Origin of the sequence: Micromonospora sp. B11E3, from assembly GCF_039871625.1 — a bacterium.
Taxonomy (GTDB): domain Bacteria; phylum Actinomycetota; class Actinomycetes; order Mycobacteriales; family Micromonosporaceae; genus Micromonospora.
Genome location: NZ_JBDPMC010000028.1, coordinates 1 through 57,313 on the forward strand (window position 1 = coordinate 1; position 57,313 = coordinate 57,313).

Annotated in this window: 53 protein-coding genes; 32 read left to right on the plus strand and 21 right to left on the minus strand. The window is 70.6% G+C overall.

Translation table 11 applies throughout. The annotated features are described in order from the left end of the window. Together ABGB16_RS16110 and ABGB16_RS16115 are read right to left on the minus strand one after the other, a co-directional pair. Positions 1-149, minus strand: a 149-nt coding sequence (locus ABGB16_RS16110) for a transposase (protein ID WP_347668921.1), incomplete at its 3' end; no start/stop codon positions are given. A 97-nt stretch (positions 150-246) separates the two neighbouring features. Beyond that, on the minus strand, positions 247-687 hold the full coding sequence (locus tag ABGB16_RS16115) for a hypothetical protein (RefSeq protein WP_347668865.1): 441 nt from the start codon (positions 685-687) through the stop codon (positions 247-249). Positions 688-912: 225 nt separating this feature from the next. On the opposite strand from ABGB16_RS16115, the gene msrB reads away from it, so the two are divergent. Next, positions 913-1,356, plus strand: coding sequence for a peptide-methionine (R)-S-oxide reductase MsrB (gene msrB, locus ABGB16_RS16120; protein WP_347668922.1), 444 nt, complete (start codon positions 913-915; stop codon positions 1,354-1,356). Between the two features lie 83 nt (positions 1,357-1,439). Here the strand turns inward: msrB and ABGB16_RS16125 are convergent, their stop codons facing one another. Beyond that, the gene (locus ABGB16_RS16125; protein WP_347668866.1) at positions 1,440-3,623 is read right to left on the minus strand and encodes an MMPL family transporter; all 2,184 of its coding nucleotides are present in this window, start codon (positions 3,621-3,623) and stop codon (positions 1,440-1,442) included. Between the two features lie 540 nt (positions 3,624-4,163). Between ABGB16_RS16125 and ABGB16_RS16130 the strand changes: the two genes are divergently transcribed. The 4 genes from ABGB16_RS16130 to ABGB16_RS16145 all read left to right on the plus strand — a co-directional run bounded on the left by ABGB16_RS16130 (position 4,164) and on the right by ABGB16_RS16145 (position 8,130). Continuing rightward, on the plus strand, positions 4,164-4,370 hold the full coding sequence (locus ABGB16_RS16130; RefSeq protein ID WP_347668867.1) for a hypothetical protein: 207 nt from the start codon (positions 4,164-4,166) through the stop codon (positions 4,368-4,370). Next, complete coding sequence (locus ABGB16_RS16135) at positions 4,367-5,998, plus strand: serine/threonine-protein kinase (protein WP_347668868.1); 1,632 nt, start codon at positions 4,367-4,369, stop codon at positions 5,996-5,998. Before ABGB16_RS16130 ends, ABGB16_RS16135 begins: the two co-directional genes overlap by 4 nt. A gap of 54 nt (positions 5,999-6,052) precedes the next feature. Further along, a complete protein-coding gene (locus ABGB16_RS16140) occupies positions 6,053-7,051 on the plus strand; it encodes a hypothetical protein (protein ID WP_347668869.1) in 999 nt (332 codons plus the stop codon). A gap of 188 nt (positions 7,052-7,239) precedes the next feature. Then, positions 7,240-8,130, plus strand: a complete 891-nt coding sequence (locus ABGB16_RS16145; RefSeq protein WP_347668870.1) for an SGNH/GDSL hydrolase family protein — start codon at positions 7,240-7,242, stop codon at positions 8,128-8,130. Between the two features lie 96 nt (positions 8,131-8,226). On the opposite strand, the gene ABGB16_RS16150 is transcribed toward ABGB16_RS16145, so the two are convergent. Together ABGB16_RS16150 and ABGB16_RS16155 are read right to left on the minus strand one after the other, a co-directional pair. Further along, positions 8,227-8,592, minus strand: coding sequence for an alkaline phosphatase PhoX (locus ABGB16_RS16150; RefSeq protein ID WP_347668871.1), 366 nt, complete (start codon positions 8,590-8,592; stop codon positions 8,227-8,229). A gap of 143 nt (positions 8,593-8,735) precedes the next feature. Beyond that, positions 8,736-8,945: a hypothetical protein gene (locus ABGB16_RS16155; RefSeq protein ID WP_347668872.1), complete on the minus strand. Its 210-nt coding sequence runs from the start codon at positions 8,943-8,945 to the stop codon at positions 8,736-8,738. Positions 8,946-8,966: 21 nt separating this feature from the next. On the opposite strand from ABGB16_RS16155, the gene ABGB16_RS16160 reads away from it, so the two are divergent. Genes ABGB16_RS16160 through ABGB16_RS16170 form a run of 3 tightly spaced genes read left to right on the plus strand, consistent with a single transcriptional unit; the run spans position 8,967 to position 11,280 of the window. Next, on the plus strand, positions 8,967-9,533 hold the full coding sequence (locus ABGB16_RS16160; RefSeq protein WP_347668923.1) for a C-terminal helicase domain-containing protein: 567 nt from the start codon (positions 8,967-8,969) through the stop codon (positions 9,531-9,533). After that, on the plus strand, positions 9,530-10,708 hold the full coding sequence (locus tag ABGB16_RS16165; RefSeq protein ID WP_347668873.1) for a hypothetical protein: 1,179 nt from the start codon (positions 9,530-9,532) through the stop codon (positions 10,706-10,708). The genes ABGB16_RS16160 and ABGB16_RS16165 overlap by 4 nt, the downstream gene beginning before the upstream one ends. After that, complete coding sequence (locus tag ABGB16_RS16170; RefSeq protein WP_347668874.1) at positions 10,705-11,280, plus strand: hypothetical protein; 576 nt, start codon at positions 10,705-10,707, stop codon at positions 11,278-11,280. Before ABGB16_RS16165 ends, ABGB16_RS16170 begins: the two co-directional genes overlap by 4 nt. Before the next feature lie 354 nt (positions 11,281-11,634). Here the strand turns inward: ABGB16_RS16170 and ABGB16_RS16175 are convergent, their stop codons facing one another. Together ABGB16_RS16175 and ABGB16_RS16180 are read right to left on the minus strand one after the other, a co-directional pair. Then, positions 11,635-12,528 (minus strand): T6SS immunity protein Tdi1 domain-containing protein, encoded by an 894-nt coding sequence (locus tag ABGB16_RS16175; RefSeq protein WP_347668875.1) that lies wholly within the window; start codon positions 12,526-12,528, stop codon positions 11,635-11,637. Then, positions 12,458-13,255 (minus strand): transposase family protein, encoded by a 798-nt coding sequence (locus ABGB16_RS16180; RefSeq protein ID WP_347668876.1) that lies wholly within the window; start codon positions 13,253-13,255, stop codon positions 12,458-12,460. The genes ABGB16_RS16175 and ABGB16_RS16180 overlap by 71 nt, the downstream gene beginning before the upstream one ends. Before the next feature lie 765 nt (positions 13,256-14,020). On the opposite strand from ABGB16_RS16180, the gene ABGB16_RS16185 reads away from it, so the two are divergent. Both ABGB16_RS16185 and ABGB16_RS16190 read left to right on the plus strand, forming a co-directional pair. Further along, positions 14,021-14,689, plus strand: coding sequence for a hypothetical protein (locus tag ABGB16_RS16185; RefSeq protein WP_347668877.1), 669 nt, complete (start codon positions 14,021-14,023; stop codon positions 14,687-14,689). Between the two features lie 51 nt (positions 14,690-14,740). Then, positions 14,741-16,027 (plus strand): M14 family metallopeptidase, encoded by a 1,287-nt coding sequence (locus ABGB16_RS16190; RefSeq protein WP_347668878.1) that lies wholly within the window; start codon positions 14,741-14,743, stop codon positions 16,025-16,027. Between the two features lie 100 nt (positions 16,028-16,127). Here ABGB16_RS16190 and ABGB16_RS16195 read toward each other — a convergent pair whose 3' ends face one another. From ABGB16_RS16195 to ABGB16_RS16210, 4 genes are read right to left on the minus strand one after another with little or no spacing between them, the layout of a single operon-like run. Then, a complete protein-coding gene (locus tag ABGB16_RS16195) occupies positions 16,128-16,952 on the minus strand; it encodes an SDR family oxidoreductase (protein WP_347668879.1) in 825 nt (274 codons plus the stop codon). Continuing rightward, positions 16,949-17,791: an amidohydrolase family protein gene (locus tag ABGB16_RS16200; protein ID WP_347668880.1), complete on the minus strand. Its 843-nt coding sequence runs from the start codon at positions 17,789-17,791 to the stop codon at positions 16,949-16,951. Before ABGB16_RS16200 ends, ABGB16_RS16195 begins: the two co-directional genes overlap by 4 nt. Beyond that, positions 17,788-18,975, minus strand: coding sequence for a mandelate racemase/muconate lactonizing enzyme family protein (locus ABGB16_RS16205; RefSeq protein ID WP_347668881.1), 1,188 nt, complete (start codon positions 18,973-18,975; stop codon positions 17,788-17,790). The genes ABGB16_RS16200 and ABGB16_RS16205 overlap by 4 nt, the downstream gene beginning before the upstream one ends. After that, complete coding sequence (locus tag ABGB16_RS16210; protein WP_347668882.1) at positions 18,975-20,351, minus strand: aspartate aminotransferase family protein; 1,377 nt, start codon at positions 20,349-20,351, stop codon at positions 18,975-18,977. The genes ABGB16_RS16205 and ABGB16_RS16210 overlap by 1 nt, the downstream gene beginning before the upstream one ends. A 238-nt stretch (positions 20,352-20,589) precedes the next feature. Here ABGB16_RS16210 and ABGB16_RS16215 point away from each other — a divergent pair, with 238 nt between their 5' ends. The 13 genes from ABGB16_RS16215 (at position 20,590) to ABGB16_RS16275 (ending at position 36,249) form a co-directional block, all read left to right on the plus strand. Beyond that, complete coding sequence (locus ABGB16_RS16215; RefSeq protein ID WP_347668883.1) at positions 20,590-21,405, plus strand: IclR family transcriptional regulator; 816 nt, start codon at positions 20,590-20,592, stop codon at positions 21,403-21,405. Between the two features lie 278 nt (positions 21,406-21,683). Continuing rightward, entirely contained in the window at positions 21,684-23,774 is a 2,091-nt protein-coding gene (locus ABGB16_RS16220; RefSeq protein WP_347668884.1) for a hypothetical protein, read from the plus strand. 32 nt (positions 23,775-23,806) lie between these two features. Further along, positions 23,807-25,984 (plus strand): hypothetical protein, encoded by a 2,178-nt coding sequence (locus tag ABGB16_RS16225; RefSeq protein WP_347668885.1) that lies wholly within the window; start codon positions 23,807-23,809, stop codon positions 25,982-25,984. A gap of 34 nt (positions 25,985-26,018) precedes the next feature. Beyond that, positions 26,019-27,281 (plus strand): Gfo/Idh/MocA family oxidoreductase, encoded by a 1,263-nt coding sequence (locus ABGB16_RS16230; RefSeq protein WP_347668886.1) that lies wholly within the window; start codon positions 26,019-26,021, stop codon positions 27,279-27,281. A gap of 23 nt (positions 27,282-27,304) precedes the next feature. After that, positions 27,305-28,543, plus strand: a complete 1,239-nt coding sequence (locus ABGB16_RS16235; RefSeq protein ID WP_347668887.1) for a sugar ABC transporter substrate-binding protein — start codon at positions 27,305-27,307, stop codon at positions 28,541-28,543. Positions 28,544-28,635: 92 nt separating this feature from the next. Then, the gene (locus ABGB16_RS16240; RefSeq protein ID WP_347668888.1) at positions 28,636-29,538 is read left to right on the plus strand and encodes a sugar ABC transporter permease; all 903 of its coding nucleotides are present in this window, start codon (positions 28,636-28,638) and stop codon (positions 29,536-29,538) included. After that, on the plus strand, positions 29,535-30,431 hold the full coding sequence (locus ABGB16_RS16245; protein WP_347668889.1) for a carbohydrate ABC transporter permease: 897 nt from the start codon (positions 29,535-29,537) through the stop codon (positions 30,429-30,431). Before ABGB16_RS16240 ends, ABGB16_RS16245 begins: the two co-directional genes overlap by 4 nt. A gap of 7 nt (positions 30,432-30,438) precedes the next feature. After that, the gene (locus tag ABGB16_RS16250; protein WP_347668890.1) at positions 30,439-31,461 is read left to right on the plus strand and encodes an NAD-dependent epimerase/dehydratase family protein; all 1,023 of its coding nucleotides are present in this window, start codon (positions 30,439-30,441) and stop codon (positions 31,459-31,461) included. Position 31,462: 1 nt separating this feature from the next. Next, on the plus strand, positions 31,463-32,470 hold the full coding sequence (locus ABGB16_RS16255) for a dihydrodipicolinate synthase family protein (protein ID WP_347668891.1): 1,008 nt from the start codon (positions 31,463-31,465) through the stop codon (positions 32,468-32,470). Between the two features lie 73 nt (positions 32,471-32,543). Next, on the plus strand, positions 32,544-33,530 hold the full coding sequence (locus tag ABGB16_RS16260; RefSeq protein ID WP_347668892.1) for a hydroxyacid dehydrogenase: 987 nt from the start codon (positions 32,544-32,546) through the stop codon (positions 33,528-33,530). A 67-nt stretch (positions 33,531-33,597) separates the two neighbouring features. Then, positions 33,598-34,437, plus strand: a complete 840-nt coding sequence (locus ABGB16_RS16265) for a fumarylacetoacetate hydrolase family protein (protein ID WP_347668893.1) — start codon at positions 33,598-33,600, stop codon at positions 34,435-34,437. Continuing rightward, complete coding sequence (locus tag ABGB16_RS16270; RefSeq protein ID WP_347668895.1) at positions 34,434-35,372, plus strand: GNAT family N-acetyltransferase; 939 nt, start codon at positions 34,434-34,436, stop codon at positions 35,370-35,372. Before ABGB16_RS16265 ends, ABGB16_RS16270 begins: the two co-directional genes overlap by 4 nt. Before the next feature lie 22 nt (positions 35,373-35,394). Continuing rightward, positions 35,395-36,249, plus strand: a complete 855-nt coding sequence (locus ABGB16_RS16275) for an SMP-30/gluconolactonase/LRE family protein (protein ID WP_347668896.1) — start codon at positions 35,395-35,397, stop codon at positions 36,247-36,249. A gap of 63 nt (positions 36,250-36,312) precedes the next feature. Here ABGB16_RS16275 and ABGB16_RS16280 read toward each other — a convergent pair whose 3' ends face one another. The 5 genes from ABGB16_RS16280 to ABGB16_RS16300 form a co-directional block, all read right to left on the minus strand. Then, the gene (locus ABGB16_RS16280) at positions 36,313-37,935 is read right to left on the minus strand and encodes an amidohydrolase (RefSeq protein ID WP_347668897.1); all 1,623 of its coding nucleotides are present in this window, start codon (positions 37,933-37,935) and stop codon (positions 36,313-36,315) included. A gap of 79 nt (positions 37,936-38,014) precedes the next feature. Further along, a complete protein-coding gene (locus tag ABGB16_RS16285) occupies positions 38,015-39,493 on the minus strand; it encodes an aldehyde dehydrogenase family protein (RefSeq protein ID WP_347668898.1) in 1,479 nt (492 codons plus the stop codon). Further along, complete coding sequence (locus ABGB16_RS16290) at positions 39,490-39,888, minus strand: cupin domain-containing protein (RefSeq protein WP_347668899.1); 399 nt, start codon at positions 39,886-39,888, stop codon at positions 39,490-39,492. Before ABGB16_RS16290 ends, ABGB16_RS16285 begins: the two co-directional genes overlap by 4 nt. A 27-nt stretch (positions 39,889-39,915) precedes the next feature. Beyond that, a complete protein-coding gene (locus ABGB16_RS16295; RefSeq protein WP_347668900.1) occupies positions 39,916-41,517 on the minus strand; it encodes an NAD(P)/FAD-dependent oxidoreductase in 1,602 nt (533 codons plus the stop codon). Positions 41,518-41,549: 32 nt separating this feature from the next. Further along, entirely contained in the window at positions 41,550-41,936 is a 387-nt protein-coding gene (locus ABGB16_RS16300) for a nuclear transport factor 2 family protein (RefSeq protein ID WP_347668902.1), read from the minus strand. A gap of 134 nt (positions 41,937-42,070) precedes the next feature. Here ABGB16_RS16300 and ABGB16_RS16305 point away from each other — a divergent pair, with 134 nt between their 5' ends. The 6 genes from ABGB16_RS16305 (at position 42,071) to ABGB16_RS16330 (ending at position 49,562) form a co-directional block, all read left to right on the plus strand. Continuing rightward, a complete protein-coding gene (locus ABGB16_RS16305) occupies positions 42,071-43,189 on the plus strand; it encodes a PLP-dependent cysteine synthase family protein (protein ID WP_347668903.1) in 1,119 nt (372 codons plus the stop codon). A gap of 116 nt (positions 43,190-43,305) precedes the next feature. Further along, positions 43,306-44,373, plus strand: a complete 1,068-nt coding sequence (locus ABGB16_RS16310) for an ABC transporter substrate-binding protein (RefSeq protein WP_347668904.1) — start codon at positions 43,306-43,308, stop codon at positions 44,371-44,373. Between the two features lie 116 nt (positions 44,374-44,489). Beyond that, positions 44,490-46,154 carry an ABC transporter permease subunit gene (locus tag ABGB16_RS16315; RefSeq protein ID WP_347668905.1) on the plus strand — a complete coding sequence of 555 codons (1,665 nt, stop codon included), beginning with the start codon at positions 44,490-44,492 and terminating at the stop codon, positions 46,152-46,154. Beyond that, positions 46,154-47,245 (plus strand): ABC transporter ATP-binding protein, encoded by a 1,092-nt coding sequence (locus ABGB16_RS16320; protein WP_347668906.1) that lies wholly within the window; start codon positions 46,154-46,156, stop codon positions 47,243-47,245. The genes ABGB16_RS16315 and ABGB16_RS16320 overlap by 1 nt, the downstream gene beginning before the upstream one ends. A gap of 11 nt (positions 47,246-47,256) precedes the next feature. Beyond that, positions 47,257-48,018 carry an IclR family transcriptional regulator C-terminal domain-containing protein gene (locus ABGB16_RS16325; RefSeq protein WP_347668907.1) on the plus strand — a complete coding sequence of 254 codons (762 nt, stop codon included), beginning with the start codon at positions 47,257-47,259 and terminating at the stop codon, positions 48,016-48,018. 71 nt (positions 48,019-48,089) lie between these two features. Then, the gene (locus tag ABGB16_RS16330; RefSeq protein WP_347668908.1) at positions 48,090-49,562 is read left to right on the plus strand and encodes an NAD-dependent succinate-semialdehyde dehydrogenase; all 1,473 of its coding nucleotides are present in this window, start codon (positions 48,090-48,092) and stop codon (positions 49,560-49,562) included. Positions 49,563-49,816: 254 nt separating this feature from the next. Here ABGB16_RS16330 and ABGB16_RS16335 read toward each other — a convergent pair whose 3' ends face one another. Further along, a complete protein-coding gene (locus ABGB16_RS16335; RefSeq protein ID WP_347668909.1) occupies positions 49,817-50,113 on the minus strand; it encodes a GYD domain-containing protein in 297 nt (98 codons plus the stop codon). A 175-nt stretch (positions 50,114-50,288) separates the two neighbouring features. Beyond that, positions 50,289-50,864, minus strand: a complete 576-nt coding sequence (locus tag ABGB16_RS16340; protein WP_347668910.1) for a hypothetical protein — start codon at positions 50,862-50,864, stop codon at positions 50,289-50,291. A gap of 65 nt (positions 50,865-50,929) precedes the next feature. On the opposite strand from ABGB16_RS16340, the gene ABGB16_RS16345 reads away from it, so the two are divergent. Further along, a complete protein-coding gene (locus ABGB16_RS16345; protein WP_347668911.1) occupies positions 50,930-51,370 on the plus strand; it encodes a hypothetical protein in 441 nt (146 codons plus the stop codon). 280 nt (positions 51,371-51,650) lie between these two features. On the opposite strand, the gene ABGB16_RS16350 is transcribed toward ABGB16_RS16345, so the two are convergent. Genes ABGB16_RS16350 through ABGB16_RS16360 form a run of 3 tightly spaced genes read right to left on the minus strand, consistent with a single transcriptional unit; the run spans position 51,651 to position 55,557 of the window. Then, complete coding sequence (locus ABGB16_RS16350) at positions 51,651-52,778, minus strand: ABC transporter ATP-binding protein (RefSeq protein WP_347668912.1); 1,128 nt, start codon at positions 52,776-52,778, stop codon at positions 51,651-51,653. Beyond that, a complete protein-coding gene (locus ABGB16_RS16355) occupies positions 52,775-54,526 on the minus strand; it encodes an iron ABC transporter permease (RefSeq protein WP_347668913.1) in 1,752 nt (583 codons plus the stop codon). The genes ABGB16_RS16350 and ABGB16_RS16355 overlap by 4 nt, the downstream gene beginning before the upstream one ends. Beyond that, on the minus strand, positions 54,523-55,557 hold the full coding sequence (locus tag ABGB16_RS16360; protein WP_347668914.1) for an ABC transporter substrate-binding protein: 1,035 nt from the start codon (positions 55,555-55,557) through the stop codon (positions 54,523-54,525). The genes ABGB16_RS16355 and ABGB16_RS16360 overlap by 4 nt, the downstream gene beginning before the upstream one ends. A gap of 207 nt (positions 55,558-55,764) precedes the next feature. Between ABGB16_RS16360 and ABGB16_RS16365 the strand changes: the two genes are divergently transcribed. Together ABGB16_RS16365 and ABGB16_RS16370 are read left to right on the plus strand one after the other, a co-directional pair. Further along, positions 55,765-56,571 (plus strand): HAMP domain-containing sensor histidine kinase, encoded by an 807-nt coding sequence (locus tag ABGB16_RS16365; RefSeq protein ID WP_347668915.1) that lies wholly within the window; start codon positions 55,765-55,767, stop codon positions 56,569-56,571. Continuing rightward, entirely contained in the window at positions 56,568-57,272 is a 705-nt protein-coding gene (locus ABGB16_RS16370) for a response regulator transcription factor (RefSeq protein WP_347668916.1), read from the plus strand. The genes ABGB16_RS16365 and ABGB16_RS16370 overlap by 4 nt, the downstream gene beginning before the upstream one ends. Positions 57,273-57,313 lie beyond the last annotated feature (41 nt).

Sequence of the window (57,313 nt, forward strand, 5' to 3'; positions counted from 1 at the left end):
CCGATCAGGTCCCGCAGACGTTCGGCGACTGGGCCGACGAGCACGGGGCGGCGGTACTTCGGGCACCACACCACGTGGTATCCGAGGCTGTACGCCGCCCCACGGTTCGTCTGATATTCGGCCACGAGTTTAGTATACGCACGGCACATAACTAACAGAGCAGCATCAGGGCAGCGATTCACCTGCCGCCTGAAGACGGCAGCCCTCTCGCCTCAAATCGGTAGGCACCACCTCGACCGGGTCGATTCAGGCGCGCTCGTGGGTGAGGTCGAAGTCCTTCCGCCAGGACCTGCCCCCGTCCTCGGACGCCTCCCAGCGGCCGAGGATCCGGTCCTCCTCGACGTCGGCGATGAACCGCTGGTGGAGGTCCGGGTCCGCACGGGCCAGCGTCCACCGCCCGCCGTCGAAGGTCATCGCGAACTCGCGGCAGACGCCCCGGTCGTCCTGGTAGAGCGCGACGAACCGATCGTTCGCATCACTGCGACCGAGGACGAGACTCATCTCGGAACGCGCGCGCCCGCCTCCGCCGAACTCAGACCGTACGACCAGTAGCGACTCCCCGAGCCACTCGACCGTGGTGGTGCCCGGCACCTCCGTGCCCGGCGGTTCGAGGAACCAGGCGTCCGAGATCGTCGTCGTCCATTCGCCGACGAGCCCGCCGAGCCTCGCCATCTCGCTGTTACGCATCGCTTCCTCCGACCGGTCCGACGCCACCGGAAGCGCCGGCGACCAGGGCCAGCGTATGGCCAGTGCGGTGCACGACGCGTCATCGTCACCGTCGTGGTCACGAAGACGCGAGGTTCGGGCGTAGGGCGGCCGGATTCGTGGTTATTCCGGCGCGGGCGGGGTACGCGTTCGCGACCGCGGGTTGCAGGGGCTTTCTTGCCGACGGCCTATTCGGGAGGAAAAACCGTGTCACGCGAGTACCGGAGAAACCCAGAGGCGATTTCTCGGCTGTCGCCGGAGCAGTACCGGGTCACGCAGGAGGCGGGGACGGAACCGGCCTTCGACAACGCCTACTGGGACAACGAGGAGCCCGGCATCTACGTCGACATCGTGTCCGGTGAACCCCTCTTCGCTTCCGTCAACAAGTACGACAGCGGCACCGGATGGCCGACGTTCACCATGCCGCTCGAACAGGGGAACGTGGTCGAGATCCGAGACGCGAGCCTCGGCACCGTCCGCACCGAGGTCCGGTCGGCGCGGGGGGACAGCCACCTCGGCCATGTGTTCGACGACGGCCCTCCGGAGACTGGCGGGTTGCGTTACTGCATGAACTCGGCCGCGCTTCGCTTCATCCGCCGCGACGACCTTGAACGTGAGGGCTACGGCGAGTACCGCCCGATCTTCGGGTAGCCAGCAGGGCAGGAGTCCCCGCAGCGGGTGCTCGCCCCGGCGGCCACCGGACGGAGTATCCGGTGACCGCCAGGGTCCGAGGTTCAGCCGGCCGGCGTGGTCACCGGCTCCACCTGGCTGGCCGAGGACGGCTCGGTCGAGACCGAATCCGGCCGGCCGCGGTCACCGTGGCCAGGCCACCAGGCCGTGTGTCCGAGCAGCGCCGTGACCGCGGGGACGAGGAACAGGGACATGATGAATGCCGAGAGCACGATTCCTGCCGAGACGGCGAAGCCCATCTCGGTCAGGAACGACACCTGCGCGAACAGCATCGAGGCGAACGTGCCGGCGAGGATCAGACCGGCCGCGGCGACGGACGGCCCGCCGTGCAGGATTCCGAGAGCTGCGGCGGTGCGGGGGTCGTTGCCTGCCCGTGCCTCCTCGCGTAGTCGGGCGATCATGAGAATGTTGTAGTCGGTGCCGATCGCGACCACGAACAGGTAGAGGATGATCGGCAGGTTGAAGGACAGTCCTTGCTTGTCGCCGACGCCCTGGAAGGCGAGGACCGTCGCGCCGAGGGTCGCCACGAAGCCGAGACCGACGGCGAGCATCAGGTACACCGGTGCGACGAGGCTGCGCAGGAGCAGGCCCAGGATCACGGCGATGAGCGCGCCGGCGACGGGGAAGATGACCCACAGGTCGCGGTTGTTGGCGTGCCGAATGTCGGCGAAGAGGGAGCTGACTCCGCCGACCAGCGCGGTCGTTCCGGGCGGGGTTTCCGCGTGGGCGACTCGCCGCAGGTCGTCGCCGGCGACGTCGAGCGCCGCATTGGAGTACGAGCTGGTGGTCAGCAGCAGGTTGATTCGGGCGGTCGTACCGTCCGGGCTGATGGTGGCGGGGGCGCCGGTGGGGCCAGGCATCAGACTCCCGACCCCGGACACCTGAGTCAAGGACTGCGCGAACCTGTCGAGGGCCGCCGGGTCCAGGGGTTGGCCGGCGTCGGAACGTACGTAGACGGTGGTGGGGTTGAGCGCACCGGCGGGGAACCCGAGCTTTATGTCCTCCAAGCCACGTGCCGATTCCGTGCCCTTGGGCAGTTGCCCGATCTGGTCGTAATCGATCTTCAGACCGAACACTCCCAGGGCGAGCACGGCCAAGACTCCGCCCGAGGCGACGGCGACCAGGGCGGGTCGGCGCCCGGTGAAGGTGCCGAGCCGTTGGAAAATGCTTCCCCGCGGAGCGCGCTGCCAGGACTTCGACGGCCAGAAGACCTTGGGACCGATGAGCGAGACGATCGCCGGCACCAGCGTGACCGCGGCGATCGCCATCACGATCACCCCGATGGCGAGGCCGGGGCCGAGGCTCCGGAAGCCGCCGAAGAGCGCGAGCAGGAGGGCGCCGAACGCGATCACGATCGCCGCGGCGGCCGAGGCGATGACCTCGCCCACCCGGCTGACCGCTGCCGTGAGCGCTTCCTTCGGGGAGTCACCGGCGCGCAGCCGCTCACGGTAGCGGAACAGCAGGAACACGATGTAGTCGGTGCCGACGCCGTAGAGCACCACCGTGAGGATCGTCGCCAGTGATGGGTCCACCTGCATGCCGAACGCTCTGACGACCAGCGCTACCGCCGCGCCCGACACCGCCGACACCACGCCGACGACCACGACCGGCAGGAGGGCCGCGACCGGACTGCGGTAGATGACGAGCAGCAGACCGACGACCAGGACCAGCGTCACAATGCTGACAACCAGCAGCGCGTTGTCGAACGCCTCCTGATTGTCCAGAAGGAACGCGCCGTCCCCCGTTACCGCGTAGGACAGCTCCGAGCCCTTCAGCATGGACGACGTCTTGTCGCGAATCGACACGATGGTGTCGTTGAGCTTCGGGTCGGCCGGCGAGCCGCTGAGCACGATACTGACCAGCTGCACCTGCTTGTTCGGGGAAACGGCCTGCGGCCCGGTCGCCGCGGAGGTCACCCGTTCGATGCCGGCGGTGTTGAGTGCCTGCGCGAGTTCACCGACCCGCGCGGCGTCGCCCTCGGTGAGGGGTTGGGTGTCGACCCGCTTGATCACGATGGTGGCGCTGGCCCCGTTGCCCTGGCTGAACGCGCGCTCCGCCAACTCCTGCGCCTGCACCGACTCGTAGCTGGAGGGCAGGAAGCTCGCCTGGTCGTTGCTGACCTGATCGGCCAGGCGAGGCGCGAGGAACGAGCCGACGAGCAGCACGAGCCATACGGCGATGACTTTCCACGGATTCAGGACGATTAATCGTCCGAATCTTGAGAACATACGGAAACCTCCTGGCAGCGTTCGTTCGACCTGTTGCGGCATCTGGTTGTCGTGATGCTCATGGCAAGCCGAGCCAGATTACCGCTTCGCGATCACATCCGGTGGTATCACGGCATCGAGGCAACGCGTGCCATTGCGGAGACTTCCTCAGCTCCGGCCGATGTCGCCGGCCGATGGCTGAACCGCAATCACATTCCGTGTGGCGGGCGGCCGAACGGGGGCCCGCCCGCGGGTACTCGCCACCGGGTTGACCAGCACGAACGGCTTGCCGGCGCCATTGCTCGCCCCGTACCGGAAAGCGGACTCCTCCGTCGACTCACCGCGCCCTGTCCTCGTCGCCGATGACGACCTCGCCGGGGTGGGCGGGGCGGCGGAAGAGCAGCTCCGCAGCCTGGTAGTCCTGAGTGGTACCCATTCGACGTGTCCTTTCTCGGTGTCGGTATGGGCACGGTGGCCGATCGAGGTACGCGCACGCCAGGGGCGGCGTCGGCACGTCACCGAGCGCTCGGCGGCTTGCCGGGGTCTGCTACCTGTGGCTGCGTGTCCGTCATCGACCACTCGCCGATCGCGCTGCCGGGTGCGCACAAGACCGACCCCGAACCCGGCCAGCACCCCCTACCCCGGGTCGCCGACCGGACGGCGGAAGTACCCGTTGCGCCGATGGACGGCAGCTCCGACGCGACCAGAATGATCAGAGAGACGGGGACCGACACCCGTTCCTGGATCGCCGTGGAGTACCTCGCATGAGCGGCTGGCAGCTGTCCGGCTACACGCCCGTCCGTCAGCTCGGTGCCGGGGCTTCGGGCAGCGTCATGCTCGCCACCCACGACGCCACCGGCACTCCGGTCGCCATCAAGTACCTGGTGCGTGACATCGGCGACGACCCGTCCTTCCGGACCGCCTTCCGCCAGGAGGCTCGGTTGCTCGGGGAGATCGACGATCCGCACGTCTCCCGGCTGTACGAGTACGTCGAGTGCGCCGAGGGCGCGGCGATCGTCATGGAGCTGGTCAACGGGGTGTCGCTGCGGCAGATGCTGCGCGAGCACGGCCCCACCACCCCCGAGTCGGCGCTCTGCGTCCTCAAGGGCTCCCTCGCGGGGCTCGCCGCCGCGCACGCCCACGGCGTCGTGCACCGCGACTACAAGCCGGAGAACGTGCTGGTCACCGGCGAAGGGCTGAGCAAGCTCGGCGATTTCGGCATCGCCATGCCGATCGGCCAGGGCTCCGGCACCATCGTCTCCGGAACGCCCCGCTACATGGCCCCCGAGCAGTGGACCGGCGCCCCGTCCAGCCCCGCCTGCGACATCTACGCGGCCACCGCCACCTTCTTTGAGTGCCTGACCGGCCGGCCGCCCTACGACGGGCGGAACATCTTCGCCCTGCGCGAGCAGCACGCCAGCGCGCCGATCCCGACCGACCCGGCCCCGGTGCCCGTGCACGACCTGCTCCGGCACGGCATGGCGAAGCAGCCCGCCGACCGGCCACAACCCGCCCAGGTCTTCCTCGATGTCCTCGACCGGGTGGCTGGCGAGGCGTACGGCCCGGAGTGGGAGGAGCGCGGGCTGCGCGAACTGGCCCGACGGGCGGCGTTGCTCGCCGCGCTGTGGCCGTTCCCGGACGGCGCGGGCGGCGCCACCAGCGTCGCCAGCACCGCGCTCGGGGCGGGCGCCACACGTGCCCGGCGGGGCCTGTCGCAGCGGGGTCGGAAGCGGACCGCGCTGGTCGGCGGTGCCCTCGTCGCGGCCCTGCTGGCCGGTGGCGCCGGCTACAGCTACGCCGCCTACGACGACCCGACGGTCGCCGGCGGTCCGGCCGGCGCCGACCCGGCCGCGCCCGGCACTCCGGCCGCCACCCCCACACCCACCGTGGACCCCACCGCGACGGCGTCGGCCACGCCCACGCCCACGCCGCCGGCGACCCCGACCGCCACGCCCAGCCGGTCCCGCCCGCCCACCCCGACCCGCTCACCGGTACGCACCAGCGCGCCGCCGACCCCGACTCCGACCACCAGCACCGCCCCGCCCGACGTCACCGCCCCCACCGTCGGCGGCGTCAGCGCCAACCCCGGTCAACTGGAGCCGAACGGCTGCCCGTACGGCTACCGGACGAGCACCGTCGCGGCCACCGTCACCGACGACCGCAGCGGCCCGGCCGCGCTCAAGGTCACCTTCCGGTACACCCTGGGGGACGACACCGCCACCGTCCCGATGAGCGCGACCCGGCGGGGCCGCTTTCAGGGAACCCTCGGGCCGCTACCGATGCCGAAGCTGACCACCCGCATCCCCGTCCAGGTCACCGCCGTCGACGCCGCCGGCAACACCGCCACCTCCTCGACGGTGTACGTGACCCTCCAGAACTACTGCACCCCCGGCTGAGGAGTACGACGTGCCCGCTGCCCACACCGTCGCCACGACCTGGGGAGGGCTCAGGTGACCCGGCCGGAGGAGCCCACCGAGGCGCTGCCCACCCGGGCGATGTCGCCGGTCGCCGACCCGGGGGCGAGCCTCGACCCGGACCGCACCGTGGCGCTCGGCGACGCCGGACCCGCCGCGACCGCCCACCACGGCGTGCCCGACGTGACCGTTCACCTCGGCACGTCGGACGCGACCATGCGGCTCGGCGGGCCGGGCCAGACCGTGCACCTGGGCGCGTCGGACGCGACGACGCACCTCGCCAGGACCGACCGGCCCGTGGACCTCGACGCGACCGGCCGGACCGCGTACCCAGGGGTGGCCGAGCCGACCACGCGCTCCGGCGCGACCGATCGGACCGTCAGCTTCGGCGCGCCGGACGCCGCCACGACGCACTTCGGCGCGCCCGGCACCGTCACCGGGCCGGCCACCTCCGGGTACGGCGGGACGACCGGCGCGTACCTCCAGGGGTCGGCGCAGGCGCGGGCCGCGGGCGGCCCGGCCCAGCCGGCGCCCGGCGGCGAGGTGCGTTTCGGGCCCGGCGTGCCGGCCACCCCACCGGGCGCCCCTGCCTGGCCTGTCACAGCCCCGGCGAGCCGCCCGCGCCCGCTGTGGCGCCGGGTGGTCTCGGTGCTCTCCACGCTGCTGACCCTCGCGCTGGTCGCCGTGGTCGGGCTCTACCTGTGGGAGCGGCTCAGCCCGCTCGAGGTGGAGGGCGTCACGGTAGCTGTGCCGCAGCCGGCCGGTAACCGCTGCGACGTCACCGTCGACGTGGTCGCGACCGTGCGGACCAACGGCAGGGGCGGGGTCATCCGCTACCAGTGGTTCCGCTCGGACGCGTCGCCGGGCGCCCTGCTCACCGAGCGGGTCGGTCGGGGGCAGCGGACCGTCACCCTCACCCTGAAGTGGACGTTCAGCGGGGTCGGCACCACCACCGAGACCGCCACCGTCAACATCGTCGAACCGTCGCCCGTGCAGGCCGGTGCTCGGCTCGCCTACCGCTGCCGGCGGGGCTGACCGGGTTCTCCCGCCGGGTGCTCGGGGCTGGCCCGGAGCGGGCCGGACTGGACCGCGGTCCGCCCCGGGCAACGGGCTTCTCGCCCGACGGTTGTCGCGACCAGCATTGAAAAGCGCTCATAAATATTGACCATCGCCACTTACGCGGACAGAATCACGGCACCCATGATCCCCCCTTGGGAGGCGCCATGACCCGTCCCCGCCTGCCGTTCCTCCGAGCGGCCACCCGGGTGGCCGCGATCGCCGCCACCACCGGCGTGCTGCTCGCCTTCACCCCGCCCGCCAGCGCCGCCGTGCCGGCCGGACGCTACGTCGCGCTGGGCGACTCGTACACCGCCGGTCCACTCGTCCCCACGCAGGTCGACCTGAACTGCCTGCGCTCCAACCGCAACTACCCGTCCCTCGTCGCCGCGTCCGCCGGCTCCTCGTCGTTCGCCGACGTGAGCTGCTCCGGGGCGACCACCAACGACATCCTCAACAGCGGCAGCGGTTACCTGGGCATCTCCGTACCGCCGCAGCTCGCCGCGGTGACCTCCAGCACGGCACTGGTCACCGTGCAGATCGGTGGCAACGACATCGGCTTCTCCGGCATCATCAGCGACTGCGCGGAGGCCAGCCTGAGCAGCCCGTTCGGCTCGCCGTGCAAGGACAGGTACACCGCCGGGGGCACCGACCAACTGCAGGCCAGGATCAACGCCGCCGCCCCGAAGGTGACCACCGTGCTGCAGGCGGTCCATGCGGCCGCCCCGGCCGCGAGGGTCGTGGTGATCGGGTACCCGGCGATCCTGCCGGACAGCGGCTACGGCTGCTGGCCCGTGGTCCCCATCGCCTATCAGGACGTGCCGTACCTGCGCACCGTCGAGAAGTCGCTGAACTCGATGCTCGCCAGTGCCGCGGCCGCCAACAACGCCACCTACGTCGACGTGTACACCCCGTCGATCGGCCACGACGCGTGCAAGAGCAGTGGCACCCGGTGGGTCGAGGGGCTGATCCCGGAGAACTCGGCCGCCCCGTTCCACCCGAACGCCGCCGGTGAGCAGGGCATGGCCAACGCCCTGCTGACCAAGCTGAACAGCTGACCGACCGGGACGGCGTCCACCCGTCCCGCGGCCTCAGACGTGCCGGTGCTCCCCGATCACATGCGGACCGGGGAGCACCGGAGGGCGGCTGCGGGGTCAGCCCTGGCGGCGGTTCCAGGGGCCGGTGACGGCGTACGTGATGCCCGGGTTGTAGACGTTGAAGAACATGGTCCGGCCGTCGGCGGAGAACGTCCCGCCGGCCAGCTCGCCGCACTCCGGATCCCCGGCGGTGCCGACGTTGACCCGGTTACCGGCGAAGACGAACACCTCGCCGGCGGCGGTCGTACCGAGGATGTGCTGCTCCCCGATCCCGTCCTCGCACATCATCAGCCCGCCGTACGGGGACATGCAGATGTTGTCCGGGGCGTCGAACTCCGGGTTCTCCGGCGCCGGCGTGGGACGGGTGAAGATGGTCTCCAGGCGCAACGTGTTGGCCCGGGGGTCATCCGTCCCACCCGTCAAGATGCCGATCGATCTGATCCCGCCAACCATGACAGCCGGCGCGGCTCAACCCGGTCGAAACCTCGTAATCCAGCTGCTCAGGGGCCGGCGCCGGTACAGGAAGACGGCATCGCCCCTTCAGGTGGAACCACCGGCCTGAGCGATCACGGGAGGAAGGGCGCGAGCCAGGGGACCGCCACGACGAGGGTGACGACCACCGGGACCAGGACCGCGCCGAACGCCATACCGATCGCGGCATAGGTGCCGGCCTCGTCGGGGCGCAGACCCACCCGGGACGTGGTGATGACCAGCTTGTCGCCGCGTGGCCCGCCGAGGGCGCTCACCCCGGACCGGCGGCGGGGAGGACCGAGCACCCGGGAGGTTCCCGGAATGGCCTGTTCGCCTCTCCGTTCGCGATGGTCGACACTTCGGATCATCCAACGGAAAGGCGCGCGGAAACCGCTATGCGGGGACTCGGCGAGGCAATCCGGCACGGCTACCGGAACGAACTCGAGGCGGAGATCATCGTAAGCCTCGTGAAAGGACTCGAACGACAGTACCGGGATTGGGCGGTCATCGTCCCCTTCAACGCACAGAAGGAACTCGTGATCGAGCGCCTCACGGCCAGCATGGGTGCCTCGTCGCGGATCGCCGACAACGTCGGAAGCGTCGACTCCTTTCAAGGCGGGGAACGAGATCTCATCATCTTCGGTTTCACCCGCAGCAACACCCAGGGCGAAATCGGTTTCCTCAAGGAACTACGCCGCTTCAATGTTGCAATCACGCGGGCCAAACAACAGTTGGTGCTCGTGGGTGACCTCAGCACACTCCACCGCGCGAAGAACAAGGCGTTCCGCGACGTCATGCACGCGCTGAGCGACCACCTCGCCCGCGCTGGGGATCGGCGCCCCTCCCAGCAGGTGACCGCCGCCCTCGACTCGATGACCGGAGAGCTGTCATGAAGCGTGTCATCTACCCCGCGACACGAGCAGTGGAAAACGCTGTCTCGCTGCCGGGGATCAGACCGATCCGGCTCTTTCCCGTGCTCTGGCCACTCTGGCAGGTGGAGACCACCGCGGAGGTCTACGACAAGCAGGACTTCGAACTCATCGACCACTTCATCGTGCGCGCTATTCACGAAGGCGACATTCATCACCGATCCGAGCTCATCCACTTCCTCGGTCTTCCCGCCGGGCTCGTCGAGCGTTGCCTGGCATTCCTCCAACGCATCGGCCATCTCACCATGACCGAATCCGCGCTACACCTGACCGATCTCGGTCAAAGGTCGGTCAACGAAGGAGTTCGGTATGTCGCCACGATGAGCCGACTGACGATCCTAGTCGAGCGACAGACGGGGGCCCCGTTCCCGCGCCCGTACTACGACGGCAACGTCCCCGTGCTGGACACCCCGGAGATCGAGGAAGGGCAGGTCGCCGACCGTACCAGGTTTCGGCCGGTCGTCACCACCGCCCAATTCAACCCGCAGGTTGTCCAATGGCTGGCGAACCGCCCCGACCGGGCCCAGTACAACCTCCCCAGCCAGTTTCGAAACCTTCAACAAAGCGCCGTCCGTGAGGGGTTCCTGCCCAGCTATCTGATCGAGACGGCCGACCACAGGATCCTGGCCTACACCAACGTTTCCGAGAAGCGAGACGAATTCCTGGAGGGGCTTTGCACCAAGACATCGGTTGAACACCTGATCGAGGCCCAGGGATCCAGCGACCCGGCGGACGTATGGCGGAAATGGCTCGCCCAGTCGACGACGTTCGCTGCCGGCAGACTGCAGAAGACTCGTGCCGGCATCTGGCAGGTCGTCCTCCCCGGCACCGCCTTCGGAGACCCGCCGAGGATTTCCCTGTCACGCATCGGGTCGTACCAGTTCCGGGACAACCATTTCATCCAGATATGGTGCGCCGATGTCGAGATACGCCAGAGAGCGCTCAAGGAACGCTCACTCGGCATCGCCACCCTGCCCGAAGTCACCTGCCAGGCAGACCTCGAAACCCGTATCCGCGACCTCGCCGGCAACATTGAGGTTGCCGCGGTGTCCATCGCCGAACTTCGCGAGTACGCAGAGTCCAAGGGTGACGAGAGGCGTCTGAGCCGCCTGCTCAGCCTGGCACAGGAGCGAGCATGACCAACCAGCTCGACGGACCGGAGCACGGACGCCCACAAGAACAGCACGACAAAGGCAGCCGCCGAAAGGAAGAGGAGGAGGACGACGCCTGGCGGACGCGGCGCCGTCAGCTCGAAGAAGACACCTGCTGGGACGAACAACGCGAGGAAGACGACTACTGGGAGGAGCAGTACCGACGGCAGCAGGCGGAGGACGAAGAGGAATACTGGGAGGAACAGCGCCGACGGCAGCAGGAGGAAGAGGACGAAGAACTCCGCCGACAGGAAGAGGAAGACGCGTACTGGGAGCAGCAGCGCCAATGGGAGGAGGAAGAAGAACGCCGCCGCCTGGAAGAGGAGGAAGACGCGTACTGGGAGGAACAGCGCCGCCAAGAGGAGGAAGACGACGATTACCTGTACGGCTACGGTTCCACCTCCCCGTATCCATATCCGGTTTCCGCCCCGCACCCGTATCGCCCGAGGCGCCCGCCATCTTCGGGGATTCGGGTTGGCATCGTCACGCTGATCGCCATGTTGATTCTTTGCGGGTGGTGCGTCCTAGCTTTCTCCGGTATAGCAGCTTTGACGGTATGAACGGTATTTGCCGAGCACCGCCCGCCGTACCCGGGCTTCCTGCTTCGGGTCCAGGGCCTTCCGCTCACCCGGACGTCGGCCCCGCTTACCGGCCTTGAGCGCCCTGTTCCCTCACGGTCGAAGGCGTTGACCCAACGCGAGACCGCCTGCGGTGACACACCGAGCACTGTGGCCACCGCCGCCTGGGTATGCCCCGCCTTGACCGCCGCGACAGCCCGACGGCGCAGATCCTCTTGTGCCTGAGGAGAAAGCCGCCGCGCATCCCGCACCGTAACGCCCATACACTGACAAAGATAACAAACTATTTGCGTTACGCCTCAAATGACCGTCGAGTCTGGTGGACGCCGGCTACCGCTATTGGCGGCGTTGTGCCGCCGCCGCGGTCAGGTCCGCAGCCGGGGTGCGTTTGCCGGTGCGCCATGCTGCGATCATCTGGTCTCGCTCCAACGCCGACGTACCGAACAGCAACGCCCCGTCGTGACTGATGATCAGCTGAGCACCGCCGAAGCCCATCTGCCAGACGTACACCGCCTGCTCACCAGGCAGGCGTTCGATGCCAAACTCCAGGCCCGGCTGTAGTGCGTCGAGCTGCTGCTCGCCGAGCACCGCCCACTCCTTCTCCCCATCGGTCAGCGCTCCGGTGCCCGCGGCCACCCGGCCCCTCGGTAGCGGCTCGTCCTGAGGCGGGTCGACCTCGTCGAGGTCCAACGGCGCGCCGCCGGTCTGTACCAGGAACAACAGATGCTCCTTCAATCTGCGCCGCACCACATTGTCCGCAACCTCCGACCCGCCCATCGCCAGCGGCAGCTTGAACCCGAAGCACTCGTCGATCGCCGGTTCACCCAACGTCGCTACCGCGTCGTCATAGCACTGACGTTGGAGCCTCGTCTGCTGCGCGTGGCGATCCTCCAGGTGATCGAAGATCAAGTCTGACACGAAGCCGGAGTGTTCGACGTAGAAGCCGTACCGGTACAGCACGAGCACGTAGGTGTCGTCGTACTGCACCACGAGGTCGCCCCAGGCGGTCGTGAAGAGCGGGATCGCACCGGGATGCGACGGGAGGATCATCTCCATCACCGGCAGCAGCAGCGCCGGATCGATGAGGCGCACGAAACCGTCCTGAGTGACCAGGGCGCCCTCATTCTTCCAGGCCTCCTCGATGCCGGGGGAAACGATCTCACCAAAACGCTCGACGACCTCGGCCGAGATGCTCCCCACCACCCGGTGGCCGTGCTGAAAGTGGCTCATAGCGCCTCTCTGACCGTGACGTTCGGTTGATCACCCCACACGATAATGACGCACGAGGCGGCGCCGCGAACACCCACTCGGTGTCACGACCTAACTTGATCTTTAACCCCTGTGGGTCTTGTGGGGACCCTGACCGATCATGGAAACAGCCCTTGGTCGATACCTGGGCGAGCAGGCCTTGTCCGCCGGACAGATCCACGAAACCAACGTGCCACCGGTCCGCGGTCGTGGTCCACGAGCCGGCCTGGGCGTCCCAGCTCCAGCGTGGCTTGCCGCGTCGGACCTCGTCGATGCCGAGCACCGTGACCGGCTGCGGCTCGTCCGGCAGCACCGCGGTTGCGTGGGCGGTGAACGCCCGCGCGACGACCGGCCATGAGACGCCGTGGTCCCGGGCGGCCTGCACGATCGTGCGGCCGCCGTCGGCGACTGCGGCACCGGCCGCCTGCCGTAGCCGTGTGGTGAGCCGGGATCGGGCCGGGACCTGGGCGACCTGCTCGGTGAAGGACTTGCGTGGACAGGCCGGGGTCGGGCAGTACCAGCGCCGTTTGCGCCAGCGCAGCCGCACCGGCCGGCCGCCGACCGGCAGATCCCGCGGCCGGGTCGTGGCCCACTGCTTCACCCGTGCCGCCCGCTGCCCACACTGCGGACAGCATCGCGCCTGCTCACAACCGGTGGACAGGTCCACCACCGGGACGCCCGCGTCGTCCACCTCGACTCGGTCGGCCACCAGGCCGTCCAGCCCCAGCAGCCGGGTCGTATCGTTGACCATGCTCGCAGCTCTTCACTTGTGACCATCCGAATTCGACACTCAGATGATCGCCGATGAGCTGCGAGCCCTTCACGCTCGGGTCAACTCCAGCCACGAACCCCGCTCAACTTCGAAGAGCCGGTATGAAGGGCTCGGGATCCGGTCGTGCGGCCGGCTTCGAAGGAGTCGAGGAGCACCGCGAGACCGCCCACCTGGCGCTGCCAGCCACGTCGCGACACGCTGCTTGACTGTCGCCCGGCTCGCGCTCGGCGCGCCTGGTCTCCGTCATGGGCGCTCGCCCGTACATCCGGTGGCCTCGGCCGCTCCGCCCAGACGAGCTGACCTGCGCTGCGACGCGGTTCCCCGCGCCCGCCGACCCGGCAGGGCAACGGCGTGCCTGAGGTCGACCCGCAAGCTCAAGGAGTGCTCAAGACCCTGTTCACGGCGCCCGTCGATGCGAGAAATGCACATACGCTCACCGCACCCACCCCGCCCACAGCCCACGCCATCCGGCCACGGCGGCGATCGCCGCCGCGCCAGGACTCGCCGTGGGCGGACCCAACCCTACCGTCCTGAACAGATCGGCCCGGCCCGCATGTGCGCCGGCCACGGCATCAGCCACGAACAGAAGGAGGGGAGCATGCGACGCAGGCGACTGCGCATCGCGCTTCTCGCGCTGCCCGGCCTGGTGGGGAGCGTCCTCATGGCGACCGCGCCCGCGGGCGCGAATCCCGCGGAGTCGACGTGGAGGCACGGACCACCCAAGGGCAGCAGACGACCCCGGTCATCACGATGCAGCTCGAGAACGACTCGGGCCCCGGTACGTCGTTCGGCTTCGCCCGGACGATGAGCCGGTTCGTCGACTCCGGGCAGTACATGTTCCACCGGAACCTGTTCAAGCTCGACGCGCGCCCGAGCCAGGTCCGGGTCACGAGCGCGACCGGCGGCGTCGCCACCGGCTACGTCTCCAACTGGCTCGAGGACGCTCCGCTGCCCCTGACGGCGGATCCGGCCTACAAGTGGAACTTCGTCGACGGCTACAAGCACCCGCAGCAGCTCTACCGCCGCGCCGAGGAGATCGCCCGCCAGTACCCGGACGTCGCCGAGATCGTCTACCTGCCGTACAAGACGAACGGCTACCAGCGCAAGGCGCAGGCGACGATCGGCGGTACCGGGCAGGCCGCGGTCGTCGTCAGCTCGGCGGCCTGGGGCCACGAGGGCGGCAACGACATCACCGTCGAATTCGCGGACCGGCCGGGGGCGAACCTCCCGCTCACCGTCGAGGTGGCGGGCAGGGCGGTCCGTGTCCTGCTCGCGAAGGACGCCTCCGGTGGGCTCGCGAGTACGGCCGCCGAGGTGGCGGCGGCGCTGCGGCCCCGGTCACAGGGCCTCATCGACCGGGCACACCCATAGCGCACCAACGCGGGCACCGGCATCGTCGCGCCGACCTCCGGCCCGGTCGCGTTGACCGACTTCCTCGACCAGAAGCGTGCCGGCGCACCGGAGGGCGAGGTGCCGCGCGGTCCGGCCACGATTCCTGTCCTCCGCATCGGCAAGCACCGCGACGGCAGGAACCCGGGTGTCCTGATCCAGGCGCAGGACCACGCCCGCGAGTGGATGCCCGCGACGACCACGCTGGAGACGGCCGAGCGCCTGGTGCACAACTACAGGTCCGACTGGGAGACGAAGAAGATCGTCGACAACACCGACATCTTCCTCATCCTGTCCAACAACCCCGATGGGGCGAACTACAGCTTCTACAACTTCGCCTCGCAGCGCCGGAACATGACGAACCACTGCGCGGACGACAACGCCGACCCCGCCCGGCGCAACTCCTGGGGCGTCGACCTGAACCGGAACTACCGGGTCGGGTCGGGCCACGACGGCTACTCGGGCGCGTCGACCAGCTGCGTCAGCGACACGTACCAGGGACCGGAGAAGCTGTCCGAGCCCGAGTCGAAGAACATCATCTGGCTGGTCGAGAAGTACACGAACATCAAGTTCATGATGTCGGTGCACTCCAACGGCGGTCAGTTGTTCTGGCAGCCCGGCGCCTACATCGCGGACGGACGGATCACCACGCCGCGCCCGCCGCTGGGTGACGAGGCGTTCTACTGGCAGTCGGCCGCCAGGATCCTGTCGCAGGTCAAGGCCCACCGGCAGACCGTCGTCACGCCGGAGAACGTCGGCGGCTCGTCGGACGTCCTCTACTCCTCCGCCGGCAACGTGCGCGAGGACCTGTACCACACGTACGGGATCTACGCCTTCGGCTGGGAGGTAGGCGGCTCGATCTACAACCCGGCCACCGGCAACTGGCAGGGCGGCTCGTTCCAGCCGGCGTGGGTGGGAAATCCGGACCTCGTCAGCGGCCACGCCGAGACGATGGAGTACGCCAACGGGATCATGGAGATGTTCCGGATCGCGGCCAAGTGGGGCAAGGACAAGACGAAGCCGACGTCCCGCCTCGTTCCCGGCGGCGGGGCATACCCCGGGTCCGTCGACGTGCGCTTCGAGACGAGCGAGCCAGCCACCATCTACTACACGACGGACGGCACCCGGCCCACGCTCGAGTCGCCGCGCTACGAGGCGACCGAGTTCCGTGAGCCGGGGCAGGTGTTCCACGTGACCGAGACGACGACGTTCCGCTGGTTCTCGGTCGACACCGTCGGCAACATCGAGAAGAACTACGACCCGACGAAGAACGACACGCGCAACAACTACCGCACGGCGACGATCACGATCGAGAAGTGACGTCCATCCGGTGACCATTGCCTCGTCAGCGCGGTCCCACCCACGCTGGCGAGGCAATGTCGCGCGTCGAAGTGGCCACGCCGGCCACGCGGCTCGGCGGTCAGAGGGTGCTGCGGTACGGGGGCATGAACCGGAGCCGGGGCATCTGGTCGGCGAGCACTCCCCCGTCGACAACCAGGTGGGTGCCGTTGATGTAGCGGCCGGCGTCAGAGGCCAGGAGCAGGAGCGCGCCGACGCAGTCGTCCGGCGTGCCGTAGCCACCGCGCAACGGGATCCGCTCCTCCCAGGCGGCCTCGAACGCCTGCCGGTCCAGGGGGAACTCGCCGTCGATCGGGGTGGCGATCATGCCGGGGGCGATCGTGTTCGCGGTGATCCCGTGCGGTCCCAGCTCGGCGGCGAGCGAGCGGGTGAGCAGCTCGACAGCCCCCTTCGAGGCGTTGTAGTGGGCGAGCCCCGCTTCGGCCGTCAGCCCGTTCTTCGAGGAGATGTTGACGATCCGGCCGGGCACCCCGTCGGCGATCATGTGCTCGGCGACGCGTTGCGCGAGGAAGAAGACCGCGTCCACGTTCACCCGCATCACCTCCCGCCAGGCGGCAACCGTGATCTCGTTGAAGTGCTCCAGCCGGGCCACGCCGGCGTTGTTCACCAGGATGTGCACCGGGCCGCGGTCACGGCGTACCTCGTCGGCCCACGGGCCGATCCCGGTCGTGTCGGACAGGTCGAACTCGTACGGGTGGCAGGTCCGGCCGTGCCGCGTCACCGCGGCCACGACCGGGTCGAGGTCGGCACCGGGCCGGTCCACCAGCACCAGGTCGGCGCCGGCCGAGGCGAGGCCGACCGCGAACGCGGCGCCGAGCCCCCGCGCGGCACCGGTCACCACGGCCAGCCGGCCGGACAGGTCGAAGGAGGGCGGGACGACGGTCATGCCAACCCCAGCAGGTCGAGCGACGGACGGTGGATCAACTGCTCGATCTGCTCGGTGTCGAGCGGGTCGAGGCCGGGGATGCCAGGCACCCGGCCCACCGCCCGCAGGCCCTCGATCGAGGCGTCGACGGTGGTGAACGGGTAGTCGCTGCCGAACAGCAACTTGCCCCACACCCCGTAGTCCTGCACCAGCCGCAGGCTGTGCCAGAGCTGGAAGGGGCGGTAGTGCAGCGCGGAGACGTCGGCGTAGACGTGCTGGTGCTTACGGATGACCGCGATGCACTCCCCCTCGTACGGGTGGCCGAGGTGGGCCAGCACCATGCGCAGCTCGGGATGGCGGATGGCCACCTCGTCGAGATGCACCGGAAGGGCGTAGCGCAGCGGCGCGGCGGAGACGAAGGTGGTGCCCGTGTGCACCAGCAGCGGCAGGCCGTGCCGCTCGGCGTAGGCGTAGAGGTCGTCGTAGGCGGGGTCGGCGGGGTCGAACCCGGCGTACATCGGCATCAGCTTGATGCCGCGCAGGCCGAGATCGCGGTGCCCGTGCTCCAGCTCGTCGCGCCAGCCGGGCTGGGTGGGATCCAGGGCGAGGTAGCCGACCAGCCGGTCGGGGTGGGCCGCGACGTACGCGGCCACGGCGGCGTCGTCGACCCAGAGGCCGGAGCGGCGGGCCTTGCCGCCGACGACGACGGTGCGGGTGTCCGGCGGTGCGGTGGCCGCGTACTGCGACCACCGCACCGTCAGGTCGACCTCGCCGCCGTGCGCCCGGGACGCCTCGGCGGCGAACGGGTCGCCGACGTGCTCCGGGCAGTCGAACAGGTGCGAGTGCACGTCGACGATCATCGCCGGTCCCGTTTCTCCCACCCCTCGGCGAACATGTTCCAGAAGCCGTGGCTCGGCGGATGTTCGGCGAACACCTCGTCGACCAGTTCGACGCCGAGGCCGGGGGCGGTGGGCAGGTCGATGTGCCCGTCGACCACCGGCAAGGCGCCGCGTACGGCGGCGAAGACGTAGTCCTCCAGCAGGCCGTCGAACGTCTCCAGGATCTTGAAGTTGGGCATCCCGAGGACGGCGTGCACGGAGGCGGTGGTGCACAGCGGCGAGTTGGAGTTGTGCGGGGCGACGACCATGGCGTGCTGGTCGGCGACGGCGGCGAGCTTGCGCACCTCGGTGAACCCGCCGGCCATGGACAGGTCGGGCTGGATGATGTCGACGGCGTCGGTGGCGAACAGCCGGGCGTACTCGTAGCGGTTGTGGAAGTGCTCGCCACCGGAGATCGGCATGGTGGCGCGGGCGCGCAGCTCGGCGTACCGCTCGATGTGCGTCCACGGCAGCGGCTCCTCGAACCAGCCGAGGTCGAACGGCTCCAGCTCGCGTACCAGCCGGGCGGCGGTGTGCATGGCGAAGCGGGCGTGCCCCTCGACGAACAGCTCGATCTCGGGCCCGACGGCGTCGCGGACGGCGGCGACGATGTCGATCGAGCGGCGCAGCTCGGTGCGGGACAGCTCGCCGAGGCCCGCGCCGAACGGGTCGAACTTCAGTGCCGTGTACCCGGTGGCGACGGTGGCGACAGCCCGCTCGGCGAACGCGGCGGGCTCGCGGTCGCCGGTGTACCAGCCGTTGGCGTACACCCGGACGCGGTCGCGGCACGCCCCGCCGGTGAGGCGGTACACGGGCACGCCGAGGGCCTTGCCCATGAGGTCGTAGAGGGCCTGGTCGACGCCGGAGACGACGATCCCGCCGATGTCGCCGCCGCGCAGGAAGTCGCCCTGGTACATGCGCAGCCAGATCTCCTCGACGTCGAACGGGTCGGCGCCGATCAGGTGCCGCCCGGCCATCGCCTCGGCGAGCTGGCAGGTTTCCCGCGCCCGGTACGGGTGGGTGATCTCGCCGACGCCGGTCAGCCCGGCGTCGGTGTGCACCCGGACGTAGGAGAAGTCGCGCCAGGCGGTACCGAGGGTGAGGGTCTCCACCCGGCTGATCCGCCCGGCGGGGCCGACGGGACGCGTCCTGTCGACGGTCAGCATCAGGACCGCCCTTCCCCGCCGGCGGTCGCGCCGCCCATGGTGGCGGTGCCGGCCAGCTCGGTGACGCCGCCGCTGGCGAGGGTGTCGCGGACGGCTGTCCGGGTGGCCTCGACGAGGTGGTCGATGTCGGCGTCGGTATGGGCGTACGAGATGTGGTTGCGCTTGAGGTTCAGCGGCAGCTCGAAGATGCCGTGCTCGGGCATCCGCCGACGGTAGCCGATGAACATGGCGGCATCGTTGCGCAGCAGGTCGTCGTAGCTGCGCGGCGCCGGTCCGGGCATGAAGTAGGTCACGAAGACGGAGCCGTGGCCGGTGACCACGGCGGGGACGCCGAGGTCGGCGAGGACCTCGGTGATGCCGGCGCGGGCCCGCTCGCCGAGCCGGTAGACGTGCTCGTGCACCGGCTCGGTGCGCAGCTTGCCGAGGGTGGCGAGGGCGGCGGCGACCACGGCGGGGTGCCCGTTGTAGGTGCCGGCGAAGAAGGCGGGGGCGCCGGGGCGGGTGCTGAACAGGTCCATCAGGTCGGCCCGGCCGCCGAGGGCGCCGATCGGGTAGCCGTTGGCGATGGCCTTGCCGAGGGTGGTCAGGTCGGGGGTGATCCCGCTGATCTTCTGCCAGCCGCCGAGGTCGTGCCGGAAGCCGGTGATCACCTCGTCGAAGACCAGGACGCTGCCGGCGCGGGTGCACTCGTCGCGCAGGGCCTGGAGGAACTCCTGGTCGGGCAGGAGACAGCCGACGTTGTGCGGTACCGGCTCGACGATGACGGCGGCGATGTCGTCGCCGTGGGCGGCGAAGGCGGCCCGGACGGCGGCCACGTCGTTGAAGCGCAGCACGAGGGTGGCGTCGAGGACCTCGGGCAGGATGCCGGTGGAGATCGGGTCGGGCACGCCCACCCGGTCGGGGGCGGAGATGACATTGAGGCTGACCGAGTCGTGCCAGCCGTGGTAGCAGCCCTGGAACTTGACCACCAGGCGCCGGCCGGTGGCGGCGCGGGCGACCCGCAGGGCGTGGAAGGTGGCCTCGCTGCCGGTGCTGGTCAGCAGCGCCTTCTCGATGCTCGGGACCAGTTCGGCCAGGGTTTCGGCGAGTTGTATCTCGCCGTCGGTGACGGCCACACCGCACAGGTCCAGCCGCTTGCCGGCATCGGTGACGGCGGCGTTGACGTCGGCGTCGTTGTGGCCGAGCAGGGGCGGCCCGAAGGCCGCGTGGTAGTCGGTGTACCGGCGTCCGTCGGCGTCCCAGAAGCTCGCGCCGGAGGCGCGGGCGATCACCAGGTCGGTGAGGCCCGGAATGCTGCGCTGCCCGCTGTTGACGCCGCCGGGGATGACCCGGCGCGCCCGCTCGGCGAGGGTGGCGCCGGCCGATCGTGAAATCACACCTTCTCCTCATCGGTGCGGCGCGGCGACCCAGCCCGGTCGCGACGCCGCGGTTTGTCCGCCGCAGGAGGAACCAATCGAGTTTCGAAACACCGTTCGGCATCACCAAACGATGTTCGGCATACTAGGCACGCTTGTTCGCGGAGGTCAACACGATGCCGCACCACTTTCCGAACGGGTTTGTTACGCTGTTCGGCCTTGGCGAACACACTTGGCTTTCCTGACCGAAAGAAGGACCATGACCACCACCGAAGACGGGGACGGCTCCCGCTACCTGGTGCGCAGCGTCAGCCGCGCGGCCGAGGTGCTGGAGGCACTGTCCACCGCCACCCCGGGCGAGGGACTGAGCGTCACCGACATCGCCCGCGCCTGCGGGCTGTCCAAGAGCGCCGCGTTCGCCACCCTGCACACCCTGTGTCACCACGGCCTGGCCGCCGACGACGGCGAGGGGATGAACCGCCGCTACCGCCTCGGGATGGCCCTGGCCCGCCTCGGCGTCCGCGCCCAGGAGCAGCTGTCGCTGCGTGACATCGCCCGCCCGGTGCTGGCCGGGCTGACCCGCGGGACCGGGCTCAGCTCCCGGCTGGCCGTTCCCGAGGGTGCCCACGCGGTCGTCATCGACCAGGTCAGCAACGGCGAGCGCATCCAGATCGAGCTGCGGATGGGCACCCGTGAGCTGCCGCACTGCACCGGGCTGGGCAAGGCCCTGCTGGCCGAGATGACCCCGCCGCAGGTCGCCGAGCTGATCGGCCGTGTCGGGCTGCCCCGGCGCACCGACCACACCATCACCGACCTGGACTCGCTCCTGGCCCACCTCGACGACGTCCGCAAGGCCGGGTACGCCCTCGACGACGAGGAGGACGCCGACGGGGTGTTCTGCATCGGCAGCGCCCTGCGCGACCACACCGGGGGGTGCTGCGGCGCGATCAGCGTGACCGGGCTGAAGCTGGGTCTGCCCAGCTGGCGGTACCAGGAGCTGGGGCGTCAGGTGCGGCAGGCCGCGGAGGCCATCTCCGTCCGGCTCGGTCACGTCCCGGCGGAGGCGACCTCTTGACAGCCGGTTCACCTGCTGTTTAACGTTCCCGCCAACGCTGCGGCCCAGGTCGCGGCGGGTCGCGGCCCCTGCCGCGGCCACCTCGGGCGAACAGCTGACTCCCGACGCGCCGCAGCCCCGGCGCCGGGTGTTCCGGTCAGCAGCTCCGCCGCCTGCGCGCCTCGCGCGTTTGCCCGACCTTCCCCCGTCCTGCGAGCGTCTCCCGTGGCGCCCGCAGACCCCCAGCCCGCCGTCCGGCATGGCGCCGGCCGGCTGGACCGCGAAGGTTGAGGCTCGCCATGGGTCTACTCGGCACGTCCACACTCACTCCCCAGGACCAGGTCCTGCGCGTCGACACCGTCGCCGACCTGGCCGCCCTCGCCCCCGCCGTGCTGACGGTCCGCACCCTGGTGCGGGTCGCCGGTTACCGCACCGCCGGCGACGGCGGCGGCAGCCTGCTGCGCTGGGACCCCACCAGCACCGCCGCCGCCAACGGCGGCACCGTGCACGACCCGTACCGGACCGGCCGCGGCCGATGGCTGGCCGTGCACGACGGGGTCGGCGACTTCCGGCGGTTCGGGATCTTCGGCAGGGACACCCCCGCCGACGCCGCGCTGGACGCGATGGTCGCCGACCCGGCGATCCGTCGGATCGAGGCCCACACCGACCTGCGCTTCGTCAAGCGGCACACGTTCGGTCGCAGCGACATCGAGCTGGACTTCGGCGGGCACACCGTGCACACCGACGGCATCGAGCGCAACGCCCACGACAATCCGTTCGGCGCCGTGCTCTACTTCCGCGGCGCGGTGACCGACACGGTGATCACCCACACCCTCACCGAGACCGTCCCCGAACTGACCGACGTGTTCCAGGTGCCCGACTCCGGGCGCTTCGCCGTCGGGCAGTGGTGGACAGCCACCAGCAACTCGCTCACCGGTGCCGACGAGCGCGAGCTGCAGAAGATGGTCCAGGTCACCCAGATCGTCGACGGCACCCACGTCCGGGTGGGCTACCTCAACGGCTGGACCCTGGAGCCCGGCCGCACGATCACCTGGCGGCGGGTCGAGCCGGTCCAGCGCGCCCACGTGCGCAACATGGTCTTCCTGGGCCACGTCGCCTTCACCGGCGAGTACCCCGGCTCCGGCCCGGACGACCGCGAGTACAGCGGCTCCCACCCGGTCGCCTACGAGTACGCGGTGCGCTGCGACGTCTCCGGCATCGACGCCACCGGCACCTGGTGGCCGGTGATCATGCGCCGCTGGTGCACCCACTTCACCACCGCCAACTGCACCCTGAAGAATCCGCCCACCGTCATGTACGGCGGCGCCGGCTACCTCACCCAGCAGATCTACTGCCTGTACGGGCACGTCGTGGACTGCCGCAGTTCCAACGCCCGGCACCTCAACGACCTGACCGCCTCGGCGTACTGCACGGTGGAGAACTGCCACGGCGACGGCGACGACGCCGGGGGCAACCCGTTCACCACCCACGGCCAGTACGAACACGACCTCGTCTTCACCGGCAACTCCGGCCTGATGGACATCGCCAACAGCGGTGGCCAGTGGGGCATCAGCGCCAAGCGGATCACCGTCCGCCGGCACGTCTGCTCCTGGTTCGTCGCCGGCACCAAGATCACGGATCTGACGCTGGAGGACGTCCGGGTCATCGCCCGCTCGACGTTCGACCCGGCCGGCACGCTCCAGATCAACGCCGACGGCGCGCAGCTGCGCGGCTGCTCGGCGAGGACGCTGAGCATCGCCCAGCGCTCGGCGCGCTCCCGCCGGCCCACCGTCGTCGCCGACTGCGAGTTCGACCAGCCCGCCGGCACCGTCGTCGTGCAGACCCCGGTCAGCAACCCGGTGCACTTCGTGCGCACCACCTTCCGGGGTCTGGACGGGGCGATCCTGCGCGGCTCCGGTCCGGTGCACCTCACCGACTGCACCCTCACCGGGTCGCCGGGGGCCGCCCCGCTGCTGGTCGGCGCGGCGGAGGTGGTGATCGACGGGGGCACCCTCACCGACACCGGCATCGAGCTGTCGGCCGTCCGCGACCAGCGCCTCGTCGTCGACGGCGGCGCGGTGCTGGCCGGCACCAACGCCCGCCGGGCGCTGCTGACCCGGGCCGCCGGCTCCGGGGCGGTCCGCGTCGAGCTGGGCGACTGCACCAGCGCCGCCGCCGACGCGGAAACCGCCCACGTACGCCTGGACACCGGCGTCAACCGGTACCGGGCCGTCGGCGCGCGGTTCACCGGCGGCCGGCTGGTGCTCGCCGACGCCGCCTTCGGCGCCGCCTCCACGCTGCTGCACACCCGCTGCGTCGAGGAAGGGGTCGCCCGCGAGCTGCCCGCCGAGTCCGCCCGCGTCACCACCGGCGACAACCTCACTCTCTGATCGCCCCGGCCCCTGAAAGAGGAGACACCCCCATGGACCGCTCCGAACCGACCTCCCGCCGCACGCTGCTGCGCGCCTCCGGGCTCGGCGGGCTCGCCCTCGCCGGGACCGCCCTCGCCCTCTCCCCCGCCACCGCCGCGGCCGCCGCCCCCGAGCCGGACAGCGCGGCGGCCCCGCTGGCCCCCGGCCACGACGCGGTCCTGCACGTCGGCACCGTCGCCGCCCTGCTCGATCTGATGCCCGACACCCTGCGCGACGGGCAGGTCGTGCACGTCGACGGACACTTCGCCGCCGGCGACGGCGGCGCCCGGCTGGTCCGCTGGGACGCGGCCAGCACGGCCGCCGGCAACGGCGGCACCGTCCTCGCGCCGAACGGCGACCGGCCGGGCCGCTGGCACCAGCTGCACGACGGCGTCGTCGAGTTCCGGCACTTCGGCATCTTCGACGCGAAGACCCCCGCCGACGCCGCCCTCGACGCCATGGTCGGCGACCCCACCGTGCACCGCATCGAGGCCCACTCCGACCTGCACTTCGTCAAGCGGCACCGGTTCACCCGCAGCGACCTGGTGCTCGACTTCGGCGGGCACACCATGTCCACCACCGGCATCGAGGACGCCGGCCGCGACGACCCGTTCGCCGCCGTGCTGTTCTTCCGCGGGAAGGTCACCGACGAGGTACGCACCCACACCCTGACCGAGGCCGTCCGGGAGGGCTGGGACTCCTTCCAGGTCGCCGACTCCTCCGCCTTCGCCGTCGGCCAGTGGTACGCCGTCGAGGTCAACCGGCTCGCCGGCACCTGGGAGCGGGAGCTGCAGAAGCTCGTCCAGGTCACCCAGATCGTCGACGGCACCCACATCCGGGTCAACTACAAGAACGGCTGGGAGCTGGCCCCCGGTCGCACCCTCACCTGGACCCGGGTCGAGCCGGTCAGCCGGGTGCACGTGCGCAACCTCGTCTTCACCGGCAACGGCGCCGACCAGTACACCGGCTCCCACCCGATCGCCTACGAGTACGCGGTGCACTGCGACGTCGCCGACGTCGACGCCACCGGCACCTTCTGGCCGGTGATCATGCGGCGCTGGTGCACGTACTTCCACACCGCCCGGTGCACCCTGAAGAACCCGACCTCGGTCACCTGGGGCGGCGCGGGCTACCTCACCCAGCAGATCTACTGCCTGTACGGGCACGTCGAGGACTGCCGCACCTCCAACGCCCGGCACCTCAACGACTGGACCGCCTCGGCGTACGGGTACGTCACCAACTGCCACGGCGACGGCGACGACCAGGGCCCGTTCGTCACCCACGGCCAGTACGAGCACGACCTGGTCTACACCGGCAACTCCGGGCTGATGACGTTCGCCAACTCGGGCGCGGCGTGGGGCTCGGCGGCGAAGCGGATCACCGTCCGCAAGCACGTCTGCTCCTGGTTCGTGGCCCGGGTGAAGGTGACCGACCTGACCCTGGAGGACGTCCAGGTCATCCGCAAGGCCGGGCTGGCCGGCTCCGGGATGATGTGGGTCAACGCCGACGGCGTGCAGCTACGCGGCTGCTCCGCCGACGACACGCTGATCATCTCCCAGCAGTCCACCCGGTCGCAGCGGCCCAACGTCATCGAGGACTGCGCGTTCACCCTGGCCACCGCCGGCACCGACGTGGTGCAGGCCAGCGTCACGACCCCGGTGCACCTGGTCCGCACCACGCTCCGCGGGATCAACGGGCACACCTTCAGCGGCCCCGGGCGGCTGCACCTGACCGACGTGACGTTCGTCGGCGCCCCGGACGCCGCGCCGGCCACCGTGCGCTCCGCCGACCTGCGCGTGTCCGGCGGGACCTTCACCGACACCGGCATCCGCCTCGCCGGCGCCAGCGACCAGCGGATCAGCGTCGGCGGCGGTGCGGTGGTCAGCGGAACGAACGCGGCGAGGGCGCTGCTGTCCCGCGCCGCGGCCACCGGCGTCGTGCGGTGGGAGCTGGGCGGCTATCTCAGCACCACCGGCGACGCGGGCACCGCGCACGTCGCCGTCGACGCCGGCACCAACCGGTACTCGGCCGTGGGGGCGCAGTTCACCGGCGGGCGGCTGCGGCTGGCCGACGCCGGCTTCGGCGAGGGTTCCCACCTGCACCACACCGGGTGCGTCGAGGAGGGCGTGGCCCGGGAACTGCCGGCCGCCTCGCCCCGCGTCCGCGACGCCGGGAACCTGACGGTCTGACCGCCCGAGGCCAGTGAGAGAAAGCGAGGAGCAGGTGGAACAGCAGGACCGGCCGGTGCGGCTCGCGCTGGTGGGCGCGGGCAACCGGGGCCAGACGTACGCCCGGTGGGTGGCCGCCGCCTCGGGACGGGCGCGGCTGGTCGCGGTCGCCGACCCGCGACCCCACCAACGAGGGTTGATCACCGCCGCCCACCCCGGCGCGGCGGAGTTCGCCGACTGGCGGGATCTGCTCGCGGCGGACCCGCCGGCGGACGCGGTCGTCGTGGCCACCCAGGACCGGATGCACGTGGAGCCGGCCGTCGCGTTCGCCAAGACCGGCCGGCACCTGCTGGTGGAGAAGCCACTGGCGCCGACCGCGGACCAGTGCCGCGAGATCGTCGAGGCGGTCCGCGCCACCGGCGTGCTGTTCGCGGTCTGCCACGTCCTGCGCTACACCCCGTACACCGACGTGGTGAAGCGGGTGGTGGACAGCGGGGTGCTGGGCGAGATCGTCAGCGTCCAGCACCTCGAACCGGTCGGCTGGTGGCACTACGCCCACTCCTACGTCCGCGGCCCGTGGCGGCGGGAGGACCTGGCCACCCCGATGCTGCTGGCCAAGTCCAGCCACGACCTGGACTGGCTCGGTTACGTCACCGGCCGGCGCATCGAGCGGGTCGCCAGCTTCGGCGGGCTGCGCCACTTCCGGCCCGACCAGGCTCCGGCCGGCGCTGCCGCGCGGTGCCTGGACTGCGCGGTCGAGCCGGGCTGCCCGTACTCGGCGCCGAAGCTGTACCTGCCGGTGCTGCGCGAGCGCGGGCCGATCTGGCCGGTCAGCGTGGTCACCGACGGCACCAATGAGGCCGCGCTGCTGGAGGCGCTGCGCACCGGCCCGTACGGGCGGTGCGTGTACGCCGGCGACAACGACGTCGTCGACCACCAGGTGGTGGCGATGGAGCTGACCGGCGGGGTCACCGCCACCTTCACCATGGCCGCCTTCACCGAACAGACCCACCGGCAGACCCAACTGTTCGGCACCCACGGCTTCCTCTCCGGCGACGGGGAGCGGGTCCGGGTGCACGACTTCCGCACCGACCGGATCGAGGTCCTCGACGCCGGCACGGTCGGCGGCTCCACCGCCGCCGACGACCACGGCGGCGGCGACACCGCGCTGATGGACGCCTTCGTCCGCGCCGTCGCCACCGGCGACGGCCAGCACATCCGGTCCGGGCTGGACGAGACCCTCGCCAGCCACCTCGCGGTCTTCGCCGCCGAGACGGCCCGGCACACCGGCACGGTCGTGACCGTGCCCGCGCACTGAACCACTCAGAGAGGAACGGACAGATGCGAGTTCGCAGGTACGCACCGGTCGCGGTCGCCGCGCTGGTGGCGGGGCTGCTCACCGCCTGCGGCGGCGGTGGCTCCGACGCCGGCGACGACAGGCAGAGCATCACCATGTGGATCTACCCGGTGATCCCCGACGAGGCCACCCACCGGGGCTTCTGGGACAAGCAGGTCGCCGCGTTCAGGGCCGACCACCCCGGCACCGACGTCAAGGTCGAGATCTTCCCGTGGGCCAAGCGGGAGGAGTCGCTGACCACCGCCATCGCCGGCGGCAAGGGCCCCGACGTCGTGTACCTGATCCCCGACCAGCTCGGCAAGTTCAACAAGATGATCGAGCCGGTGGACGAGTACCTGCCCGCCGACGCGAAGGCCGACTACCGGGAGAACGTGCGGGCCGCCGTCACCCTCGACGGCAGGATGCTCGGCGCGCCGATCCTGACCAGCAGCAACCCGCTGATGTGCAACGCGAAGGTGTTCGCCGCCGCCGGGATCACCGAGTACCCGAAGACGTGGGCCGACCTGCTGGCCCTCGCGCCGAGGTTCAAGGCCAAGGGCTTCGACGTCACCAACTACTACGCCGACCCGAGCGCCACGCTGAACCAGTCCTTCTACCCGCTGCTGTGGCAGGCCGGCGGGGACGTCTTCGGCGCCGACGGCAGGTCCGTGGCGTTCGACGGCCCCGCGGGCGTCAAGGCGTTGACCTTCCTCAAGCAGCTCGTCGACGGCGGTTACGTCGAGAAGGACCTGATCACCAGCATCCCCGCCTTCGAGCAGACCAACGTCGCCAAGAACAAGGTCGCCTGCACCTGGCAGCACGTCCCGGCCGACGTCGAGAAGTTCTGGGGCAAGGAGAACATCAAGATCTTCCCGCCGCTGAGCGACGCCCGGAGCGTCGGCTACGGCACCGTGGGCAGTCTCTCCATCCTCAAGGGCAGCAAGGCCAAGAAGGCCGCCGGCGAGTGGGTCTCCTTCGTCACCGCCCCGGCGGTCGCCTCCGCGTACGACACGGCGGGCGGCTACTTCTCGGCCAAGACGTCCGCCGGGTCGCTGTACCCGCAGGACCCGGTGAACACCGAGATGGAGAAGACCCTCGGCAGCACCACCGTCGGCGCGCTCAACGAGAAGAGCCGCGAGGTGATGGGCGTGCTCGCCCCCGAGATCCAGGCCGCGCTGATCGGCAAGAAGACCCCCGAGCAGGCGCTCGCCGACGCGGCCAAGGCCGCCCAGGCGCTGCTCTGACCCCCCACCGGCCCGCCGCCGCGCGGCGGCGGGCCGGGCACCACCGCACCGGCCGCGTCGGCCGATGCCGAACCTGCGAAGAGGATGGCGAGATGGCCGTACCTGCTCAGCTGCCGGCCCCGCGGGCCCGGCGGGTGATCGCCCGGCGCGAGGCACGATGGGGTCTGCTCTTCGTCCTCCCCGCGTTCCTGCTGTTCCTGGCGTTCCGTTTCGGCCCGGCGCTCGCGGGACTGCTGCTCGGATTCATGGACTACACGATCGGCGGCGACGCCGAGTGGACCGGGCTGGAGAACGCCCGGCGGCTGGCCGACGACCCGGTCTTCTGGCAGTCGCTGCGGATCACCGCCGTCTACACCCTGCTGTACGTACCACTGACCGTGGCCGCCTCGGTCGGGCTGGCGCTGCTGGTCCGGCGCGCCTTCCGCGGCGTCGGCTTCTTCCGGTCGGTGTTCTTCCTGCCGGTGGTCACCAGCCTGGTGCTGGTCGCCACGATCTTCTCCTGGGTGTTCTCCTCCGGCGGCCCCTGGGCGCGGGTCCTCGGCTGGGTCGGCCTGCCCGACGACTCCTGGCTGGCCTCCAGCACCCTGGTGCTGCCGGCACTCGCCCTGGTCGGCGTATGGTCGCACTTCGGGTACGGCATGCTGATCGTGCTGGCCCGCCTCCAGGACCTGCCGCGCGAGCAGGAGGAGGCCGCGCTCACCGACGGCGCCGGCCCGTGGGCGCGGTTCCGCTGGATCGTGCTGCCCCAGCTCAAGCCGGTGCTGTTCTTCCTGCTGGTGATCGAGACGACCGCCTCGTTCCAGGTCTTCGACCTGGTGTACGCGATGACCGGCGGCGGCCCGGCCCGCGCCAGCTACACCCTCGTCATGGCCCTGTACGACCAGGGCTTCAAGTACTTCGACCTCGGCTACGCCAGCGCGATCGGGGTGGCCCTGTTCGCGATGACCCTGGTCGTCGCGCTGATCCAGCGGCTGGCCCTCGGGAGGGACAAGTGACCGCCACGACCACCGCACCCGCACCCGCACCCACCACGGCACCCCGGGCCCGCCGGCGGCGCTCGTACCGGGCGTTGCAGCCCGGGCCGGGCGGCACCGTGCTGCGGTACGTGCTGCTCACCGTCGCCAGCATCGTCACCCTGTTCCCGTTCTACGCGATGGTGGTGCTGAGCCTGAAGCCCGCCGCCGCCGTCGAGTTCCCCGGCAGCCTGCTGCCCTGGCCGGTCGAGTTCGACGCGTACGCCACCGTGCTCGACTCGCGGAGCATCCTGCGGTGGCTGCTGAACACCACGATCTACTCGGTGGTCAGCGTCGTCGCGGTGCTGCTGCTCGCCGCGCTGGCCGGATACGCGTTCGCGAAGAAGCGCTTCCCCGGCCGGGAGGCGATGTTCTGGTCGTTCCTGGCGATGGTCATGGTCCCCTACCACGTCACCCTCATCCCCACCTTCATCCTCATCGCGAAGGTCGGCGGGGTCGACACGTACTGGGGGTTGATCCTGCCGACGCTCGCCAACGCGCAGGCGGTGTTCCTCATGCGGCAGTTCATCCAGGGGCTGCCCGACGAGCTGTTCGAGGCGGCGAAGATCGACGGCGCGTCGGAGTGGCGGATGTTCGTGCGGATCGTGCTGCCGCTGTGCAAGCCGATCCTGGCCACCCTCGGCGTGTTCGTCTTCCTGTGGCACTGGAACGACCTGCTCTGGCCGCTGATCATCGGGCAGAGCGGGGACATGCGCACCCTCACCGTCGGCATCGCCTCCCTGCAGCAGGAGCAGGTGCCGCTCAACGTCATGCTCGCCGGCTCGGTCGTCGCGTTCGTGCCGATCTTCGCCGCCTACCTCGTGGGCCAGCGGTACTTCACCGAGGGCGTCACGATGTCCGGAATCAAGGGGTAAGAAGAACGTGTTCAAGAGTGAGTCCGAGTTGGAGGACCGGCTGGCCCGGCCGTCGGCGGCGCTCGTCGCCGACCTGGCCGGCGGCGCCGGCGACCTGGTCGTGCTCGGCGCCGGAGGCAAGATGGGCCCGTCGCTGTGCCGGCTGGCCCGCCGGGGGCTCGACGCCGCCGGCCGCGGCGGCGACCGGGTGTACGCCGTGTCGCGCTGGTCGGACCGGTCGGCGGCCGACGCGCTGGCCGCCGACGGGGTGGAGCCGGTGCCGTTCGACCTGCTCGGCGACGGCGACCTGGCCGGGCTGCCCGACGCCGCCGACGTGGTGTTCATGGTGGGCGCGAAGTTCGGCACCGCCAGCGCCCCCTACCTGGCCTGGATGGTCAACACGGTGCTGCCCGCAGCGGTGGCCCGCCGCTACCCGGCCGCCCGGATCGCCGCGTTCTCCACCGGCAACGTGTACCCGATGGTGCCGGTGACCTCGGGTGGCTGCGTGGAGACCGACCCGCCCGGCCCGGTCGGCGACTACGCGATGAGCTGCCTCGGCCGGGAGCAGGTCTTCGCGCACGCCGCCGCCACCCGGGGCACCCCGGTCGCGGTGATCCGGCTCAACTACGCGGTCGACCTGCGCTACGGGGTGCTCGCCGACATCGGTCAGGCGGTGCTGGCCGGCGAGCCGGTCGACGTCACCACCGGCCACGTCAACGTGGTCTGGCAGGGCTACGCCAACGAGGTGGCGCTGCGGTCGCTGGAGCACGCCTCTCCGGACGTTCTCACCCTGAACCTGACCGGCCCGGAGACCGCCCCGGTGCGCCGGATCGCCGCCCGGATGGGCGAGCGCCTGGGCAAGCCGGTGACCTACGCCGGCAGCGAGGCGCCGACCGCGCTGCTCAACGACGCGACCCGCTGCCACGCGCTGTTCGGCTACCCGGACGTACCACTGGGCACCCTGGTCGACTGGCAGGCCGACTGGCTGACCGCCGGCCTGCCCACCTCGGGCAAGCCCACCAAGTTCGCCGTCCGTGACGGAAGGTTCTGACATGTCCCTGGACCTGCTGCGCGACGGGACCGTCATCCCCGCGCACCCGCTCGCGCTGTCCGCCGACCGCCGCCTGGACGAGCGGAGGCAGCGGGCGCTGACCCGCTACTACCTGGCCGCCGGGGCCGGTGGGATCGCCGTCGGCGTGCACACCACCCAGTTCGCCATCCGCGAGGCGGGGCTGCTGCGGCCGGTGCTCGCCCTGGCCGCCGAGACCGTCGACGCCGAGGCTGGCCGACCGGTGGTCAAGATCGCCGGGGCCTGCGGCGGCACCGCCCAGGCCGTCGCCGAGGCCGAACTGGCCGCCTCGCTGGGTTACCACGCCGTGCTGCTGTCCCCCGTCGTGCCCGGCGCCGACGAGGCGTACCTGCTGGACCGGGCGCGGGCGGTCGGCGAGGTGCTGCCGCTGATCGGCTTCTACCTCCAGCCGGCCATCGGGGGCCCACGCCTGTCGACGGCGTTCTGGCGGGCGTTCGCCGACCTGCCGTCGGTGGTCGCGGTGAAGCTCGCCCCGTTCGACCGGTACCGCACCCTGGAGGCGGTGTACGGCATCGCCGCCGCCGACCGGGCCGCCGAGGTGGCGCTGTACACCGGCAACGACGACCACATCCTCGGCGACCTGCTCGGCGATTTCGCCGGCCGCCGGTTCGTCGGTGGCCTGCTCGGCCAGTGGGCGGTGTGGACCCGCGCGGCGGTGGCGATGCTCGACCGCGTACGAGCCGCCCGGTCGGGCGATCCGGCGGCGCTGGCGGAGCTGACCGCCCGCGCGGCGGCGGTCACGGACGCGAACGCGGCGGTGTTCGACGCCGCGAACGGGTTCCACGGCTGCATCGCCGGGGTGCACGAGGTGCTGCGCCGGCAGGGGCTGCTCGACGGGGTGTGGTGCCTCGACCCGGCCGAAGGGCTGTCGCCCGGTCAGGCCGAGGAGCTGACCCGGGTGACCACCGCCTATCCGTGGCTGACGGACGACGACTTCGTCGCGGAGCATCGCGATGACTGGCTCCGGTGAGCCGCCACCCGGGGCCGGCGGAAACGGGCCGCCGGTGACCACGCCATCCGGCGGACGCCGTCCGGTCACCGTGGTGTCCGTATCCGCCGCCCTGCGCGCCCAGTTCTTTCCGGACCGGATCGGCGACCGGCTGACCACGATCACCGACGCCGCGCTGGTCGACGACCACGCGGCACTCACCCGTACCGGCCTGGAGCCGCGGCTGGCCCGGGCAGAGGTGCTGGTGACCTCCTGGGGTGTCCCTCGGCTCGACGCGGCCCTGCTGGACCGCGCCCCGGCGCTCCGGCTGGTCGCGCACACCGGCGCCTCCGTCAAGCCGTTCGTGACCCCCGAGCTGTTCGCCCGTGGCATCACGGTCACCCAGGCGGGGGAGGGCATGGCCCGGTCGGTCGCCGAGGTCGCCCTCGCGTTCACCCTGGCCCTGCTGCACCAGACGCCCCGCTTCGACCACGCGCTCCACAGCGGCACGAGCTGGAGCCAGGCGGAACAGGCGCCACCCCGGCACGAGATCCTCGGCTGCCCGGTCGGCGTCGTCGGCGCGTCCCGCACCGGGCGGGCGTACCTGGAACTGGTCCGCGCCCTGGGCGCGGAGGTCAGCGTGTACGACCCGACCCTCACCGCGTCGGACGCCGCCGCGCTCGGTGCCCGGCTGGTCAGCCTGGACGAGCTGCTCGCCCGCAGCCGCGTCGTCGCGCTGCACGCGCCGACCCTGCCGGAAACCCGGCACCTGCTCGGCGCCCGCGAGCTGGCGCTGCTGCCCGACGGCGCCGGGCTGGTCAACACCGCCCGGTCCTGGCTGGTCGACGAGGCGGCGCTCGTCGCGGAGCTGTCCCGCGGCCGGATCGACGCCGCGCTGGACGTCTACGACGACGAGCCGCTACCCACCGGCCACCCGCTACGGGCGCTGCCCAACGTGCTGCTCACCCCGCACCAGGCCGCCGGCACCGTGCAGGGCCGCCGGCGGCAGGGCGAGATCGTCGTCGACGAGATCGCCCGGTACGTGGCCGGCCGGCCCCTCGCCCACACGGTGACGCCGGAGATGCTCGCCAGGACGGGCTGACGGCCATCCCCCGCACGCGATCGATCTGGGGCCCGCTGGCGGCCCCCACCCCATCGGAGAGGACATCATGAGGTTCATGCGGATCGGCCCGGTCGGTGCCGAACGGCCGGTGCTGTTCGACGGCACCAGCTACTTCGACCTGAGCGGAGTCACCGCCGACATCGACGCCGCGTTCCTCGCCGCGGACCCGGTCGAACGGGTCCGGGCGGCCGGGCCGCTGCCCGAAGTCGACGTGACCGGGGAGCGGATCGGCGCCCCGATCGCCCGGCCGGGTGCGGTGCTCTGCATCGGACAGAACTACGCGGCGCACGCCGCCGAGTCCGGGGTGGCCCCGCCCCAGCGGCCGATCCTGTTCCACAAGTCGCCGAACACCGTGGTCGGCCCGTACGACGATGTGCTGATCCCGCGCGGTTCGACGAAGACCGACTGGGAGGTCGAGCTGGCCGTGGTGATCGGGAAGCGGGCCCGCTATCTCGACTCCCCCGCCGAGGCCCTCGCCCACGTGGCGGGGTACGCGGTCACCAACGACGTGTCCGAACGGGACTACCAGTTCGCCGACCCCGGCGGCCAGTGGTCCAAGGGCAAGTCGTGCGAGACCTTCAACCCGCTCGGCCCGTGGCTGGTCACGCCGGACGAGGTGGGCGACCCGCAGGCGCTTCGGCTGCGCTCGTGGGTCAACGGCGAGCCGCGGCAGGACTCCCGCACCGCCGACATGATCTTCGACGTGGCGTACCTGATCTGGCACCTGTCCCAGTTCACCGTGCTCGAGCCGGGTGACGTCCTGAACACCGGCACCCCGCAGGGGGTGGCGCTGTCCGGCCGGTTCCCCTATTTGGCGGCCGGCGACGTGATGGAGGTGGAGATCGACGGGCTCGGCCGGCAGCGCAACCTGCTCGCCCCGGCGTGACGGCCCCGGTCGAGTTCCGCCCGGCCACGCCGGCGGACGTACCGTCGCTCCACGCCACCTGGGACGAGGCGTTCACCGACGCGCACGTGACGCAGCTCTACGCCCACGACCCCGGCCGCCTCCCGCGCACCTTCGTGGCGGTGGAGGCAGGCACGGTCGTCGCCGCCGTCTACTACCTGCCCCGCCGGGTACGCAACGCCGCCGGCGGCGTCGACCTGGTCGGCGGCGTCGCCAACGTGGCCACCCGGGTGCGGGCGCGGGGTCGCGGTCACGTCCGCCGCCTGCTCGACCTGGCCCTCACGGCGATGGCCGCGGACGGCTGCGCCTGGTCGTTGCTGTTCACCGGCGCACCCGGCGTCTACCTCTCCAGCGGCTACCGCCCGTTCACCCTGCACCACCGCAGCGGCCGACCGGCGGCAGCCGCCCCTCCGCCGCCGGGCTGGACCGTCCAGGCGGGGTCCGAGGTGGACTGGGCGGAGCTCGCCCCGGTGCACGCGGCGTTCAACGCCCACCGGCCGCTCAGCACGGTGCGGGACGCCGCCGACTGGGAGCGGCGGGTGCCGGTGTGGTACGCCCCGCCCACCCGGACGCTGGTCGCCCGGCACGACGGCCGGACAGCGGGTTACCTGGTCGCGCAGTGGTCTCCCGAGCACGTCCGGGTGCTCGAGGTCGCGGCCTGGCCGGACCGGCCGGATGCCCTTCGCGCCCTGTTCGGCGCGGTCGCCCGAACCGCCGCCGACCGCGGCGTACGGCACTGCACGGCCCGGCTGCCCGCCGACCCGGAGATCGAGGCGGCGCTGCCGAGCCTCCTGACCGACCCGGTGACGGAGGCCGACGCCACCGGCATGGTCCGGCCGGTCCACGCGGCGCCCGACCACCTGGCCGCGATCACCGGGGCACCCGGCGCCTTCCACTGGCCGGCCGACTACCTGTGAGCGGTGCACCGGAAGGAGTCCGATGACTCTCCTGGAGCAGGTCACCCCGCCGGTCGCCGGGCACGGGGAAGGGCCGGTGTGGTGCCCCGCCGACCAGCGGGTGCGTTGGGTCGACATGCTGGTCGGCGACGTCCTGGCTCTGGACCCGGTCACCGGGCAGATCAGCCGCCGGCACGTCGCTCCGTTGGTCGCGGCCGTGCGCCCGCGCTGCGACGGTGGACTGGTCGCGGCCGTCGAGCGGGGCTTCGCGCTGCTGAGGGGCGACTCGGTGGAGCTGCTGCCCGAGATCTGGTCGGATCCGTCGGTCCGGATGAACGACGGTGGGTGCGACCCGCTCGGGCGCTTCTACTGCGGCTCCATGGCCTACGACGCCGCGCCGGGTCGGGCCGCGCTGCACCGGCTCGACCCCGGCGGTTCGGTCGAGACCGTACTCACCGGGCTCACCGTCTCCAACGGCCTGGCCTGGACGCGGGACGGCCGGACCGCCTGGTACGTCGACTCGGCCACCCACCGGGTGGACACCTTCGCCTTCGACCTGGCCACCGGCGAGTTGCATGACCGACGGCCAGCCGTGGCGGTGCCTCCTGACGCGGGCACGCCGGACGGACTGTGCCTTGACGTCGAGGGCGGTGTCTGGGTCGCGCTGTGGGACGGGGGCGCCGTCCACCGGTACGCGCCGGACGGCCGTCTCACCGCCGTCGTGGAGTTGCCGGTCCGACGCCCGACCGCGTGCGCATTCGGCGGCCCGGACCACGCCGACCTCTACGTCACGACCTCCCGCCTGGGCCTGCCGCCCGAGGACCGCTCCCCCGCGGGGGCTCTGTTCCGGATTCGACCAGAGGTGCCCGGGTTCCCCGATCACACCTTCGCGGGCTGACCGCGCCGACGGGTCGATGCCGGTCGTCACGGCCAGTGCCCCACCGATCCCGCTCGTCCGCGCTCAGTCCCTCTCGAAGACCAGCGTTCCGCCGATCCAGGTCTGCACGACGGTCAGGGCGGCCAGCTCCGTCGGCTCGGTCTCCAACGGGTCCGCATCCAGGATGACGAAGTCGGCGAACTTGCCCACCTCGAGCGAGCCGACCCGGTCCTCCCAGCCGATCGAGAACGCCGCCCACTCGGTGTACATCCGCAGCGCCTCCTCGGTCGTGACCGCCTCCTGGGCGGCCAGCACGTCGCCGTCGTTGGTACGCCGGGTGACCGCGGCCTGCATCGCCGGGAACGGGTCGTGCTGGTCCTCGGTGATGCCGATCGCGTCGGAGTTGCCCGGGATCGGCAGGCCGTGGTCGATCAGCGTGCGGAACGGCATCACGGTCCCGATCCGTTCGCTGCCCAGGTGCGCGACGTATCCGGCCGCGGTGGTCAGGAGGAAGGCCGGCTGCGGAACGGGGACGACTCCGGAGGCTGCCAGCCGCTTGATCCGTTCGCCGGTCATGAACATGTTGCCCGCGTGCTCGATGCGGTGCCGGGCGACCCCGTGCCGCTCGGCCGGCAGTGCCAACGCGCCGTCGAGAGCCTGGTCCAGGGCGCGGTCGCCGATCGCGTGCATGGCGATCTGCAGGCCCGCCTCGTCCGCGGTGGCGACCAGGGCGACGACCTCCTCGTCGGTGAACGCGAGCTCGCCGCGGTAGCCGGGCTGGCCGGGGTAGTCCTGGTGGAGGGCGGCCGCGCCCGCGGTGAGCCCGCCGTCGAGGAAGACCTTGAAACCGACCATCGCGAGATGGTCCGGATCGAGGGCGTCGATACGCTCCCTGGTACGGCCGGCGCGCACGTCCTCGGCCGACACCACGGCCTCCAGCTTCGGGTACAGCGCGGCGCGCAGCACCAGCTCACGGTCGGCGGCGACGGAGGCGATCGCCTCCAGCCCCTCGCGGTGCAGCGGGATGTCGCCGAGGGTGGTGACGCCGACGGCGAGGTACCGGTCCTGCACCCGCTTGATCGCCGCCGCGAGCTCCTCGACCGGCGGCTGCGGGCCGCCGAGCGGCTCGAACATGTCGTAGGTGCGGCCGGTGGCGACGCCGGTGGCCGGGTCGCGCTCGATCCGTCCGCCGGGCGCGTCCGGGGTGTCGTCGTCGACGCCCAGCAGCTCCAGGGCCAGGGAGTTGAAGACGTTGAGGTGGTAGCTCGCCCGGTACATCACCGGGTGGGTGGTGCTGACCCGGTCCAGGTCGTACCGGTCGGGATAGCGCCCCTCGGCGAGCTTGAGATTCTGGTAGTGCTCCCCCTGACCGAGGATCCACTCGCCGGCGGTCGTGGAACCGGCGCGCTCCGCGAGCACCGAGACCATCTCCTCGATGCTCGACACGCGGGACGAGCGGCAGTCGACGGCGAGCTCCCAGGAAAAGGCGAGCAGCTCCAGGTGGGAGTGGCAGTCGACCAGTCCGGGGAGCACCGCCGCACCGGCCAGGTCGACGACCCGCGCCCCTGCGGCGCCCGCGAGGATCTCCTCCGTCGTCCCGATCGCCGTGATCCGGCCGCCCTCGGCGCGAAACGCCTCCGCGACGGTTCCGGCGCGGTCCATCGTGTGGACCCGGCCGCCGACGAAGCACACTGTCTCTGTTGGCACTGCTCTACCTCTTTCTGGGCATGGTTGCGAAGCCGCCGTCGGGAGAGGGGGCCGACGGTGGCGAGTCAGGGAGTGTGCGTCAGCGGACGGCAGGCATCTGCACGGTCTTGGTTTCCAGGTACTCCTCGACGCCGAGGCGTCCCCGCTCCCGTCCAAGGCCACTGCCGCGCATGCCACCGAAGGGCAGGGCGGGCTCGCTGACCAGCGGAGCGTTGACGCCGACGGAGCCAGCCCTGAGCTTCCGGGCGACCGCGGTCGCGGCGGCCTGGTCACCGCCGAACACGTACGCCGCAAGGCCGTACTCGGTCGCATTGGCCAACCGGACCGCCTCGTCGACGTCGGCGCAGCGGATGACGCTGAGCACCGGACCGAAGAACTCCTCGCCGAGTACGGCGGGCTGGCTCTTTCCCTCGGCGGTCAGCAGCGTCGGCGCCAGGAACGCGCTCGCCTCGTTCTCGGCGGTCCGGGTGCCACCCGCGACGACGGTCGCGCCGCCCGTCACGGCCTCGGCCAACTGCGCCTCGATCCGTCCGACGGCGGCGTGGTCGATGAGCGGGCCCATCGTGGTCGCCGGGTCGCGCGGGTCGCCGAGGACGATCTGGTCGACCGCCGCGGCGAGTTCGGCGACCAGGTCGCCGGCCTTCGACTCGACGACGTACACCCGGTTGGCGGCCATGCACGCCTGCCCGGAGTTGAGGAATCGCGCCCGAACCAGGTCCCGCGCGGTCCGGACGACGTCCGCGTCGGGTAGCACCACCGCGGCCGCGTTGCCGCCCAACTCGAGAAGGACCCGCTTGATCGACGCCGCGGCCTTGCGCATGACGAGTTCGCCCACCCTGCGCGAGCCGGTGAAACTGATGCACGCGACCTCGGGGGCGTCCAGCAGGACGTCGCTGACCCGCTGCGGATCGCCGGCGACGACGACGTTCAGGACACCGGACGGGAGACCCGCCTCCTCGAAGCAGCGCGCGATGGCCAGCGCGGTGAGCGGCGTCTGCGGGGCCGGCTTCAGTACGACCGTGCAGCCGGCCGCGAGCGCGGCGCCGACCTTGCAGGCCACCATGAACGCCGGGAAGTTCCACGGCGTGATCGCCAGGACCACCCCGATCGGCTCGTGCAGCACGAGGGCGTCGCGGCCGGGCGCGACGTCGGCCCAGGCCTCGCCGGGAAGCCGCAGCGTCTCGTGGCTGAACCACTCGAAGAAGCGAACCGTGTTGCGGGCCTCGCCGACCGCCTCGGCCAGCGGCTTGCCGGTCTCCGCGCTGATCAGCTCGCCGATGGCCTCGACCCGCTCCCCCAGCAGGTCGGTCGCGCGGCGGAGAACCTCGAAGCGCTGCCAGCCGGTCGCCGACGACCACCCGTCGAGGGCGGCCGCCGCCGCGGCGACCGCCGCGGCGGCCTGGTCGGCGTCGGCGTCGGCGACCGTGCAGATCGTGGCCCCGGTGGCCGGTTCGTGGACCGCGAACGTGTCCGGGGAGGTCACCCAGGTGCCGCCGATCCACGAGCCCGGCCTGCCGCCCACGAGTCGTGCGACCAGGTCGGCCGGCCGGCTGCTCATCGCGCGCCCTCGGCGCCGCAGGCGGCGTACTCGTCCTCGCCGACCTCTCCGGTCCACTCGACGTCACCGAAGTGGAGCACCAACTGCACCAGCTGGGCGGACGCGGTGGCGCCGTGCCAGTGTTCGACGCCCGGCTCGGTCCAGACGACGTCGCCCGGACGCATCACCACCACCTCGCCGCCGCGCTCCTGGATCCAGCCCTCGCCGGAGACGGTGTAGAGCATCTGGCCGCCCGGGTGCCGGTGCCAGTGGGTGCGCGAGCCGGGCGCGAAGAACATGTTGAGGGCGCGGGTCCCGCCGTCGGCCAGAACGATGTCCGACCAGACCTGTCCGGTCGTGGTCGCCGACCGCATGGCCGACACCCGGTCCCCCGGAATGCCTCGTCCGATGATCATCATGCTCCTTCGGTTCGTGGGGTCGGCTCAGTCGGTGGTACGGCGGACGTCGGCCAGCACGCGGTTGCTCGCGTTGTAGCCGGTGACGCCGCTCATGAAGTTGCCCGGCCAGTTGCCGACGCCGGTCAGGTAGAGCCCCTCGACCGGGGTCCGGTAGTCGGCGCAGCCAGGGATCGGGCGCGAGTCGAAGATGTGTCCGGGCACGATGTCGCCGTGGGCGCCGTTGCCCTCGACGAGGGCGAACTCGCGCTCGAGGTCCAGCGGCGAGTAGACGTGTACGCCGGCGAGGACATCGGACAGGTTCGGGATGTGCTGCTCCAACGTGCTGACCACGGCCTTGCCCAGGTCGTCGCGCTGCTCGTCCCAGGTGCCCTCGGCCAGGTGATAGGGGACGCCGCGGACGCTGATGCTGACGAAGTGGCAGCCCGGCGGGGTCAGCGAGGGGTCGTGCGCCGAGTCGATCATCGCGGTGACGGTCGGTCGCTTGCTCCAGCGCCCGAGCACCGCCTCGTTGTAGGCGTTCTGGAGCACGTCGATGCTGGCCGCGATCCGGAAGTTGGTGCCGAGGAAGAGGCGATTCTCCTCCTCGTCCCGCGCGGCGGCGAACCGCGGGGTGCCGTCGAGCGCGAGGTGGACCTTGGCGGAGGTGCCCTTCATGCTGACCGTCTTGGCGAGGTCGTAGAGGTCCTCCCCGATGTCCTCGGGCCCGACCAGCCTGGTCAGGGTCAGCTTCGGGTTCGCGTTGGAGACGACCCGGGAAGCGCGGAACTCGCGCCCGTCGGTGAGGACGACACCGACGACCCGCTGGTCCTCGCAGAGGATGCGCTCGACCTCCGCGCCGGTGAGGATCGTGGCTCCGTGGGCGCGGGCGGACTCCGCCATCGCGCCGGTCACGGCGCCGATGCCGCCCAGCGGCGCGGCGTTGCGCATCATCAGCTCGTTGTCGTCGTGGCTGCCGACGCCGCGCAGCGACTCCTCCCACAGCGGGCGCTGAAGCAGCAGGTAGCCGCTGCCCGGTGTCCGCGGGCCGACGAAGTTGGTCGCGACCGCGGTGCCGGCGAAGAACGCCTGCAGCTGCGGCGACGAGAGCCGCTCCTCGAGGATGTCCGCGACCGGACCGAACATGATCGACTCGAAGTCGCGGCGCTGGCGCGGCGTGGTGAAACGCGCGGCCACCTCGGCGAACGACGGCGGCGGGTCGTAGAAGGAGACCTTCATCTGCCGGGCCACCGAGGCGTACAGCCCGATGACCGAGGCGTAGCCGTCGAGGTCGGCGTCCCCGTGCGCGAACTGCTCCATGACCGCCCGGCGCTTGGCCCGGTCCGGCCAGGCCGGCAGGGCCCGGCCGTCCTCGAAGAGGGTCAGGGATCCGAGCGGCGGGTGGGCGAAGCGGAGCCCGTACTTCTCCAGCTCGAGCTCCTGGGCGATACGCGGGTCGAGGCTGTGGCTCGCGTTGGCCACGCTGCTCCCGCGGTAGCCCGGGAAGATCTCTTCGGTGACGCAGGTGCCACCGACGACGTCACGGCGCTCCAGGGCGAGCACCTTCAACCCCGCCCGAGCCAGGTACCCGGTGGCCACCAGGCCGCTGTGCCCGGTCCCGACGACGATCACGTCGTACGCCTGCTCCATCCGCTTCCTCTCGTTCCGTCGCCATTGCAGGGTCAGCCCAGCGGGCTGATACGTCGCGCCGAGATGCGCCATCCCGCGTCGGTGCGGGTCACGGTGTCGCGGTAGATCGCGGCGGTGACCTGCCCGCCCGCCCGCAGGGCGAGAGCCTTGCTGTGGCACTCGGCGGTGTCGTCGTCGACGGCGTCCACCACCACGTTCGTGATGTGGTGGCTGACCGCTGGCGTCGTGATCGCCGTGAAGGCCGCGATCACCTCGTCGAGCCCGCTGGCCGTGAGGCGGCCCGGGTTGTCGAAGGAGATCCCGGGCGCGAAGACCTCTCCGAGCCGGTCGTACTCGTGGGTGTCGAGGATGTAGGCGACCCGGTTGAGGACGTCCTCGATCGCTCGGGTGTCGGCCGGGGCCACGGGTTGGTTGGTCACTGGACTCCTTCGAATCTTCCATACAGTGGAAGCCTGACTTCCGTGCCATAGGATGCCTCCGAATCCGAGCACGGTCAAGCGCTGCCGTGGCCTCCGCGAGAGCGGTCGGAAGAAGATCCCGAAGGAGACCTGGAATGACGACGTGCGAGCAGACCCGTGCCGACCGGACCTGGGTCGACGAGGCGATCCGCCGCGTCGAGGCCGATGCCAACCGCAGTTCCGACACCCACCTGTTGGCCTTCGACCTGCCCGGACGGCACGGCATCGACCTCTACCTGAAGGACGAGTCCTCGCACCCGACCGGAAGCCTCAAGCACCGGCTCGCCCGCTCGCTCTTCCTGTACGCGCTGTGCAACGGCTGGATCGGCCCGACCACCACGGTGGTCGAGGCCTCCAGCGGCTCGACCGCGGTCTCCGAGGCATACTTCGCCCGCCTGCTGGGCCTGCCCTTCATCGCCGTCGTCCCGGCCACGACCAGCCCGGCCAAGGTCGAACTCATCGAGTGGCACGGCGGGCGCTGCGAGGTGGTGGCCCATCCGGGACAGGTGTACGACGAGGCCCGGCGTCTCGCCACCGAACTCGGCGGCCACTACCTCGACCAGTTCACCTACGCCGAGCGAGCCACCGACTGGCGCGGCAACAACAACATCGCCGAGTCGATCTTCGAGCAGATGTCCGGCGAGGCGCACCCGGTCCCGGCCTGGATCGTCGCCAGCGCCGGAACCGGCGGCACGGCGGCGACCATCGGCCGCTACCTCCGTTACCGGCGGCACCCCACCCGGCTGCTGGTGCCGGATCCCGAGAACTCGGTCTTCCTCGACGCCTGGCGCCTCGGCGACCGCGGACTGCGGTCGGCCGAAGGCTCCCGGATCGAGGGGATCGGCCGCCCCCGGGTCGAGCCGTCCTTCGTGCCCGAGGTGATCGACGAGATGGTCCGCGTGCCGGACGCGGCGTCGGTCGCGACGATGCTGTGGACCTCGCGCCGCCTGGGCCGCCGGGTCGGACCCTCGACCGGGACGAGCATGTGGGCGACCCTCCGCCTGATCGCCCGACTGGAGCGTGGCGGCGAGCGGGGCAGCGTCGTGAGCCTGATCTGCGACGGCGGCGAACGCTACGCCTCGACGTACTACGACGCGTCCTGGCGTGCGTGCCAGGGCATCGACGTGGCGCCGTACCTCGCGGTACTGGACGAATACGAACGTTCGGGGTCACTCGCCGGCGTGATCGCAGGAACGCCTGGCTGCGGCTCTTGACAGGTCGCCACCCAGGCCACCAGCATCTGCAATGGAAGTCACACTTCCATTGTATGGAAGAGCAACCGAGGTGGTTCATTCGCTCGACCGGCCGCCCAGACCAAGAAGGAACCCTAATGCGAACAACTCTCGACGTGACCAGGGGCCGGCGTCGCGCCGGCGCCGTGCTGGCCGCGGTCGTCGTGGCCCTGGGCAGCCTCACGGCCTGCTCGGGCGGTGGCGACGAGAAGGGGTCGATCACGTACGCCGGATTCGGCGGCACCTACGAGGAGGCCGTCAAGGCGGCGCTGTTCGACCCGTACTCGAAGGAAACCGACGTCAAGGTCCTCTACGACAGCAGCGGCTCCGACGTCGCCAAGCTGGTGCAGATGTCCAAGTCCGGGTCGATGACCCTCGACCTGATCGACGCCGAGGACTCCTCGCTCGCCCAGTTCATGGCCGCCGGCATTCTCCAGCCGATCGACACCAAGGGCCTCGACGGGTTCGCCGACCCGAGCGCGGTCACCGAGTACTCGGTGCCGTGGTACACGTTCTCCCGCAACCTGTTCTGGAACAAGGACGAGGTAGCCGGTGGCCTCGACTCCTGGGCCGACCTGTTCGACACGAAGGGCATCCCGGGCAAGCGCGGCATGGTGGCGCTGCCCTGGGGCATCCTCGAGGGCGCCCTGATCGCCGACGGCGTCCCGGTCGACCAGCTCTATCCGCTCGACCTGGACCGCGCCTTCGCCAAGCTCGACACCATCCGCAACGACACCGTCTTCTTCCCCTCCAACGGTGACCTGCAGAACGCGATCTCGCAGGGCGAGATCGCGATGGGCTACGGGAACCTCGCGCGGATCAAGAGCATCGCCAAGAGCGGCGCGGTGCCGCTGGACTACACCTGGGAGGGCGCCGTCCTCTCCGTTCAGCAGCTCGTCATCCCCAAGGGCGCGCCGGACGGGCCGGACGCCCTCAACGCGATCAAGTACTCGTTGAAGCCCGAGGTCCAGAAGGCGATCATGGACAAGCTCGGTTACACGCCCTCGCAGAAGTCGGTGCTCGACGGCCTCGACGCCAAGACCCGCGCCGACCTTCCCGGCACCGAGGAGACCGCCAGCGACGAGACCTTCCGCATCGACGTGGACTGGTGGGCCAAGAACGGCGCGGACGCGCTCAAGCGCTGGCAGGACTGGCAGCACGCGTGACCACCACTCCGACAGCCCCGGACGCGGGCCTCTCGCGGCCGGCCCCCCGTACCCCGGGGGGCCGGCGGCGCCGCCCGCGCGGCTGGGACCTCAGCGGGATTCCCGCGGTCCTGGTCGTGACCCTGGTCTTCGTGCTCCCCGTCGCGATCCTCTGCCTGCGCAGCGTGACGGAGCCGACCTTCGGCCTGGAGAACTTCACCCGGCTCCTCGGGCACTCCGGCTACGTCGACAGCATCGTGCGGACGATCCTGATCTCCGCCGCCTCGACACTCGTGGCGCTGGTCCTCGGCTACCCGATCGCGTACCAGATGGTGCACGGCGGCACCTGGCTGCGCACCTTCCTGACGGTGGCGATCATGGCGCCGTACCTGACCTCGATCCTGCTGCGGTCGTTCTCCTGGCTGGTGATCCTCGGGCGTCAGGGCCCGGTCAACAAGCTGATCGAACAGTTCGGGCTGGAGCCGATCGCGATGGTCTTCACGCCGATCGCGGTCGTCGTCAGCCTCTCCCACTACCTGCTGCCGCTGATGATCCTGCCGCTGGCCGCCACGATGCGCGCGGTCGGCGACTCCCGGGTGCGCGCCGCGACCAGCCTGGGCGCCGGGCCGGCCCAGGCGTTCGTCCGGATCTACCTGCCACTGACCAAGCCCGGCATCCAGGCGGGGTCGGTCCTGTGCTTCGTCTACGGCATCGGCGCGTTCGTGATCCCCGCGCTGCTCGGCGGTTCCAAGGGCAGCATGCTCGGCTCGCTGATCCACAGCGCGATCAAGCAGAGCGGCGACTACGGCCTCGCCTCGGCCGCCGCGCTCGTGCTCGGCGCCCTCGTCCTGGTCATCGTCCTCGCCTTCCAGCGGCTGACCGGGATGTCGACGACCGAACTCGCCGGGCGATCCGGCGCCGCGGCCACCCGCTCGCGCTACAGCAGGCGCGGAGGCGGACGCGTCCTCCGGCTCGCGGGACGCGCCGCCGGCGGGCTCGACCGCCTCGGCGTCACCCGCAGCCGCGGGCTGCCGAAGGCCCTGGCCGTCGCCCTCGGCGTCCTCGTGCTGGCGCCGCAGTTCATCGTCATCCCGATCTCGTTCGCCGCCACCAAGGCGCTGGTCTTCCCGCCCGTCGGCTACTCGACCCAGTGGTACTCGGAGTTCTTCACCGCCAGTTGGCTCGACCCGCTCACGGTCAGCGTGCGGATCGCGCTCTTCGTGACCGTCATCGCCGGAGTGCTCGGGACGCTTGCCGCGATGGCCGTCGTCCGGGGAACGGTCCACGGGTGGGGCGCGCTGACCTCGACCCTGATGATGCTGCCGCTGCTGTTCCCGACGGTGGTCGCCGCCGCCGGCTTCTACGTGGAGTTCGAGCGGATCGGGCTCGTCGACACCGAACTGGGGATCGTCCTGGCCCACGTGACGCTGGCCCTGCCGTTCGTGTTCAGCGTGGTCGCCGCGGGTCTCCGCTCGCTCAACCCGGTGTACGAGCGAGCCGCCTCCAGCCTGGGGGCGAGCCGGACGGTCCAGTTGCGCCGTATCGTGCTGCCGCTGATCGCCCCGTCCATCGTCACCGCCAGCCTCTTCGCGTTCCTGACCTCGTTCGACGAGTCGACCGTCGCGATCTTCCTCTCCGGCGTTCACGTCAAGACGCTCCCCAAGCGGATCTTCGAAGCGCTCTCCCTGGAGACCAACCCGACCGTGGCGGTGATCTCCGTCTTCGTCATGGCATGCGCCGCTGTCATCTGGCTCGGCTTTGCGCTGTTCCGCCGCCTCATCAAGATCTCGAGGAGCAACTGATGACCCTCAGCCATGGCGCGATCCACTTCGACAACGTCCGCAAGGAGTACGCCGACCACGTCGCCGTCGACGACCTCACCCTCACCATCGAGCCCGGCGAGTTCTTCACCGTGCTCGGCCCGTCCGGGTCGGGGAAGACCACGACCCTGATGATGCTCGCCGGTTTCACCGACCCCACCTCGGGCACCATCCGCGTCGACGGCACCGACATCGCGCGCGTGCCGAGCGACAAGCGCAACATCGGTGTCGTCTTCCAGGACTACGCGCTGTTCCCCCACATGTCGGTCCGCGACAACCTCGCGTTCCCGCTGGAGATGCGCAGGGAGCCGCGCGAGGTCATCGCCGAGCGGGTGGACCGGGCGCTCGCGCTGGTCGACATGGCCGCCGCGGCCGACCGGCTGCCCGACCAGCTCTCCGGCGGCCAGAAGCAGCGGATCGCGGTCGCGCGGGCGGTCGTGTTCGACCCGGCGTTCCTGCTCATGGACGAGCCGCTGGGAGCCCTCGACCGGAAGCTGCGGCAGCGCCTCCAGGTCGAACTCCGGCAGCTCCAGCAGGCGCTGAAGGTGACGATGGTCTACGTCACCCACGACCAGGAGGAGGCGATGTCGATGTCCGACCGCGTCGCCCTGATGAACCACGGCCGGATCGAGCAGGTGGGAACGCCACGGGAGCTCTACGAGCACCCCCGGTCCGCCTTCGTCGCGGACTTCCTCGGCACCAACAACATGCTCGCGGTCCGTCCCGAGGCCCCGGACCGGCTGAGCGTCGAGAACGGCGGACTGCTGTCACTCGACGACGGCAAAAGCGTGCCCGCCGACGCGGCTGTGGCCACACTGCGGCCGGAGCGGATCGCGCTGACGGACGTCGCAGCCGCCCCGCCTCCCGGGTTCAGCCACTGCACCGGGAAGATCACGCACCGTCTGTACCTCGGCTCGCACACGATGTACACCGTCCACTCTGAGACACTCGGCCCCGTGCGGGTGCAGATGCAACACGATGACGGCGAGCATCCCTACCGCACCGGCGAGACGGTCGGCATGATGTGGCGGACACGCGACGTGAACGTCTTCGGCTCCACGGCCGAACGATGAAGGAGGACCCGGTGACCGTGCTGGAAGACGAGCCCACCGAGCAGCGCGGCGTCCGGTCGGTGATCCGTGCGCTCAACCTGCTCTCCGCGGCCGCTCGCGGAAGCCGGACACTCACCGAGCTCGCCGGCGAGGCCGGCGTCAGCCTGAGCACCGCGTCGCGGCTCCTGGCGACCCTGAAGATGGCTGACTTCCTCGAACAGGACAAGGACGGTCAGTTCGTCCCCGGACCCGAACTGACCGCGCTCCTGTACGCCGGCGACCAGTGGTCGGGAATCCGCAAGCTCGCGCGGGAGGCCGTCGCCAGCCTCCGGGACGAGCTCGACGAGACCGTGGCGTTCTTCGTCCGTTCCGGAAACGACCGTGTCTGCATCGAGTCGGCGGAGTCCGGCAGGCTCGTGCGGAGGGTCTGCCACCCCGGTGAGCGCGGGCCGGTGCACCTGGGCGCCGCCGGCAAGGCCCTGATCGCCTTCAGCAACGCCGAGCACGGCTACCTCGGTCTGCCACCGGGCACCGACGAGTTCAGGACGGAGTCCGGCGCCGTGCGCACCCTGGCCGATCTGCGGGCCGAGTGCGCCGTCATCCGAGAACGTGGCATGGCCTACAGCGGCCGCGAGTCGACCGAGGAGTCGTGGGCCGTCGCAGCGCCTGTCCTGCGGGGCGACCTCCTTCTCGGCGTCCTGGCCGTGGTGGTCCCGATGACCCGGTCGGACGAGCCGTACGTCGCGAAGATCCAGGCGACTCTGCGGCGAGCGGCGACGGCCGCCAGCTGCTGAGTCCCCACCGATCGAGTCGCCGGACCCCGCACCACCACCCCTGCCAGGCAACCCGAGGAGTTCATCCGCTCATGCCCGGACGTGTTCTGCCCGGACCCGATCAGCGCGGCCTGTTCATCGCCGGTGGCTGGCGCGAGGCGGAGGAGGGAGCCAGCTTTCCGGTGCGCGACCCGGCCGACGGGTCCGTCCTCGCCTCGGTCGCGGACGGCTCCGTCAAGGATGCGGTCGAGGCCCTCGATGCCGCCGTCGCCGCCCAGAAGGACTGGGCAGCGAGCGCGCCACGCGACCGCGGGGAGATCCTGCGCAGGGCGTTCGACCTGATCCGGGGCAGGACCGACGAGCTGGCCGAGCTGATCAGCCTGGAGATGGGCAAGACGATCGCCGAGGCCAGGGGCGAGGTCACCTACGGCAACGAGTTCCTCCGGTGGTTCTCCGAGGAGGCGGTCCGCATCCACGGCCGGTGGATGCACGCTCCCGACGGCGCCAGCCGCCTGCTCACCGTCCGCAAACCGGTCGGCCCCTGCCTTTTCGTCACGCCGTGGAACTTCCCGATGGCGATGGGGACGCGCAAGATCGGCCCAGCGATCGCCGCCGGCTGCACGATGGTCGTCAAGCCGGCCGAGCTCACGCCCCTCACCATGCTCGCGCTGGCGGACATCCTCGATGAGGCCGGGCTGCCACCCGGTGTCCTGAACGTCGTACCGACCACCCGTGCCGCGGCCATGAGCGCGGCGCTGATGGCGGACCCACGACTGCGCAAGGTGTCCTTCACCGGCTCCACCCCGGTCGGGCGGCAGCTCGTCCGCCAGTCGGCCGACCAGTTGCAGCGGTTGAGCATGGAACTCGGCGGCAACGCCCCGTTCCTCGTCTTCGCGGACGCCGACGTCGATGCCGCGGTCGACGGCGCGATGCTCGCCAAGATGCGCAACATGGGCGAGGCCTGCACCGCCGCGAACCGCTTCCTGGTCCACACCGAGGTGGCACGGGAGTTCGCCGAGAAACTGGCCGACCGGATGGGCCGGCTGGTCGTCGGCCGCGGCCAGGACCCGGGCGTCGACGTCGGCCCGCTGATCGACGAGCGCGCCGTCGACTCCGTCCACCGGCTCGTCACCGACGCCGTCCGCGACGGGGCCCGCCTCGTGCTCGGCGGCTCCGCTCCTGACCGGCCGGGCTACTTCTACCACCCCACCGTGCTGCTCGACGTTCACCACGAATCGGAGATCAACGGCCAGGAGATCTTCGGACCGGTCGCCCCCGTCAGCGTCTTCACCACCGAGGAAGAGGCGGTACGCCGCGCCAACGCGACCGAGTACGGCCTCGCCGCCTATGTCTTCACCCGCGACCTCGCCCGCACCGTGCGGCTCGCGGAGTCGCTCGAGTACGGCATGGTCGGCGTCAACACCGGACTGATCTCGAACCCGGCCGCACCCTTCGGCGGCATGAAGGCCTCGGGATTCGGCCGTGAGGGTGGCTTCGAAGGAATCGAGGAGTACCTCGAGACCACCTACGTGGCGCTGCCAGCCACATCACGACACGCTGGTTGACCGCTCGCTACCGGCGGCGGCGCGCGCGCTCGCCCCGAACAGGTACGGCAGTTCCCGGTACGCGTCCATGGTCGGCGGCTGCAGGACCTTCGCCGGCGGAAACCTTCGTCGCCAGTCGCCGGAGGCAAGGTGGCTGCCCGCCCGGGGCGAGGATGGATTCTTCTTCGATGACGATTTCCAGCACCTACACGCCTGTCCGGCACGATGGGCTCATGACGACCGAAGGACGTCGTCAACGTCCTGACCCGCAACAACTATCCAGTGGCTTTGGCGATGATGCGATCCACCTCATCTCGACCGAAGGCCCGCAGGGTCGTGGTACGCACGTTGCCCGCCCCGCCGAGCTGCAAGAGCGCCGCGGTGGCGGTTTCGTCGTCGGGCGCCTCGACGACGGCCACGAGGTCGTACGGACCGACGGTCCAGTAAATGTTCAGGAGTTTCGCCCCGAGCTTCTGTGTCGCTGCGGCGAAGGCCTCGGCGCGCTTCGCGGTGTCCTTGTAGCCTCGGATCCCCTGATCGGTCCAGTTCAGCAACGCGACATACGTCGGCATGGTCCTTCACCTCCATGAGGAGACCTCATCGTAAGGTTGATTCTGGGCATAATGGCCGGAATCTGCGTAAAGCCCGGCGGCCGGTACCGGTTGATTGATCTACCGCACGATCACCCACCGTGGCCGCAAGGGCGAGCGGCGCAGTTTCGGCGAGACCGACCTTCAACCTGAGCTTTCAAGATTTGTAGCGGGGTTCCTCGCCGGCGGGGCCTTGTGTTTCATCCGGATTCAGGACCACTGGCGTGTCGGGGGCCCAGCTGCGGAGCCGGGTCAGCGCCGCGTGCGCAGCGGAGTCCTGCGGTGCGGTGTAGGCGATGATGGTGAGGCCAGGGTCGGCCGGGAGTTCCAGGGCGTCGTAGTCCAGGTCCACGTCACCGGCCACGGGGTGGCGGAAGGATTGAGTTCCGCTGCGGTAGTAGCGAACGTCGTGGGCCGCCCAGCGGGTGCGAAACGCCTCGCTGTGGATGGAAAGGTGTCCGACGAGTTGCGACAGTGCGCGGTCGCCGGGGTTACGGCCAGCGGCTTGACGCAGGCTTTCTACCGCCTCACCGGCGATGCCGTTCCAGTCCCGATAGAAGTCGGTGGCGCGCCGATCGAGAAAAACGAACCGCGCCAGGTTGGCCGAAAGTCCAGGGTTGTCGAAGACCTGCGCGTAGAGCCTGGCGCCGAGGTGGTTGGCGGCGAGGACATCGAGGCGCGCGTTTCGTACGAAGGCGGCGGCGTCGGTCATGGCATGGAGTACCTGCAGCACCGAATCGTCGCGGCCGCTGCGTGGGCGGCTTCGGTCGTCGGGCGGCGCCGGCCGCGTTGGCGGCGATGTTCAAGGTCACGACCATCGGCAGCAAAGCCCCCAGCACACCGGATGAGCCGTTCATCCGCTCGCTACTGGACGGGGCGCCCTTCTACCGCTACCACACGTTGTGTCCGATTCCCGGGGTACGGATGATCGCCTTCCTGCCGATAACAACCGCGGCGGAGTACCCGCCGGGCCAGCCGATCAGGATCCCCGTGGTCCAGGTGGTGGCCTTCCACGGGGGCATCATCCGCCAGCAGTCCGCCACCGACCAACTGACCGACTTCCTCTCCGGTGCGTACGTCAACCGCCGCCTACGGGCGTACGGTCCGATCGAACGGCTCAGCGAGGCCTGGCACGCGCCGAGCCTCGCGCTCCCGCTGAATCCGGTGTGGCGGCCCGCCACCACACCCGGCCCGCCCTTCACCCCGAAACGATTCTGCGGCCCGATCAAGCGCTCCTGACCGGCGGCCACCCCGCCGCCGTCGGCGGGGGCATTTCGTTCACGGCAGCCTCCGCCGCTTCCGTTCGAAGGCCAAGCCGAGTGTGCCGGGCCGAATTTCCTCGGCGGCCAGTCGCCGCCGCAGACGCCATCGCCTGATCGGCCGCGGAATCCACATTCGTCGAGTCACTGTATGCTCCCTCGCTGGCTGGGCGGGGTGCGGCAGCGGAACCTTCATCACCTACCACCGCACCCCGCTGAAGGGGACCACGACTCACCCCGGTCCGGCCCGGCCGGTCTGCTCAGTCCCGGGTGAGCAGGTACGCCCGGAGGGGGTCGAAGGTCACGTTGACGTTGACCCCTTCACCGAGCGCCTCACGCGGGTCGACCCCGGGCTCGGTGACGGTGACCGTTCCGCCGGTGGTCTCCACCTCGTAGTCGATGTTGGGCCCGTGGAACGTGGACCGCAGCACGACGCCGATCCCGGTACCGCCGTCGGTCACCGGCACGAGGCGGGCGTTCTCGGGCCGCACCATCAGGGCCCCCTGGGTGCCGGTGGTGACCTTCGGATGGGCGGGCACGGTGATCTGGCGGTCCAGGACGGTGACCGTGGCCATGCCGCCGCTGACCCGCTCCGGAACCGCCTCCAGGAAGTTCGCCCGGCCGATGAAGTCGGCGACGAAGACGCTGGCCGGCCGGGCGTAGATCTCGCCGGGGGTGGCGACCTGCTCGACCTTGCCCTTGTTCATCACCACGATCCGGTCGGACATGCTCATCGCCTCGTCCTGATCATGGGTGACGTACATGCTGGTGATGCCGAACATCTTCTGGATGCGGCGGATCTCGGCCCGCATCGCGTTGCGCAGTTTGGCGTCCAGGTTGGACAGCGGCTCGTCGAAGAGCAGCACCTTGGGCTGCACGACCAGCGCCCGGGCGAGCGCCACCCGCTGCTGTTGCCCGCCGGAGAGCTCGTGCGGGCTGCGGTCCTCCAGCCCGACCAGGTTCATGCTGGTGACCGCCATCCGCATGGCGGCGGAGATCTCGTCCTTGCGCTTGCGCTGCAGCTTGAGGCCGTAGGCGATGTTCTGGGCCACGCTCAGGTGCGGGAACAGCGCGTAGCTCTGGAACACCATGGCCATCGGTCGCCGCTGCGGCGGCAGGTTGTCGATGTCCTTGCCGTCGAGCATGATGCGCCCGCCGGAGGCGTCCTCGAACCCGGCCACCATCCGCAGGGTGGTGGTCTTGCCGCAGCCGGATGGGCCCAGCAGGGTGATGAACTCACCGGGCTGCACGTCGAGGTCCACCTGGTCCACGGCGGTCACCAGGCCGGTACGTCCGTTGAACCGCTTGGTCAGTGCTTCCAGTTGGAGGCGACCGCTGCCGGTCTCCCGGGTCGCGGATGCGGCCATTGCAGGTGCGGCGACGGTCATTGCTCCTTCTGCCTTTCGGTTTTCGCGGTGCGGTGCAGCGAGGCGCCCGCGCCGACAACGAGGCGGATCAGGCCGAAGCCGGCAAGCACGATCGCGGTCAGGACGGTGCAGTAGGCGAACGCCACCCCGTATCTGCCGGTGCTGGCGGCGCTGAGCACCTGGGAAGTAATGATCTTGGTTTCCGGGGTGACCAGCAGAACGATGGTCGACACCGAGGTCATGCTGCGGGCGAAGCTGTAACTCAGTCCGGTGAGCAGGGCCGGGCGGATCAGCGGCAGCGTGACGAAACGGAACGTCTGCACCGGGCTGGCGCCCAGGTCCGTCGACGCCTGCTCGATGTACGGGTGCAGCTGGCTCAGCGCGCCGACCGCGGTACGCTGCCCGGCCGGGATGCTGCGCACCACGTACGCCAGCACGATCGACACCGCCCCGGCGGCGAGCGCGCTGCCGCCGACCAGGCTCGGGAAGACCTCGAAGTCGCCGATGTACCGGTCGGGCCGGTAGGCCAGGACGAACCCGATGCCGAGCACCGTGCCGGGCACGGCGACGCCGAGGGTGCCCCCGAGGTCGAGCAGCCAGGCGGTACGGCGGAGGTGACGCACGACCAGCCAGGCGATCACGAGCCCGACCACGCCCGCGATCGGGGTGGCGATCGCTGCGAACGTCAGCGTGTCCAGGACGGCTTCCACGCCGACGCCGGCGACCACCTCTTTCAGGTAGTCCAGCGTCAGGGTGTTGTCGACGCCGAAGACCTTGGTCACCGAACCGACGATCACGGTGCCGTACAGGCTGACGATGATCGCCGCGATGAACAGGGCAAGCCCGTAGATCGGCCAGCGGCCCCAGCCGGTCATCAGGTGGACGCTGCCCGACGGCTTGCCGGTGATGGTGGTGCGCACCTTGCGGTTGAGCCACCAGCGCTGCCCGAAATACATCGCCAGCGAGGGCACGAGCAGGATCACGCAGTAGACCGAGGCGCTGGTCAGGTCGTATTCGCCGGTCACCGCCAGATAGGCGCGGCTGGCCAGCACGGTGTAGTCGCCGCCGAGCACCAGCGGGTTGGCCAGGTCGGCGATCGCCTCGACGAACAGCAGCAGGAAGGGCGCCACCAGGCCGGGGGCGATCAGCGGCAGGATCAGGGTACGCAGGATCTTCCAGCGGCTGGCGCCCATGTTCATGGCGGCCTCTTCCAGCGCCGGATCCAGGCCGCGGAGCATGCCGAGCAGCCCCAGGTAGGCGACCGGGAACAGGGACATCGAGAGCACGAAGACCAGGCCGTCGAGGCCGTAGATGTCGTACTCGATCCCGAAGATGCCGTTGCTGATCACGCCGCGGCGGCCGTAGAGGACCACCGTCGCGGTCGCCACCGCGAACGGCGGGCTGACGATCGGCATCATCGCGATCACGTGCAGAATCTTCTTGCCCGGCACGTCCAGGCGGGCCTGGACGAAGGCGAACAGGAAGCCCAGGGCGGTGCCGCACAGGCCGACGAGCGCGCCCAGGACCAGGGTGTTGCGCAGAATCGTCAGGTCGACCTGGGAGGTGAAGAACTCCGCGTAACGGGGCAGCGCGTTCGGCGCGAAGGCGGTGGCCATAACCGCGATGAGCGGGATGGCCGCGCCGATCGCCACCAGCACGGAGCTGGCGACGATCAGCACCCGGATACCCAGGTCAGCCTTGCGCCGCCGCCGCTTGGTGGCCACCGTCGGCACGGTGGCCAGGTCACGGTCGGGCAGCAGGGCGGTCATGACTTCGGCGCCTGCGCAACTTCAGCGTCGAAGCGCTTGTTGAGCGCCGACTTGGCCTCGCCCGCGACGGCCGCGTCGTAGTCGACCATCTTGATCGAGGACAGATCGACGACCTTGTCGGACACCTTCGCCTCGGGGTTGGTCGGGAACTGGTAGGCCTTCACCGTCGGGCCGATCTCCTGCGCCTCGGTGGTCAGCGCCCAGTCGATGAACTTCTTGGCGCTGACCGGGTTCTTGGCCCCCTTGACCAGGGCGACGCCGCCGGTCTCGTAGCCGGTGCCCTCGGCGGGGAAGCTGACCTTCAGGTCGGGGAAGCCGGCCTCCATGGTGGCAACGCAGTCGTGGGAGAAGATGACGCCGACGGCGACCTCACCGCGGGCGACCATCTGCGCCGGCGCCGCGCCGGACTTGGTGTACTGCAGGACGTTCGGGTGCAGCTTGCGCATGTACTCCAGCGCCTTGGTCTCGTCGCCCCCGGCCAGCTGGACCTGGGTCCACAGCGCCGTGTACGAGGTGCCCGAGGTCGACGGGTGCGCGATCCCGATGTCCTTGGACAGCTTCGGATCCAACAGGTCGGCCCAGGCGTCGGGAACCTCCAGGCCCTTCTTCGCCAGCAGCTTCGTGTTGCTGCAGAAGCCGAGCGCACCCACGTAGACCCCGGTCCAGACGCCCTGCGGATCCTTGTACTTGTTCGGGATGACGCTCGCGTTGGCGGAGACGTACGGCTCCAGCAGCCCCTCGGCCCCCGCCGCCGCGTAACCGTCGGCCGGGCCGCCGTACCAGACGTCGAACTCCGCGTTGGACTTGCCGGCCTTGATCCGGGCGAGCGCCTCGCCGCTGGACAGCCGGACGAAGTCGGCCTTGACCCCGGTGGTCTCGGTGAACTTCTTGGTCGTCGCCGCACACCAGTCCTCGGTGGCACCGCAGACCACATGCACGACGTGACCGTCGGTGGCCGCGTTGTCGGCGCCCGACCCTTCCTTGGCACAACCCGCGGTCCCGGCCACGACGGTCAGAGCCGTCAGTGCCACCGCCCACCTTCTCATCACGATGCCGACCTCCGTATCGAAGCAGCCACAGGGGCTCGCAGCTCAATGTTTCGGCAAGGTTAGGCGTGTGTGACAGGCCCGGCGGTAACGCCGAAGTGAGCCTCAGTAACGCCGCTGTCACCAACATCGAACCGCACCCCGGTGCCGGCGCGTGTGGTACGAAGAGCCGGTTGATGGGCGGGGTTGGTGATGATCGCAGGCTGGTGGCTGGTGATCGCGGCGCTGGGCGGCATGCTGCTCGGCGCCGGAGCGAGCGCGGCGGTGCTGCGCCGGCGAGCCCGGTCACGCGGGGCCGAGCTGGTCCACCTGGAGGCACTCTTGCAGCGGCGGGTTGACCAGGTCAACGCGCTCAGCCACGAGCTGCGTACCCCGATCAGCATGATCAAAGGCGCGGTGGATCTGCTCCGGGAGGGCACACCGGGCCCGCTGACCCCGGCGCAGGAACGTTTCCTGCATGTCGCCGGCCACCAGTGCACGCAGGTGATCGCCCTGTGCGAGAGCCTGCTGATCCAGGCAAAGATCGAAGCCGGGCTGTTCACGCCCCAGCCGGAGAAGCTGGACGTCTCCGTCGTCGTGCGGGACGTGGTCGCGGCGATGCGCGCGCTGTGCGAGCAGCGCGGCCAGCGCATCACCCTGGACACCCCGCAGGTGATGCCGTGGATTCCCGGTGACCCGATGCTGCTGACCCAGGCACTGACGAATCTGCTGTCGAACGCGAGCCGGTTCACCACGCCCGGCGGTAGCATCGACGTCCGCGTCATGGCCATCGACACCGGGGTGGCGATCTATGTGACCGACGACGGTGCGGGGATGACCCGGGCGGAACGGGAGCGGTTGTTCCAGCGCTTCGCCACCGGGCGCCCCCTCGCGGACGGCACCGGGCTCGGCCTGGTCATCACGAAGACGATCGTGGAGCTACACGGAGGCGAAATCATGGTGCACACCGCGTCGACCCGGGGAACCACCTTCCTCCTGACCCTGCCCGGCCAGCCATGACCGGTCCGGACAGGCCGACCGCGCTGGTGGTCGACGACGAGCCGCAGATGGCGGTCATCGTCGAGTTCGCCCTGCAGACCCAGGACTTCCAGGTCCTGACCGCGCATGACGGGGCGACCGCGCTGCAGCTGCTCAAGCAGCACCAGGTGGACCTGGTGATCCTCGACGTGATGATGCCCGGCATGGACGGGCTGACCCTGTGCCAGCGGATCCGGGCCCGTTCCGAGGTACCGATCATGCTGTTGACCGCGCTGGCCCAGCACGACGACGTGATCGCCGGGTTGGAGCACGGCGCCGACGACTACGTCACCAAGCCCTTTCACCCGCGAGAGGTCGCACTCAGGGCCCAGGCGCTGGTACGCCGACGGCGCGACCGCGGTGCCGTCATCCGCGTCGGCGAACTGGTCATCGACCCGGGCGCCCAGACGGTGACGCTCTCGCAGCGGCCGCTGGACCTGCCCTTCACCGAATTCAAGCTGCTGGTCCACCTGGCCAACCGGCGGGGCGTTCCGCAGTCGTGGCAGGAGCTGCTGCGCACGGTCTGGGGCACGACGGACCTACTCGGCGGGCGCGACGTGGTCAAGTCGGCGATCTACCGGCTGCGGTCCCGGCTCGCGGCGATCCCTGGCGGCACCAACTACCTGCGCACCCTACGCGGCGTCGGCTACCTCATGCCCGACCTGCCCGCCGACCAGCCATGAGCTCCGCGCCGGCCTTGGCTGTGACGTGTCCGGTCGGTGCC

Coding starts and splice junctions, on each gene's coding strand:
- ABGB16_RS16115 (WP_347668865.1), bottom strand. CDS start 687: ATGCGTAACAGCGAGATGGCGAGGCTCGGCGGGCTCGTCGGCGAATGG.
- ABGB16_RS16125 (WP_347668866.1), bottom strand. CDS start 3,623: ATGTTCTCAAGATTCGGACGATTAATCGTCCTGAATCCGTGGAAAGTC.
- ABGB16_RS16135 (WP_347668868.1), top strand. CDS start 4,367: ATGAGCGGCTGGCAGCTGTCCGGCTACACGCCCGTCCGTCAGCTCGGT.
- ABGB16_RS16145 (WP_347668870.1), top strand. CDS start 7,240: ATGACCCGTCCCCGCCTGCCGTTCCTCCGAGCGGCCACCCGGGTGGCC.
- ABGB16_RS16165 (WP_347668873.1), top strand. CDS start 9,530: ATGAAGCGTGTCATCTACCCCGCGACACGAGCAGTGGAAAACGCTGTC.
- ABGB16_RS16170 (WP_347668874.1), top strand. CDS start 10,705: ATGACCAACCAGCTCGACGGACCGGAGCACGGACGCCCACAAGAACAG.
- ABGB16_RS16175 (WP_347668875.1), bottom strand. CDS start 12,528: ATGAGCCACTTTCAGCACGGCCACCGGGTGGTGGGGAGCATCTCGGCC.
- ABGB16_RS16195 (WP_347668879.1), bottom strand. CDS start 16,952: ATGACCGTCGTCCCGCCCTCCTTCGACCTGTCCGGCCGGCTGGCCGTG.
- ABGB16_RS16200 (WP_347668880.1), bottom strand. CDS start 17,791: ATGATCGTCGACGTGCACTCGCACCTGTTCGACTGCCCGGAGCACGTC.
- ABGB16_RS16205 (WP_347668881.1), bottom strand. CDS start 18,975: ATGCTGACCGTCGACAGGACGCGTCCCGTCGGCCCCGCCGGGCGGATC.
- ABGB16_RS16215 (WP_347668883.1), top strand. CDS start 20,590: ATGACCACCACCGAAGACGGGGACGGCTCCCGCTACCTGGTGCGCAGC.
- ABGB16_RS16220 (WP_347668884.1), top strand. CDS start 21,684: ATGGGTCTACTCGGCACGTCCACACTCACTCCCCAGGACCAGGTCCTG.
- ABGB16_RS16225 (WP_347668885.1), top strand. CDS start 23,807: ATGGACCGCTCCGAACCGACCTCCCGCCGCACGCTGCTGCGCGCCTCC.
- ABGB16_RS16235 (WP_347668887.1), top strand. CDS start 27,305: ATGCGAGTTCGCAGGTACGCACCGGTCGCGGTCGCCGCGCTGGTGGCG.
- ABGB16_RS16240 (WP_347668888.1), top strand. CDS start 28,636: ATGGCCGTACCTGCTCAGCTGCCGGCCCCGCGGGCCCGGCGGGTGATC.
- ABGB16_RS16255 (WP_347668891.1), top strand. CDS start 31,463: ATGTCCCTGGACCTGCTGCGCGACGGGACCGTCATCCCCGCGCACCCG.
- ABGB16_RS16265 (WP_347668893.1), top strand. CDS start 33,598: ATGAGGTTCATGCGGATCGGCCCGGTCGGTGCCGAACGGCCGGTGCTG.
- ABGB16_RS16275 (WP_347668896.1), top strand. CDS start 35,395: ATGACTCTCCTGGAGCAGGTCACCCCGCCGGTCGCCGGGCACGGGGAA.
- ABGB16_RS16285 (WP_347668898.1), bottom strand. CDS start 39,493: ATGAGCAGCCGGCCGGCCGACCTGGTCGCACGACTCGTGGGCGGCAGG.
- ABGB16_RS16290 (WP_347668899.1), bottom strand. CDS start 39,888: ATGATCATCGGACGAGGCATTCCGGGGGACCGGGTGTCGGCCATGCGG.
- ABGB16_RS16295 (WP_347668900.1), bottom strand. CDS start 41,517: ATGGAGCAGGCGTACGACGTGATCGTCGTCGGGACCGGGCACAGCGGC.
- ABGB16_RS16305 (WP_347668903.1), top strand. CDS start 42,071: ATGACGACGTGCGAGCAGACCCGTGCCGACCGGACCTGGGTCGACGAG.
- ABGB16_RS16310 (WP_347668904.1), top strand. CDS start 43,306: ATGCGAACAACTCTCGACGTGACCAGGGGCCGGCGTCGCGCCGGCGCC.
- ABGB16_RS16320 (WP_347668906.1), top strand. CDS start 46,154: ATGACCCTCAGCCATGGCGCGATCCACTTCGACAACGTCCGCAAGGAG.
- ABGB16_RS16330 (WP_347668908.1), top strand. CDS start 48,090: ATGCCCGGACGTGTTCTGCCCGGACCCGATCAGCGCGGCCTGTTCATC.
- ABGB16_RS16335 (WP_347668909.1), bottom strand. CDS start 50,113: ATGCCGACGTATGTCGCGTTGCTGAACTGGACCGATCAGGGGATCCGA.
- ABGB16_RS16345 (WP_347668911.1), top strand. CDS start 50,930: ATGTTCAAGGTCACGACCATCGGCAGCAAAGCCCCCAGCACACCGGAT.
- ABGB16_RS16350 (WP_347668912.1), bottom strand. CDS start 52,778: ATGACCGTCGCCGCACCTGCAATGGCCGCATCCGCGACCCGGGAGACC.
- ABGB16_RS16355 (WP_347668913.1), bottom strand. CDS start 54,526: ATGACCGCCCTGCTGCCCGACCGTGACCTGGCCACCGTGCCGACGGTG.
- ABGB16_RS16365 (WP_347668915.1), top strand. CDS start 55,765: ATGATCGCAGGCTGGTGGCTGGTGATCGCGGCGCTGGGCGGCATGCTG.
- ABGB16_RS16370 (WP_347668916.1), top strand. CDS start 56,568: ATGACCGGTCCGGACAGGCCGACCGCGCTGGTGGTCGACGACGAGCCG.